This is a genomic window from Pseudomonas sp. S1(2024) (genome assembly GCF_046557535.1).
Map to the genome: position 1 here is coordinate 1 of NZ_JBKGFP010000093.1, position 57,671 is coordinate 57,671.

Genomic DNA, 57,671 nt, shown 5'->3' on the forward strand with positions numbered 1-57,671 from the left:
CAAGTCAACTCAATAATTGGCCCACAATGGAAAACAAAGATACCGAACTTAAAAAAGGCCGCCGAAACAGTGCCGCCGAACCTTAGAAACTCAACACGCATGAATGTAAAATTACATAAATGCTAAAACAAGGAAATTCAAGTGGATAAAATTTTTGCCAGATTCATTGAAAATTTCGGCCCACCAATCGACCGCCGGGAAGTACCCCCATCAACAATCGATCGATATAGAGACAAGCTTCCTCCCAAGCTTCTGGAATACTGGTCCGAACATGGATGGTCGGGCTATGGCGAAGGTATATTCTGGCTGGTCAACCCACAAGAATATGACGCCGTGGTTTCCTACTGGATTGCAGGCACGACACTTGGCTCGCACGACAACTATCACTTGATTGCACGGAGCGCGTTCGGCGACCTGTACCTATGGGGCGAAAAATCCGGCTTTTCATTAAAAATCACGAGCATTAGCTCTCGATACGTCTTTCATAAGACCGACTTTACAAAAGAACAATTCAACACCGAACTTCAAGGCTTTATCCTATCAAGAAAGGTCGACTCAAATGATTTCAACGACCTTTTCAATCCCGCCAAAGAAAAGCTTGGCAGACTTAAACATGACGAGATGTACGGCTTTTTCCCCGCACTCTTGCTGGGTGGCTCTGACTCCCTGCAGCACCTTCAAAAGGTCAGCGCCATTGAGCACTTGGTCTTTCTCGCGCAACTGACAGACCTGCAACCTTACCCCTTCTCCAAGCAACCAGATTGATGCTGCAGCCATTCACTTATCTTTTCTCAATGAACAATGCAGTAGCACTATCACGGACCAAGCGCCGTCAGGCGCTTGGCACCTGTACATGATGGGCACGGTCAAGGCTTTAGTGGCCGCTCTGTGGCTTGTTGCTTTCGGCGGCAAGCACCGAGGCGAATCCATGTCGCGACTATTCAGTCATCACCCTACCCCATTGACGCCGGCCCACCTCTTCGCCGCCATGTTCACCTGAACTTCGCCGAACCTACCGGAAACGAAGTCGCATTTTCCTACAACCGGCTCAGAAACTTCCGAACCGAATCCATGGTGAGATTTTCCCCTGCACACGCTGTCAGGGAGACACCTCATGTACCTGGATTACCTCGTGCCCTCCTGGCACGAGATCGAGTCACGTGTCATCGCCATGGTGGGCTACCAAAGCGGTGGCCAGTTCCGCACCAGCCTCAATGAAGAAGTCGCCTCGCTGGGCCTCAACCTGCGCCGTATAGAAGCTGTCCGCACAGCCTTCTACCACGCCGAATGGCAGGCGGCGCACATGCTGCGCCAGCGCTTCGCCGACCTTGACATCAACAGCATCGTCGACGAACTGCTGATGGTCGTACGGCAGATGGCGATGATCGTCGCCGGCAGCACCATTACCGGTGGCCTGATTGGTGCGGGGGTTGGCGCATTCGCCGGCGGCGCCGGAACCATTCCGTTCGCCGGCGCGGGCGCGGCCATGGGCCTCAAGGTCAGTGGCTGGATCCTCGGCGCGCTGGGGCTGGCCTCCATCGCCGAGTTCTTCATCGAGGGCTTGCCGCGTATCGGCGAGTACTACGTCGACGGCATTCGCTTCGCCTGGGAAGGCACCTGCGGCAATGAAGGCACGGGCCCGTTCTGCCGGGACGACCCCTATGCGATATCCCGGGCCACGCATCAGATTGCCCAAGGCCATGTGGAAGTCGTGTTGCTGTTGTTGGGGGCGATCGTGTCGTACCTCACCCGCGGCCGCGGCGATGCCCGGGTGCTGGCCCAGGAAATGGCGGCCAGCCGCAAAGGTGCGCGGCTGGGGCAATGGATGCTCAAGCATGAAGAAGGGTTGAAGCAACGGCCGGACCTGCAGGTGCCGGAGCGGCGCAAGGGGGTGGTGGGTGAGCCGCAACCGATGCAGCCTGATCGGCCGGCAGGGAAAGACAAGGAGCCCTCGACAGGGAAGCCCGGTAGCATGCCGTTGCATACCGTGGCGTGCTTCAAGGCCGACAAATTGCCACCCGCCAAGCATGGCGAGTTTGAACGGCAGTTGAAGGGGCAGCAGGATGGGTTGAACCGGCTGACGGTTGAGGAGTTTTTAGAAAACGTTGCTAACCCGATCAAGCGAGATCCGCGCGCAGCCAAACTGGCGAGAAGAAGGCTACAGCGTGACCTCGAAATTCGACTACACGAAGAACTACTGGAAACAATGAGCCCTCATGAAGCCAAAGTACTTGCGGCAAGAAAAGCCAAGGAGACGATGAGCACCTTGGCCGCGCTTCACAACCCGGATCTGATCGCAGGAGGCAAGGATGTGATTACCGATTTCGGCGACAGGCAAGTCAACTCCACAATTGGGCCGCAGTGGAAATCAAAAGTCGATAGTCTTAAACGTGCCGTTGAAAACGCTCAGAGCTTTGGCAGAAAACCTATATTTCTGAATGTAAAGCTACACAAGTGCTAATGGAGAAATGCTATGGATGATGTGTATTCGATATTTTTGGAGTCCATAGGAGAGCCGATGTTTCGGCAGGAAGTCCCACCCACAAGCATTGATCGGTACCGAGACATACTGCCTGAGCAATTACTTGAGCTCTGGGCAGAGCATGGTTGGTGCGGATATGGCGAAGGAATCTTCTGGCTGGTTAATCCTCAAGAGTACGAAGGCGTGCTCGCCAACTGGCTTGATAATTCGGAGCTCAAGGAAAGCGATACATACCATGTTATTGCACGTAGTGCCTTTGGTGACTTGTACCTATGGGGCAAGAGAACAGGGCCGTCCCTTTGCATCTTCAGCAATGTTTCTCGATACACACATGATCCGGTAGAGCGACTGCCACAGGCAATGAATCGAGCTTTCCAGGCTTTCCTCTTGTCACTAGACCGAGAATATCTTGACTTCGACGACCTATTTGAAGCAGCAAGAAAAAAATTAGGCAATCTTAACCACGATGAGATCTATGGTTTTACACCGACACTACTCTTCGGAGGAAGGCCTAATCTTGACCACATTGAAAAACTCAAAGCCACAGAGCATCTGACATTTCTATCTCAGGTTGAAAAACTACAACCCTATACGCTCTCGGACATTTAGCAATGGGCTCCCACGCAGCCAAACATCGATCCATGCAGACTTCCGCAAAGTCCAGGAACAATTCGAGCATTGGCCTCAGTGGAAAAGCAGCATAGACGGGCTCAGACGGGCCGCCGAAGAGATGGCTGGTACAGATGGTGGCTCCGGCCTTTTGAATGTGAAACTGCACAAGTTCTGAAACATCTGGAGGTCATCGTATGGACGAAGCATTTTCCGTATTTATTGAGGAAGTCGGTGAACCTATGCATAGACAGGAGGTGCCTGCATCGACCATTGACCGTTATCGAGGAAAGCTACCGGATAAACTTCTACAGTACTGGATTGAGCATGGATGGTGTGGGTACGGTGACGGCATGTTTTGGACCGTAAACCCACAAGAGTATGATGGCGTGGTTGCATCTGTACTTGAGAGTGCAAACCTAGAGAAGTACGACAGATTTCACCTCATAGCCCGCGGAGCCTTTGGTGATCTTTATTTGTTTGGCGAAGAAACGGGATTCTCACTAAAAATTGCAACGCATATTGGCCGTTATGTTGGGAGAACACATGAATTGACAGCAATTGACATGGACAGGCAAGTGCAAAATTTTTTCGCCTGCAGAGATTTGGATTCGAATGATTTTGATGAAATGTTTGAGCCTGCCAAGAAGAACCTCGGCATACTAGGGCCGGATGAGATGTACGGTTTTGTTCCAGCATTGGTGTTTGGCGGCCCAATTCGTTTCGAAAATCTTGAGAAGCTGAAAGCAATTGAACATCTTGTACTGCTTTCTCAGCTTTGCAGCATCGAGCCCTATAGCTTTTCCGACTTCTAAACACTTAAAAAAGGACTTAATCAAATGGACGTCATATTCAGCATCTTCCTCGAAACCTTCGGCGACCCCGTCGACCACCAACCAGTACCGCCCTCTGCCCTCGATCATTACCAAGGCAAACTCCCCAACCGTCTCCTGGGATACTGGCAAGAGCACGGCTGGTGCGGCTACGGCGGTGGCCTGTTCTGGCTGGTAAACCCTCAGGATTACGAAGACGTAGTAGCGTATTGGCTGTCAGGCACGCACTTCGAAGCACGCGACACTTATCACCTCATCGCCCGTAGCGCTTTTGGCGACCTGTACCTGTGGGGCGAGAACACCGGCTCGGTGCTGACCATTGCGGCGTACCATTCCCGTTACCTCGATGGCGCCCACAGCTCAGGCGACGAAGAGCGGGACAACAAGATCCACGGCCTGCTCATGTGGCTGATGACCGAATGCATCTATTTCGACGACCTGTTCGAACCCGCCAGGGAACGGCTCGGCACGTTGGCCGCAGACGAAATGTATGGCTTTGTTCCTGCCTTGATGCTGGGAGGGTCAGACAGCCTCGAGCGGCTTGAAAAGCTTAAAGCAGTAGAGCATCTGGTACTGCTCGCCCAACTGAGCGAGCTTCAACCCTATGAGCTGGCTGAAGAAGATGAATAGGCCCAGACAAACGCGTTCACCGGTGCACCGCATCCGGCCTGTCGACATCCAGCAGCACACCGGTATCCGGCACTTCTACCCTGACACAACTCGCCGGGTTGGCCTTGACCACCGAACGCGCCCCTTCATCGCCTGTCAGGCACGCAAGCGCCGGCCAGAAATCGCGCCCGAACAGCACAGGGTGCCCTTGCTGCCCTTCATGGCAAGGCAACACGATGGTCGACGCACTGGCCCTGGAAGCCAGCCGGGCAAGGGTTGCCTGCTCCAGCCAGGGCATGTCACCCAACAGAATCGCTACTGCCTGCGCCTCACTGTCGGCCAGCGAGGCGGCGCCGGCCGCCAGGCTATGGCCCATGCCCAATGCGAAGTCCGGGCTGGAGATGACCCGGCACCCCGCAGGCAGCCCCAGATCCACGCCCCGCTCCCCCTCGCGCAACACCACCCGCACATCGTCGAACGCTGCACAGGCCCGCTCCACGCTGTGCACCAGCAAGCTGCGACCATCAACCAACAGCGCCCGACGCTTGTCAGCCCCGAAACGCACGCTGCTGCCAGCAGCCAATATCAGTGCAACCACACTCACAGCGCCACCCGCTCGATACCATTGCGCACGCGAAGGATATCGGCCAGCACCGCCAAAGCGATCTCGGCCGGGGTCTTGCTGCCCAGGTTGAGGCCGATCGGGGCGTGGATGCGGCCCAGTTCGACCTCGTCCAGGCCACCGATCCGCCGCAGGCGTTCACGGCGCTTGTCGGAGGTCACCCGGGAGCCCATCACACCGATATAGAACGCCTCGGTGCGCACCGCTTCGAGCATGGCCAGGTCATCGATCTTCGGGTCGTGGGTCAGCGCCACCACCGCGGTGTCGGCATGGCAACCGCCATGGGCGATGAACTCCGATGGCAGCTCACGACGCACCTCGATGCCATCCAGCCGCACGCCGTCGAGCACTTCGTCACGCGGCTCGCAGAGGATGACTTCGAAGCCCATGCCCTTGCCGAACTCGGCACAGAAATGCGCGACGCTGGAGTACCCGGCCAGCAGCAGGCGCTGGGCGGCCCCCACACGCAAGCGTACACAGGCACTTTCACGCTGCACACGCGGCCCCTGGCGGTGGTCATCGGCAAGCAGGCGCATGCCCTCGGGCAGGCTCACTTCACGCAACACACGGCGCCGGCCCTGCAATGCGCTTTCCAGCTCACGCAGGTGCGCCTGCACGTCACATTCGGCCGGCAGGTTCTCCACCAGCACTTCCAGCACGCCGCCACACGGCAGGCGGATGCTCGAACGCGAGTCGCTGCCATCGCCATAACGCACGATAGCCACCGGCTCGGGAAACTCCCCCCGCCCCACGCGTTCGAGGAAGTCGTCTTCGACGCAGCCACCGGACAGCGAACCGAGCCACTGCCCGCTGGCGTTCACCGCCAGCAGCGAGCCCGGCGCACGGGGCGCCGAGCCATAGGTGGCGAGTACCGTGCACAACCACACCCGCTGGCCGCCGCACGACCACTGCAACGCCTGGCGGACCACCTGTAGATCGAGATGCTGCACCCTTTACTCCGCCTTCAGCTCGGCGAGCTGCTGTACGCTCAGGTCACCGGGCAATCCACCCCAGGCCTGGCGCAGGTAGTTGACCATATCCGCCACCTGCTGGTCATCGAGCTTGTCGGCAAAGCCCGGCATCGGCTGCATGCGCTCGAAGCCGGTGAACTGCTGTTCACGAATGCCTTCGAGGACCACCTTGACCAGGTTGCGCGAGTCGGCCTGGCGTAGCACCGTGTTGCCGCGCATGGCCACGGCGATGTGCGGCTTGCCCTCGCCGTCCACCCCATGGCAGCCGGCGCAGACATTCAGGTATTGCTGGCGGCCGCGCTTGGCGCTGTCGCTCATCTGCTCCAGCGCCACCGCCTGAATGGCCTTGGCCGGTGGCGGCTGGTCGCCCAGCAGGTAGATGGCCATGGCCGCCAGGTCGGCATCCTCCAGGTGCTGGGTGCTGTGGTGCACCACTGGGAACATTTCGTTGAACATGCTGCCCTGGGCGCTGATGCCGTGCTTGAGGAAGGTGGTCAGGTCCGGCTGGGTCCAGCCGCGCTCGGCCAGGTCCTGGGCCAGCAGGCTCGGGGCCAGGTAGCCACCCAGCAGGCCGCCGCTCAGGCGCTGGTCTTGCTGCAACGCACCGATCGGGTTGCGCGGGGTATGGCACTCGCCGCAATGGCCCATGACTTCGACCATGTACTGCCCACGCTGCCAGGCCGGGCTTTTGCCCTCGGTCGGCTGCAACTGCACGCTTTTACCGTACAGCATGTTCCAGCCGCTAAGCCCCTGGCGCACGTTGAACGGAAAGCGCAACGCAGTCTGCGGTGCCGGGCGGTTGATTGGCGGCACGGTCATCAGGTAGGCGAGGATCGCGTCTGAATCTTCGCGCTTGATCAGGTGGTACGAGGTGTACGGCATCGCCGGGTAGAGGTTGGCGCCGTCCTTGCGCTTGCCCTCGGCTACCGCGGCGAAGAATTCGTCAGCGCTGTAGTTGCCGATGCCGTACTGCTTGTCCGGGGTGATGTTGCTGCCGTAAATGGTGCCGAACGGCGAATGGATCGGCAGGCCGCCGGCGTACGGCGCGCCGCCTTCAGCGGTGTGGCAGGCCATGCAGTCGGCCGCGCGGGCCAGGTATTCACCGCGCTTGACCTGCGCCTGGTCGGCCGCCTGGGCAAGCGAGGTAACGGCAAGGCCGAGAGCCAGCGCCAGTGCGCTACGAACAAGACCCATGCTCAACCCTCCTTGACCAGGCCGAGGTCGTTGAGCACCGTACGGGTGGCGTCGTAGTAACGCACGTAGCCGGTGCAACGGCAGATGTGGTGGCCCAGGCTCGCCTCGATGCGATCCTCCACCTCGCTCTTCTTCAGCGGCTGGCGCTGGGCGGTTTCCACCAGCACCGTGGCGGCATTGACGAAGCCCGGCGCGCAGTAGCTGCACTGGAAGGCGAACAGGTCGACGAACTTCTGCTGGATCGGGTTCAGCGTGAGGTTGCCGGCCTCGTCCTGTTTGGCATGGCCCTCGATGGTGCGGACCTTCTTGCCCTCGAAGTAATGCGCGCCGGTAATGCAAGTACGCACCTCCTCGCTGGTGCCGTCGGGGTTGTCGACGATCACCACGCAGGCGTGGCAGATGCCCTGGCCGCAGCCCAGGCGCGAGCCGGTGAGGTTCTGGTGTTCGTGCAGGTAGTCGATCATCGCCAGGTCGTCGGGGACCTCGACCGGGCCGACCGGTTGACCATTGAGGGTCAGTTGCAGTGGACGGTTAGCCATTGAGGGCCTCCTTGATACGGGCTGGGGTGATGGGGAGATCGCGAACGCGCTTGCCGATGGCATGCGCGACAGCATTGCCGATGGCCCCCACGACCGGGATCATCACCACCTCGGCAATGCCCTTGGACGGGTCGGTCGGTGACAGCGGCGGTAGGATTTCACTGGTCTGCTGCCAGACCGCCACGTCGCGCGCACGCGGCAGGCGGTAGCGGTTGAAGTTCCAGTCGCCCTCCCCGGGCCCGCCCTCGTACAACGGCATTTCTTCGGTCAAGGCATGGCCGATGCCCATGGCGATACCGCCCTCGAGCTGGCCCTTGACCAATTCCGGCACCAGCACCCGGCCGCACTCGACCCAGCTGTGATGGTTGAGTACCTGCACTTCGTGAGTGCCCTTGTTCACCTTGACTTCGACAATGGTCGCCACCGGGCTGTAGTAGGTGACCATGGCGTTGTTCAGCTGAGTGTCGGGGTAGGCGGCGTTCTGCCGGTCGAGCAGGTGGTAGCCGTGGCTGCTCATCTGCGCCTTCTTGGCGCTCACCGCGCCATCGCCGTATTTGACTGCCACCGCATCGAGCGGGAAGCGTTCGCGCACGCCATCGATGACGAAGTCGGCCTCGGCCCAGCTCCAGCGGTTGAAGCCGTGCACGCTGACGCCGGTGACCAGGCCCATGTCATGGGCCTTTTGGGCCAGCTGGGCGAACGGGATCGGTGACAGGCCGTTGCCGGTCAGCTCACCGTTGACCCATACCGCATTCTCGCGGCGCACCACCAGCGGGTTGGCCTGGCCGCCGTACGGGCCCTGGCGCCAGATGGCCATGGCCGCCGGCCACAGACCGTGGTTGAACAGCACGCGTGCCGCTTCGCGGGTGGCATGGCTGAAGTAGAAGGCCGAGTTGGTTGCCGACGACGGCGAAGCGAGCTTGCCGACCCAACGCGGGTTGCGCAGCGCGGCGTCCTGCTCGGGCTGGCTGATCAGGTACGGGTTGCCGCTGGTGGTCAGCTGCAGCTCCGGCCATTCGGTGACCGCGGTCTTCACCTCGTCGGCCGAGCGGCCAAGGAAATCGCTGACAACCAGAGCCTGGGAGGTGGACATGCCGGTACCCAGCTCGGTGCCGATGTGGCGCAGGCTGATGCGCCCGTCGCGGCTGAACTCGATGCTGGCCATGGGGGCTTCGGAGCCGGTGCCGAAGTCTTTCTGGCAGATGGCAAAGCCCACGCCATACCAGTGGTCCGGGTCCTTGGCATCCATCTGCTGCTTGCGCGTGTCGCGGTTGCGCCACCAGTCGTGCACGGCGGCCTTGTCGAGAATCTCGTACAGGCGCAGAGCGCCGGCCGGGACCGCGCCCTGGGTGTTCTTCATGCCCGACTTCAGCGCGTTGGCGCGGCGCAGGTCGATGGCATCGACGCCCAGGCGCCCGGCGATCTCATCCACCATCATTTCGGTGGCGGCCATGGTCTGCAGCGTGCCGTAGCCACGCATGGACCCGGCCTCGACGCCACGGGAATGATAGGCAGTGACCGACAGATCATTCTGCGGCATGTAGTAGATCGACTGCGCCGCCGTGGCGCCGACCGCCGCCACCGAGGGGCTGTAGTTGATACGCCCGCCGCCGTCGCAAGTCATGTCGGCGCGGAAGATCTTGAAATTGTTGTCCTTCTTGTCCACCGCCAACTGGTAGCGGATATCGAAGGCATGGCGCTTGATACCGCTCTGAAACTGCTCGTAGCGGTCGTTGGCCAGGCGGATCGGCACACCGGCGCCATACAGCGCGGCCACGGCGGCGTAGAAGACGAAGATGTTGTTGTCTTTCGAGCCGTAGCCCACGGTATAGCCCGGGTGCATGTTCAGCGTGTTCAGGGCGAAGCGCGACGGCTTGATCATGTGCACGCATTCCTGCGCCACTTCGAACGGGCACTGGGTCGCCACCACAAAGTGCAGCGTGCCGCTGGCCGGGTCGTACCAGCCGTTGCCGTTGTCCGGCTCCAGGGCGGCCGGCTCGATGGACGGCGTCTTGTAGCGCTCGTCGAACACCAGCCAGTCCTCGGGCGGGTTGTCCAGCTGCTCGGCCATGCGCTTGGCATGGAACAGGCCCTGCTCGGTCAGGTCGCCATGCTGGTTGGGCTGCTTCGACCACACCGGCTTGCGGTTGAGGATGGTAGGGAAAAGCATGGAATTCTTCAGGCTGGAGAATTCATCGTCGCCGAACGGTGTGGCACCGCCCACGCGCACGAAGCGGAAGCTGCCGTAGGGGTCGCGCTGGTACAGCGGCGCCTGGGCGCCATAGCGGATCGCCTGGTCATTGAACTGCAGCTTGCGCTTGGCCTGACGGAAGCGCTCGAAGTCGTGCCAGATCAGAATCGCCACCGGGTGGCCGATGAACATAGGCACCTTGCCGGGCGGCAGCAGCGGGTCGGGCGAGTGGGCCTCGGGCCAGGCGATGCCGTCCTTTTCCAGGTCGGCAGCGGTGACGATGCGGTCCGGCTGCAGGTCGGCGCCAAGCAGGCTGAGGTCATGGCCGGCATAGATACGATCGGCCTTGGTCGCCTTGAGCAGCAGCGCATGGCCCTGTTGTGCGGGCCAGCCGGGCATGTCCTTGGCGCGGATGTCGCGAGCGAACACCTTGTCGCCGCACACCTTGGACAAGGCATCGTTACGGAAACGTGCCTTGCCATCATGGTTCATCCACTTCTGCGGCGAGGTGGTGACGCGTTCCTCCATCAGCGCGGCGAATGCCTGGCTGCCGAGCGGCGCCATGGTCACGCCGACACCAGCGATCAGGCCGCCTTGCAGGAAGGCGCGCCGGGAAATATCACGGTTGGACATGCTTGATCCTCTGGGCAGCAGGGGTACTGCCCTTTTTTTTGATTCTGGTACTAGCCTGAAAAGCTGACCCATGCGTCAACTTTACAGCAATTGTGTTGGCGCAGGCAAAGTCAAGTCGACAATATGTCGCGACATGCCTGGGATCTGGGGCGGAATTTGCTCTGGGGCTGGTAGGCGTTCGTCTTAGGATCTCCCAGGCGCAGACAATCCCACGGCAAACACCTGCAAGCCCTGATGCGCCCCCCCTGACCAAAAACCAGAGTTAACCTTGGGTTAATCGACCCAAGCCAGCATGACCCCTTTCAACGTACTGCCAAGGCGAAGACATGCGCGTCCTCCTGCTCTTCCTGACACTGCTGCTGGCCGGCCCGTTGCAGGCCAACCCGTTCGATGTCAAACCGGACTTCCTGCCGGTCAACCAGGCCTTCGTGCTTACCCACGACCGCCAGGCCGACGGCCAGATGCGCCTGTTCTTCCAGATCCAGCCTGGCTACTACCTGTATCAGAAACGCCTGAAGTTCGACGGGCTTCCCGCCGACCAGCACCCGCAACTGCCGGTTGCTCTCAACCATCACGACGAGTTCTTCGGCGACAGCGCGGTGTACCGCGACCAGCTCGAACTGTTGCTCCCGGCCAATGCCCAGGGCCAACTGCGGTTGGGCTGGCAGGGCTGTGCCGACGCAGGCTTGTGCTACCCGCCGCAAACCACGCTGATCGACCTGGGCGGCAGCAAGGCGCCGGTTGCCGAGCAAGCCAGTGACCAGGCCCTGGCCAGCGGCCTGCAACAAGGCCACCTGGCCTGGAGCCTGCTTGCGTTCTTCGGCCTGGGCCTGTTGCTGGCCTTTACCCCCTGCTCGCTGCCGATGCTGCCGATCCTCGCCGGGCTGGTGCTGGGCAATGGCGCCAGCGCCCGGCGCGGCTGGATACTGGCCGGGGTCTATGTACTGAGCATGGCCCTGGTGTATGCCGCCCTGGGCGTGGTCGCCGCGCTGCTGGGTGCCAGCCTGCAGGCCTGGCTGCAGCAACCCTGGCTGCTGGGCAGCCTGGCGGGGCTGTTCGTGCTGCTGGCCCTGCCGATGTTCGGCGCCTTCGAACTGCAACTGCCCGCCGCCGTGCGTGACCGCCTCGACCGCGCCGGGCAAGGCACCCGCGGCGGCAACCTGTATGGCGCGGCGCTGCTCGGCGCGCTGTCCGGCCTGCTGATGGGCCCGTGCATGACCGCGCCGCTGGCCGGCGCGCTGCTGTACATCGCCCAGAGCGGCGACGTGCTGCAAGGGGCGCTGGTGCTGTTCAGCCTCGGCCTGGGCATGGGCGTGCCGCTGCTGTTGCTGGTAACCCTGGGCAACCGCTACCTGCCCCGCCCGGGCGCCTGGATGAACCGGGTCAAGGGCGTGTTCGGCTTCGTGTTCCTGGGCATGGCGCTATACACCTTGCGCAGCCTGCTGCCCGCAGCATTGCTGCTGGCCCTGAGCGGCGCCTTGCTGATTGCCCTGGCCTGGGCTGCCTGGCCGGCCCTGCAGCGGTTGCCAGCATTGCGCGCCTTGCCACTGCTGGGTGCCCTGTGGGGCGGCCTGCTGCTGGTGGGGGCGGCAGCCGGTGGCGACGACCTCTGGCAGCCGCTGCGCCCGTTCGCCGGTAGCGGCGCTACGCCGGCCACCGACCAGCACACCGAGGACGCCTTCGTCACCGTCAGCCGCCCCGAAGACCTGCAACGCGAACTGGATGCGGCCAAGGCCCGTGGCCAGTGGGTGATGCTCGACTACTATGCCGATTGGTGCGTGTCGTGCAAGGTCATGGAAAAACAGGTGTTCGCCCGCAGCGACGTGCAGGCCGGCCTGGCCGGTGTGCACCTGCTGCGCCTGGACGTGACCGCCGACACCCCAGCCAGCCAGGCCTTGCTGCAGCGCTACCAGGTACCCGGCCCGCCCAGCATCATCTGGGTCGGCCCGGAAGGCGACGAACGCCGCGCGCGGCGCATCACCGGTGAAGTGGATGCGGCCGCCTTCCTGCAACACTGGACCCAGACCAGGAGCCAAGGCTGATGCTGACCGTAACCCTCGGGCCACTGACCATGGCTCTCAACCATCTGCTGATGCTCACCGCCCTGGTGATCGCCAGCATGGTCGGCTGGTGGGTCGCCCGGCGTGGCGGCGAGAGCCCGGAATCGGCACTGTTCAACCTGTTCCTGATCGGCCTGCTGTGCGCACGCGCAGGCTTCGTGCTGGCGTACTGGCCGATGTACCAGGACGACCCGCTGCAGATCATCGATATCCGTGATGGCGGCTTCCTGTTCTGGTCGGGCCTTGCCGGCATCGTGCTCGGCGCCCTGTGGCAGGGCTGGCGCCATCCGGGCCTGCGCCGCCCGCTGGGCTGGGCGCTGTTCAGCGGTGGGCTGTTCTGGGGCCTGGCCAGCCTCGGGGGCCACCTGTACAGCAAGGGCACCGAACTGCCCGATTTAAGCCTGCGCAAGGCCAACGGCCAATCCGTGGCGTTGCACAGCTACCGCGGCAAACCGCTGGTCATCAACATCTGGGCCACCTGGTGCCCACCCTGCCGACGCGAAATGCCGGTGCTGCAACAGGCGCAAAGCGCTTACCCGCACGTGACCTTCCTGTTCGTCAACCAGGGCGAGACCCCGGAAAACGTCAGCACCTTCCTCGCCACCACCGGCCTGAGCCTGACCCACGTGCTGTTCGACGGCACCGGCCTGTTGGCCCAGCGCGTCGGCTCCATGGCCCTGCCCACCACCCTGTTCTACGACGCCGACGGGCGCCTGGTCGGCAGCCATCTGGGCGAGCTGTCCCGGGCCAGCCTGCGCCACGCCCTGGAGCCTTTCGACCGGGCCACCTCGCCCGCCCCTGCCGCACAAGGAAACTGACATGCGACTGACTGCACTGCTGCCCCTGTCCCTGGCTCTGCTAGCTGCCCCTACCCTGCAGGCCGAAGAGCTGCCCAAGGCGATTGCGCAACTGCAAGCCAAGGGCGCCGTGATCAAAGGCAGCTTCGACGCCCCCAACGGCCTGCGCGGGTATGCCGCCGAATACCAGAACAACGGCCTGGCGCTATACCTCACCCCTGACGGCAAGCATGTACTGGTCGGCAGCCTGTTCGACGAACAGGGCAACGACCTCAGTGCCGAGCCACTGAAAAAGCTGGTGTATGCGCCGATGAGCAAGGAAATCTGGGCGAAGATGGAGAAAACCTCCTGGATCGCCGACGGCAAGGACGATGCACCGCGCAAGGTGTACCTGTTCAGCGACCCCAACTGCCCGTACTGCAACATGTTCTGGGAGCAGGCACGGCCGTGGGTGGAGTCGGGCAAGGTGCAGTTGCGCCATATCATGGTCGGCATCATCCGCGAGGACAGCCCGGGCAAGTCGGCGGCGCTGCTGGCGGCCAAAGACCCGGCCAAGGCACTGCACGAGCATGAAAAAGCAGGCAAGGCCAGCAAGTTGAAGGCACTGGAGCAGGTGCCGGAGGCGGTGCAGCAAAAGCTGGCGGCGAACATGGCGCTGATGGAAGAAATGGGCTTGCAGGCGACCCCGGCGATCTTCTATCAGGATGACCAGGGCAACCTGCAGAGCCAGCAAGGCGCGCCGCGGCCGGAGTTGCTTGGGAAGATTCTCGGCAAGCGCTGATGTGAAATCGCCGGACGCAATTGTCCGAACGTGTTCGGGCCTCTTCGCGGGTAATCCCTCGGCCACAGGCTCATCGATGCAGGCATACCGAAGAAATTCGCGATTATTCCTACAACTGTGGGCCATTCAGTGCTTTACGTATTCCAGCGTTAATGCGACTAATTTCATCATCAGAGTCCGACTCCGATGATGTGTCGCTCGAAGGTAATCTCGTTCGCTGAGCCTCCCGGAATTTTCTGCTGGCCTGGATATCACGGATAAGTTGGTCCCTCGCGCCATCAGGACGTGATTGGGGAGGGAGCGTTATATCTGGTCTTTTCACCAAAAGCTCATGGGAGTGGCCAAGGGCCGGGCCGACAGTGCCCTCAAGCGCGGCATCGACTAGTTGTCCAGGATGCCCCAGCGAACGCTCGATCTTTTGGAAGGCTGGCCTGGTCATACGGTAAAGGTGTTTATTGGCTCTTGAAAATGCGCCAGCGCTTCTCAGGTCTAGATATCTGACGATTCTGGAGAATATGTCGGGTTCATTTATGGAAGTAATGGAAGTGGCCGATTGCGATATCTGAGCGGAAGTATGTAGCATGCGTTTCATCTGGCCGCTGGGGTCGACGTTATTGACGGGATCGCAACTGCAATAGCTGTACGCATTTATCCCCCCCTTTCCAAACGGGCTCAACCTGTCAGGCGAGATGAATCGCATCATGGCGGGGTTGAATGATCGATAGCCGTTGCCTAGTGCATAGCCGCCCGAAACCAGAGCGAATGCTTCGCCATTGAAGCCAAGTAATGTGAGTGATGACGGTAGTTTCGGGTCATGTCCGTAAGCAGAGTATGCGTGATGCTCCCCTTTGTCAGTTTCCTGCACCGACAGTACCGAGGCCTTTGCGTCTGTCGCGAACAAACCGTATGCCTCACCGCCAGCGACTCGTTGCTCGGCCAAAGGCAGATCAGGCGTGCGAAAAACGGCGCGATGCCGGTCATCATGCTTCAACGTTATGAGCTTATCCCCTTGGTAGAAGACAAACGACCTGCTCGATGAACTGTTCATGATTGAAGCCCCTGATGTCCGGAGTGAATAGAGTACACTGCTACCCACTGTGAGCCCCTTGCAGAGATTGAGGAACTGGTAGAAATAGGTGGTATACCGCGATGGTTTTTTGTCCATCAACCCATCAATGATATATCCCATACGTACCCCATCAACGCGGGGGGCTGGTCACGGGCATCCTAATAAGGAAGGTCAACACTGCATCCCGGCCAGAGTAGCTTGGGAAGATTCTTGGCAAGCGCTGATTACCCGGTTGCCTGTTCCGGCTTGCCGGCGAAAGGGGCGCAAAGCGCCCCCTGCTTTCAATAGCCCTTCGAGCTCCGCCATCAGGTCACTGAACCGGTCAACCTTGTCGTCTTCCAGCGCACTGCCCTGCAGGCCCCGCGAGGCCCTCTGCGTAGCCAGCAGCGAATGCCCGCCCAGTTCGAAGAAGTTGTCGTGCCCCCAACCCACTCGGCCTTGAGCACTTCGGCCCAAAATCCTGCCATTACTTCCTCCGGCTCGTTGCGCGGTATCTGGTAGGCCTGGCTGTGCTCCCACAGGTACTGCGCCAAACCTCGAGAACAACGCCATATCTGTAGGAGCGGCCTTGTGTCGCGAAAGGGCCGCATAGCGGCCCCAGAGTTGCTGCATAAAAGCTGAAATTGCTGGGGCTGCCGTGCAGCCCTTTCGCGACACAAGGCCGCTCCTACAAGGGGCGATGCAGGCCTCACTTGCTCTGGTCACAACCCCTCCAGCTCGTCCTTGAGCACATCGGCCCAGATGCCAGCCAATGGCCAAGTTTACATTTGGCAACACTAAGTTATACCACCCAAGGCGACAAACACCTTTCCCAACCGATCATCGGAAAACAACGCCCGACAATAAAACATATAACAACCCCACAACAACTTCAGATCCGCCCTACAAAAAACAGAAGTCTTTTTCACTCCCATGATCAGTGAACAGATCGCGATCAGACATACCCCTCAGATAGATCCCACAATACCAACTGCAATTCAAACAACCAGATTACACCCCCGCCAATACATCGCCTCCATCAAACTTGACGTACATGCAGCCTGAATATAAAACCCTTACCCCCTGCATTCGCGAAGACACTAAAGGCGAGAAAAATGAACAAAAAGCCATACCCCATAACGCGAACAAAACAGTTCCTCATGATCACCAAGGTGTTGATCCTGGAACACCTGCGAGAACCCACTGCGTTGCTGTGGACAGCGGCGGCGCCTTGCTTGATGTTCATACTACTGAGGCAAAGCCGTTCCCTTGCAGCGCCACCAGACACTCTCTATATATCCTCTGCTGCGTGGTTTTACGCCTACATCGCTGCAAACGTTGCCTTCTTCGGCCTCGGCTTTTATCTAATCGGGCGACGAGAAAGTGGCTTCGTCCGGTCATTCATTTACCAACGCGAGGCAATTGCACTTTTCCTCACATCGCACGCCGTCAGCTACACATTGGTCAGTGTCGTGTACTCCAGCTTTTTCTACTTCATATCCAAGCCTCTATACGGATCCTACTCGCCATCAGAATTCCTGTACCTTACAGCCGCGTTCTATACGAGTTACCTGATATTCTCCTGCATCGGCTTGGCAATTGCAGCGATGCCCATCAAATTCAGCACAGCCGGGACGCTATTTTCGATACTTTCATTCCTGATGTTACTTTCCGGCTATTTGGGCACCACACAAGACGAACTGACCCACTGGTCAACGTTGATCAACCCCTTGCACCTGAGCACAAGAATAATTACCGGAGAGATACCACTCACTATTAGTTTTCTGACAGCTTTTGCCATTTCAACAGCGGGGCTCTATGCAACAGGAAAGCTATTCAGAATCCACCCCATATGGAGCCGCTATTAAAATGCACCTTCTCACCATCAAAAACCTGGACTTCTCATACAACAGCAGCCCTCTTTTACAAAACATCACGTTACAGTTGAAAAAAGGAGAGGCCGTAGGCGTACTGGGCAGTAACGGAGCAGGAAAGACCACGCTTTTCGACCTGATCTGCAACATCAGAAAACCAAGCAACGGCACAATCATAAATTCATCCAGACAGCAGGCTTATCTGACTCAAGTACTGACACCACCGCCCTTGCTCAGGATGAGCGAAGTCTACCAACTGATTACACATTTAAACTCCAGATCAGCACCGGATCACTGCGAGGTGTTTTCACGCCTCTCTGAATGGTCACCTTCCCTGTCGAAACGGTATGCTGAAATCTACAAGAAAAAGGCATCTACTTGCAGCTATGGCGAAGTCCGGAGCTTTGTCACACTGACGCTACTGCTAATGGGCAGCGACCTGATCATCCTCGACGAGCCTACTGCGGGGGTAGACCCAGAATTCAGACACCACATATGGCTAGGTATAAAAAACGCGTGCAAAAACGGGGCTAGTGTTTTGATTTCATCTCACTATACCGAGGAAATTGCCACAAACTGCCATCGTTTCTACATGCTCGCTCATCAACACCTCGAGCCATTTGAGAATGCTCATGAGTTTCTCGCTCGCTACCATGCGAACTCTTATGATGAAGCATTCATCAATGCGTCGATGTCGCAGGAAAAAATCGGGGCCGCATCATGACGGCGAAGAACCGTGGGAAAGATGGGCTTGCAGGTATGGCACCGGCTGCGCCGGTGTTCGCGGGCATGCCCGCTCCCACAGGTGCAGCGCCAAACCTCGAGAACAACGCCGTATCTGTAGGAGCGGCCTTGTGTCGCGAAAGGGCCGCATAGCGGCCCCAGCAATTTCAACTCTTGTGCACCTGCTCAGGTCACAACCCCTCCAGCTCGGCCATCAGGTCACTGAGCCGGTCGACCTTGTCGTCATCCAGCACACTGCCCTGCAGCCCCTGCACATACACCGCCAGTTCCTCCACCGTGCTGCACTCGAACATCGCCCGCAGCGGCACGTTCAGTTGCAGCTGCTTCTGCACCCGCGAGGCGATCTGCGTGGCCAGCAGCGAATGCCCGCCCAGCTCGAAGAAGTTGTCGTGCACCCCGACCCGCTCGGCCTTGAGCACATCCGCCCAGATACCGGCCAGTACCTCTTCCAGCTCATTGCGCGGCGCCTGGTAGGCCTGGCTGTGCTGGCCACCGATGTCGATGGCCGGCAAGGCCTTGCGGTCGAGCTTGCCGTTGGCGTTGTGCGGCAGGCTGTCGAACCAGCCCCAGTGCAGTGGCACCATGTACTCCGGCAACTCGGCACGCAGGCGCAGCTTGAGCTGTTCCAGCAACGCAGCGTCGGCTGCAACGCCCTGATGCGCCACCAGGTAACCCACCAGGTGCTTGCCATTGACGCCCTCCTGCACGCCAACGGCAGCGTCGCGGATCTCCGGCTGTTCGTGCAGGCGGGCTTCGATTTCGCCCAGTTCGATGCGGTAGCCGCGAATCTTCACCTGATGGTCGATGCGCCCGACATACTCCAGCACCCCGTCCGGGCGCTGCCGCGCCAGGTCGCCGGTGCGGTACAGGCGTTCGCCCGGCGCACCATGAGGATGGGGAATGAACGCCAGCGCTGTGCGCACCGGGTCGCCGACATAGCCACGGCCCACGCCGGTGCCGGCCACGCACAACTCACCTGTCGCACCCAGTGGCACCAGTGCCTGGTCCTCGCCGTACAGGTACAGGCGGTTGTTGTCGGTCGGCGTGCCGATCGGCAAGTAACTGCCACGGGTCGAGGCGGCATCGACGCGGAAGAACGCCACGTCATCGGAGCACTCCGCCGGGCCGTAGGCGTTGACCAGGCCGATCTGCGGGTAGCGCTGCAACCACTGCGCCGCCAGCTCCGGAGGCATGGCTTCGCCGGTCGGCAGCATCCAGCGCAGGCCATCAAGGGCCTGATGGTCGTTGGCCAGCATGCCCTGGATAAGCGACGGCACGCTCTCCAGCACGCTGATGCCGGTGGCCTGCACATGCGCCAGCAGGCCCTGCGGGTCATGGGCGATGGCATTCGGCACGATCTCCACCCTGGCGCCGAACAGCGGCGCGGCAAGGAACTGCCACACCGAAATGTCAAAGCTCTGCGAGGCCGTCTGGGCGATCACGTCGTGCTCGCCGAGCGCCAGGTACGGCACCTTGCTCAGCTGGTTGTTGAGCATGCCGCGCTGCTCGACCATCACCCCCTTCGGCAGGCCGGTGGAGCCTGAGGTGTAGATCACATAGGCGAGGTTATCCGGCCCGCTGTGAATGCCGGGGTTGTGGCTGGCCACCGGGCTGGCCTGGATGTCTTCCCAGACCAGCAGCTGCGGCCGTGCCGCCAACGCAAGCTGGTCCAGCAACTGCCGCCCTTGCCCGGCACAGGCCGCGCTGCACACCAGCACGGGTGTACGGCTGAGCTGGATGATGCTTTGCAGACGCGCCGCCGGCAGGCCCGGGTCCAGTGGCAGGTAGCCGGCGCCGGCCTTGAAGCTGCCGACGATCATGCCCAGCAGCGGTAGCCCACGCTCGGCCAGCAGTGCCACCGGCTGGTCCACGTTCACACCCGCCGCGATCAAGGCATGGCCCAGACGGTTGGCCGCCAGATTCAAGCCGGCGTAGTCGTAGGATGCGTCCAGGCAGCGGGCCACGGTACGTTGCGGATGCGCGGCCACCTGCGCCTCGAACTGCGCGATGTAACTCTGTTCCAACGGATAGGCGCGCGCGGTGCGGTTGCAGTCTTCCAGCAGGAAGCGCTGCTCTTCCGCACCCAGCAACGGCAGTGCGCTCATCTCCCCTTCAAAGCCTTGCACCAGCGCCAGCAGCAGGCGCTTGAACTCGGCCAGCAGGCGCTCGACGGTCGGGTAGTCGAAATAGCGCTGGTCGAACGACAGGTGCAGGCCAAGGTCATCGCCCGGGTAGCACACTGCGGTCAGCGGGAAGTTGGTGTGGGTACGGCCCGAGTCGGAGCTGGCATTCAGGTGCTGGGCGTGGTCGAGCACGGCAGTTTCCACCGGCGCGTTCTCGAACACGAACAGGCTGTCGAACAGCGGCTGGCCCTTGGGCAGTTCGCTGCACTCCTGGATCGCCACCAGCGGCAGGTATTCATATTCGCGCAGCTCCATGTTGCGCTCCAGCAGGCCTTGCAACCACTGGCGCACACTGCAGCGCTCACCCGCCACCGGCAATTGCACGCGCAGGGCGACGCTGTTGATGAACAGGCCGACGGTACGCTGCATCTGCGGCATGCTCACCGGGCGCCCGGCCACGGTCACGCCAAAGGCCACGTCGCGGTCGCCACTGTAGCGCGCCAGTACCAGGGCCCAGGCCGCCTGGGCGAAGGTGTTGACGGTGAGCTGGTGGGCCTGGGCCAGTTCACGCAGGCGCACGCCGTCGCTCACCGCCAGGCGCGTATAGCAGTCGCCGACGATCATGCCGCTACCGGCATGGTCGTGGCGCAGCGGACGGTCGCTGGGGATGGGGGTGGCACGTTCGAAGCCGGCCAGGTTGGCCTGCCACCAGGCTCGCGCGTCGTCCAGGCCCTGGCGTTGCAGCCAGCCGATGTAGTCGCGGTAGCGCGGTGGCACCGGCAAGCGGGCCTGGCGCCCCTCGCCGAGGGCCTGGTAGATCTCGAAGAAATCGTTCATCAACAGCGAACGGCACCAGGCATCGATGAGGATGTGGTGGTTGCTCATCATGAACCAGTAGCGCTCGTCGGCAACACGCACCAGGCGCAGGTGGAACGGTGCCTCGCTGAGCAGGGCGAAACCTGCCTCGCGTTCCTGCTTGTGCAGGGCCTGCAGGCGCTGCTCCTGGGCGTCGTCGTCGAGGCCACGCCAGTCCTGGTAGTCCACCGGTGTGTTGCCCGGCTTGTGAATGATCTGCAGCATCGCCTCGCCGGTGTTCCAGCTGAACGATGCGCGTAGCGCTTCGTGGCGCGCCACCACCGCCTGCCACGCCTGGGCGAAGCGTTCGGGGTCGAGCGCGCTGTTGATGCGGTAGCGGTCCTGCATGTAGTAGAGGCCGGTGCCCGGCTCCAGCAGGGTGTGCAGCAGCATGCCCTCCTGCATCGGCGTCAGCGGGTAGACGTCCTCGATCTGCGCTGCCGGTACCGGCAGCGCGTCGATCTGCGCCTGAGTCAGGTGCGCCAGCGGGAAGTCCGAGGGTGTGAAACTGCCGTTGCCATCAGCCAGGCAATGCTCGACCAGCGCCAGCAGCTCCTGGCGATAGGCTTCGGCCAGGCTGGCGATGGTCCGCTCGTCGTAGCGTTCGGCACTGAAGGTCCAGCGCAGTTGCAGGGCACCGCCATACACCTGGCCATCGACACTCAGCCAGTTGGGCAGCGGTGCATCGAGGTCGTGGGCCAGGCCGGCCGGGGCGTCCAGCGGCTGGAACAGGGCTGTGCTGTCGAACTGCTGGTCGAACTGGCCCAGGTAGTTGAAGGTGATGCGTGCCTGCGGCAGGGCCGCCATCTGCTCGCGCCCTGCCGTATCGGCCAGGTAGCGCAGCACGCCGTAACCCAGCCCTTTGTGCGGCACCTGGCGCAGCTGCTCCTTGATGCGCTTGATCGAGCCTGCCCGCGCCGCATCGTCCTCGCCTGGCAGCGGGCGCAGGCTCAGCGGGTAGGCGTTGGTGAACCAGCCAACGCTGCGGGTCAGGTCCAAGTCTTCGAACAGCCCGTCACGGCCATGGCCTTCAAGCTGTACCAGCACTTCTTCATCGCCGCTCCAGCGGCACAGGGCACGCGCCAGCGCGGTCAGCAGCAGGTCGTTGACCTGGGTGTGATAGGCCGCCGGGGCCTGCTGCAGCAACTGCCGGGTCTGGGCCACATCCAGGCCGATGGCCAGGGTACGGGCGTGGCGGTGCAGGTTGCCGCCCTGCGGGTGATCACATGGCAGTTCGCGGCGCACTCCGCCCAACTGGCCTTGCCACCAGCCCAGCTCGTCGCGCAGCGAATCGCTGCCGGCATAGCTGGCCAGGCGTGCGGCCCAGTCGCCCATGGCGTGGGTCTTGGCCGGCAGCGGCTGGCCACGGTACAGCGCCTGCAGGTCTTCCAGCAGCACGCGCCACGACACGCCATCGACCACCAGGTGATGGATTGCCAGCAACAGGCGCTGGCCGCCCTGCCCGTCATTAACCAGCAAGGCGCGCAACAGAGGGCCCTGTTCCAGGTCGAGGCTGCGTTGCAGGTCGGTGTACAGCGGTTGGCAATCGGCGAAGTCGGCGACCGTGGCTGTCCACAGTAATTGCCCGGTGGCAGGCAAAGCATATTCGGCCTGCCAGCGGCCCTGGGCCTGGCCGAAGCGCAGGCGCAGGCTGTCGTGGTGCTGCACCAGGCCGGCCAAGGCTCGCTCCAGTACCCCCTCATCCAGCGGCTTGCGCGCCTCCAGCAGAACAGCCTGGTTCCAGTGCTGCGGCTGTGGCACTTCACTGTCGAAGAACCAGTGCTGGATCGGCGTGAGGCCGGCCTGGCCCTGGCGCTGGCCCTGTTCGATGCTGCTGGCGGCTTCGCTGCGCTGAACGACGGCGGCCAGGGTCTGGATGGTCTGATGCTGGAACAGGTCGCGCGGGGTGAACTGCAAGCCGGCCTGACGAGCCCGGCTGACCACCTGGATCGACAGGATCGAGTCGCCGCCCAGCTCGAAGAAGTTGTCTTGCACGCCGACCCGGGCAACGTTGAGCACATCGCGCCAGATCTGCGCCAGTTGCGCTTCCACCTCGTTGCCAGGCGCCTGGTACTGCTGGCGTGCCTGTTCCAGGTCCGGCAGCGGCAGCGCACGGCGGTCGAGCTTGCCGTTGCCCATCAGTGGCAGGCTGTCGAGCAGCACCAGGTGCGCCGGCACCATGTAGTCCGGCAGGTGCTGGCGGGCATCGGCTTTCACCGCGTCGCGCAGCAGGCCCTGGGCCTCGCTGTCGGCAGCAGCCTGCCCGCACACCAGGTAACCCACCAGTTGCTTGCCGCCCGGCAGGTCGAGGGCCAGAACTACAGCCTCGTCGACATCGGCATGCGCCTGCAGGCGGCTTTCGATTTCGCCCAGCTCGATACGGAAACCGCGAATCTTCACCTGCTGGTCGGCGCGGCCGACGTACTCGACCAGGCCATCGCTGCCCAGGCGCACCAGGTCACCGGTGCGATACAGGCGCCCGCCTTCGCTGCCGAACGGGTCGGCGACGAAGCGCTCGGCGCTTAGGCCCGGGCGGTCGTGGTAACCCTGGGCCAGGCCGGCACCGCCGACATACAGCTCGCCAATACCGCCTTGCGGCAATAGGGCAAGGTCTTCATCGAGGATGTAGGCCGTGCGGCTACCGATGACGCGACCGATCGGTACGCTGCCCAGCTCCGCCGGCAGTGTCTGTGGTGCCAGGCAGGCCAGCGGCATGACTACGGTTTCGGTCGGCCCGTAGGCGTTGAAGAACTGCTGCGGCGCGAAGGCCTGGCGGATGCGCTGCAGGTGTTCGCCGGTCAGCGCTTCACCACCGGTAATGACCAGGCGCACTGGCAACTGCTCGCCCTGCCCGGCCAGGTACTGCGCCAACTGGCTGCCGTAGCTTGGCGTGAAGCCGAGGATGCTCACCTGCTGCTCGCGCACCAGCTGGCAGATGTCTTCGGCGCCCCACTGCCCCTGGGCACGCAGTACCACGCGGGCGCCACACAGCAGCGGCACCCACAGGCGTTCGCTGGCGGCGTCGAAATTGATCGAATAGAAGTGCAGCTCGCAGTCATCGCCGCGCATACCGAACGCGTCGATCACCGCCTGGCAATGCATGGCGAACTCGCCGTGGCTGACTACCACGCCCTTGGGCTTGCCGGTGGAACCGGAGGTGTAGATCAGGTAGGCCTGGTGCTGCGGCAGGTTGAGGTTGTCCAGCGGCGCATCGCTGTAGGCCGACAGGCTGGCGCTGTCGTCTTCCAGGCTCCAGCGCACCACGCCTTCGGGCAGCTGCCCCAGGGTTTGCAGCAGCGTGCGCTGGCTTAGCAGCAGGCCGATGCGGCTGTCTTCGATCATGTAGCGCAGGCGGTCGAGCGGGTATTCGGGGTCGAGCGGCACGTAGGCGCCACCGGCCTTGAGGATGGCCAGCAGGCCGACGACCATTTCCAGCGAACGCTCCAGTGCCAGGCCCACGCGCACCTGCGGGCCGACGCCACGCTCGCGCAGGGCGCGGGCCAGGCGGTTGGCCTGCTGGTCGAGTTCGGCATAGGTCATGTGCCGGCCGGCAAACGTCAACGCGCCAGCGTGTGGCGTACGCGCAGCCTGGGCGGCGAACAGGCCGTGCACGGTCTGGTCGAGAGCGAGACCCTGCTCGCCCTGCAACTGGCCAGCCAGCAACTGCTGCTCGGCGCTGCTCAGCATCGGCAGCTCGCACAGGCGCTGTTGCGGGTTGTCGAGCAGGCCCACCAGCAATTGCTGCCAATGCTCAGCCATGCGCGCGATGCGTGGTTCGTCGAACAGGTCACGGCTGTAGGTCAGGCAGCAACCCAGGCGGCCGTCGAGGTCGGTCACCTCCAGGTACAGGTCGAACTTGGTGGCGCTGGCGTCGTTGACCAGGTAATCCACCTGCATGCCGGCAAGCTGGCGGCTTTGCTGGAAGGCCCAGCGCTGAACGTTGCACATCACCTGGAACAGCGGGTTGTAGGCGCTGCTGCGCGGTGGCTGCAGGGCTTCCACCAGCTGGTCGAACGGCAGGTCCTGGTGCGACTGGCCTTCGATGGCAACCTGGCGTACCTGCTCCAGCAACTGTGCGGCGCTCATCTGGCCGTCCAGCTCGCAACGCAGCACCTGGGTGTTGAGGAACGCGCCAATCAGCCCTTCGCTTTCCGGGCGGATGCGGTTGGCCACCGGCGCGCCAATGCGCAGGTCACGCTGGCCGCTGTAGCGGTGCAGCAAGGCGGCCAGGGTGGCAGTCATGGTCATGAACAGGGTCAGGCCACGCTGGCTGTTGAAGGCATGCACACGGGCAACCAGCGCCGGGTCGAGCTCGAAGCGGTACAGCTCGCCACGGTGGCTCTGCACTGCCGGGCGCGGGCGGTCGGCAGGCAACGCCAGCACCGGGTGCTCATCGCCCAGGCGGGCCTGCCAGTAGGCCAGCTGGCGGGCGCCCTCGCCGCTTTCCAGCCATTGCCGTTGCCACACGCTGTAGTCCAGATACTGCACCGGCAGCGGCGCCAGCGGCGATTCGCGGTCATCGACGAAGGCCTCGTACAGCTCGCCCAGTTCGCGGGCGAAGATGTCCATGGCCCAGCCCTCGGTGACGATATGGTGCAGGGTCAGCACGAAGAAATGCTCGCGCTCTTCGGCTTTGACCAGGCAGGCACGCAGCAGCGGGCCGCGCTCCAGGTCGAACTGCTGGTGCGCCTGGTCGTCGGCCAGTTGTTGCAGGCGTTGTTGGCGGAGATCGGCGGGCAAGGCGCTGAAGTCTTGCCAGTCGAGGTGCAGGCTGCTGTCTTCGGCCACGCACTGATACGGCACGCCATCGATGCTGGGGAAGGTGGTGCGCAGGGTTTCGTGGCGCACCACCAGCGCCTGCAGCGCACGTTCGAAGGCATCCACATGCAGGGTGCCGCGCAAGCGCGCCATGCCGCCGACGTTGTACGCCGGGCTGCCCGGCTCCATTTGCCAGAGGAACCACATGCGCTGCTGCGAGTACGACAGCGGCACCGCCTGGCGGCGGTCGACGCGGGTGATTGTGCCTTGCAGGTTGCGCTCACCGGCAGCACGAATACGCGTGATCTCGGCACAGAAGGCGCCCAGCTCGCTGGCGTCGAACAGGGCCTTGAGCGGCAGCTCGACATCGCAAGCCTGACGCGTGCGCGAGACAATTTGAGTGGCCAGCAGCGAATGGCCGCCGAGGGCGAAGAAGTCATCCTGCAAGCCGATGCGCGGCAGGTTCAGCACCTCGCGCCAGATGGCGGCGACCTGCTGCTGCAACTCGGTTTGCGGCTCGACGTGTTGCCGCTGCTGCCACACCGGGGCGGGCAATGCCTTGCGGTCGACCTTGCCGCTGGGGCCCAGTGGCATCTGCGCCAGCGGGATGAGTTGTGCCGGCACCATGTAGGCCGGTAGTTGTTCAGCCAGCACCGTCAGCAATGCATCAGGCTGGGCGCTGCCACTGTAGTAGCCGACCAGTTGCGCGCCTATGGCATCCTTGTGAATCAGCACCAGCGCCTGTTCGACCCCCGCTTGCGCCAGCAGGCAGGCCTGGACTTCCTCGGGTTCGACACGGAAGCCACGCACCTTGACCTGCTGGTCTAGGCGGCCAAGGTATTCCAGCGCCTCGGTCTGCACCTGCCAGCGGGCGCGGTCGCCACTGCGGTACAGGCGCTCGCCATTGCCGTCAGCCTGGGGCACGAAGCGCTCGGCGGTGAGGCCCGGGCGGCCCAGGTAGCCACGGGCCAGGCCTGCACCGCCGAGGTACAGCTCGCCCGGCACACCGGGGGCGGTCAGTTCCAGCTCGTCGTCCAGCACACGGCACAGCACATTGCCCAGCGGGCGGCCGATCGGCGAGCGTTCGCCATCGGTGGCCTGGCAGTGCCAGTGGGTGACGTTGATGGCGGTTTCGGTCGGGCCATAGCGGTTGTGCAACTGCACCTGTGGCAGCACCTGCAGCACGCGGTCACGCAGTGCCGCGGACAGCGCTTCGCCACCGGAGAACAGCCGGCGCAGGCTGCCGCAGGCACCCGCCTGCGGCTCCTGGACGAACACCTGCAACAGCGGCGGCACGAAGTGCAGCGTGGTCACGCCATGGGCCTGCACCAACGCGGCGATGCGCTGCGGGTCGCGGTGGTCGCCAGGGCCGGCGAGCACCAGCTTGCAACCGGTCACCAGTGGCCAGAAGCATTCCCACACCGAAACGTCGAAGCTGATCGGCGCCTTCTGCATCAGCACGTCGCTGTCGTCCAGCACATAGCTGGCCTGCATCCATTGCAGGCGCTCGGCCAGTGCCGCGTGGGTATTGCCCACGCCCTTGGGCTGGCCGGTGGAGCCGGAGGTGTAGATCACATAGGCCAGGTTGTCGCCATGCAGATGCAACCCGGGGGCATGGCTTGGCCAGCTGTCCAGGTGCAGCTGGTCGAGGGCGATGGCGCTGACGCCATCAACCTGTGGCAGCTTGCCCAGCAGGCTGCTGTGGCTCAGCAACAGGCCAGCGTTGCAGTCGGCGAGCATGTAGGCCAGGCGCTCGGCCGGGTAATCGACGTCCAGCGGCACATAGGCACCACCGGCCTTGAGAATGGCCAGCAGGCCCACCAGCAGCTGCGGCGAACGCTCGATGGCGATGGCCACGCAAGTGTCTGGGCCCACGCCTTTGTCACGCAGGTAGTGGGCCAGACGGTTGGCTTGCTGGTGCAACTCGGCGTAATCCAGGCTGCCACCGTCCCACACCAGGGCGGTGCGCTGCGGGGTCAGGCGTGCCTGTTCATTGAGCTGCTCGACCAGCAGGCGCTGCGGCGGCGCAGCGGGTGCCTCGCCCCAGCTCAGCAGTTGCGCGCGGCCAGGCTCGTCGAGCAGTTGCACCTCGCCCAGCGCCCGCTGCGGCCCGGCACACACCTGCTCGAGCAGGGCCAACAGGTGCTGGGCCAGGCGCTTGACGGTACTGGCATCGAACAATTCGGCGGCATAGTCGAAGGCCAGGCTTAGGCGGCCCTGGTGGTCTTCTTCACTGTGCAGCTGCAAGTCGAACTTGGCTTCGCGACTGTGCCACGGCAGCTCTTCGGCCAGCAGGCCCGGCAGGCGGCGCAGCGCAGACAGGTCACGTTGCTGGTGGTTGAACATGACCTGGAACAGGCCTTGCTCGCGAGCCTCGGGCAAGGCTTCGAGCAATTGCTCGAACGGCAGGTCCTGGTTGGCCTGGGCATCCAGGGTGGCCTGGCGCACCTGGGCCAACAACTGGTCGAACGGCAGGCGGCCATCGAGTTGCGCACGCAGCACCTGGGTGTTGATGAAGAAGCCGACCATGCCTTGGGTTTCCAGGCGCGGGCGGTTGGCGTTGGGCACGCCGACACGGATATCGGCCTGGCCACTGTAGCGGTGCAACAGCGCCTGCCAGCCGGCCAGCAGTACCATGAACAGGCTGGCCTGCTGTTCGCGGGCCAGGCCCTTGAGCGCTTCGGTGAGCCTGGCCGGTACCTTGAGGTTGAAGCGGGCGGCGCGGTGGCCGCGCTGGCTGGTGCGCGGGTGGTCGGTGCACAGGTCGAGCACCGGCAGATCATCCCCCAGACGCGCCTGCCAGTACTGCAGCTGACGCTCGGCTTCGCCTGCGGCCAGCCACTGTCGCTGCCAGGTGCCGTAGTCGGCATAACCCAGGGTCAGCGGTGCCAGGTTGGCCTCAAGGCCCTGGCAGTGGGCGGCGTACAGTTTGGCGAATTCGTCGAGCAGGATGTTCAGCGACCAGCCGTCGGCGACGATATGGTGCAGGGTCACCCACAGTTGATGGTGTTCATCGTCCAGGCGCGCCAGGGTCACCCGCAGCAACGGCCCCCGGGTCAGGTCGAACGGCTGGCGAGCTTCGGTTTCACGTTGGGCGGCGACCTGTTCGGCGGCCTGGCCTTCGAGGTCCAGGCGGCGAAGGTCGAACGGCTGCTGCGCCAGGACGCGCTGCAGGGCCTGGCCGTTCTCTTCGGCAAACAGGGTACGCAGCGATTCATGGCGCGCCACCAGCGCCTGGAAGGCTGCTTCCAGGGCGTTTTCGTCCAGCTCACCACGCAACTGCAGGCCGGCTGGGATGTTGTAGGCTGCCGATTGCGGGTCCAACTGCCATAGCAACCACAGGCGGTTTTGCGCCAGCGACTGGGGCAGCGCCTGGTTGCGTTCCAGGGTGGCGATGGCGCCGACCCGGCAACCGCCTTCGGCGATGATCGCGGCCACGGCCTTGGCGTAGTCAGCCAGTATCGGCGCCTCGAACAGGGTGCGCAGGCCCAGGTCGATGGCCAGTTCATCGGCCAGGCGTGCGGTGGCATGGGTGGCGGCGATGGAGTTGCCGCCCAGCAGCAGGAAGTGGTCGTCTGCCGCCACCGCCTCGACCTTGAGAATGTCGCGCCACACATCGGCGATGCGCGCCTGCAGTTCATCGCCTGCGCCCACTGAAGCAACGGGCTCGTTCACCTCAGGGAAGCGGGCGTAGCAGTCCAGGCTGCCATCGTCCATGCGCAGGCGGCAGGCCGAACGCTGCAGCTTGCCGCTGGAGGTCTTGGGCAGCGCACCCGGGTTCAGCAGCAGGACCACGGCCGGTGCCTGGCGGCAGGCGTCGGCGATCACCTGGCGCAGGGTCTTGATCAGCGCCTGGGGCTTGATCGCCTTCTGCACGTTGCGGCTGATTTCCACCGCCACGCCAATGCCCTCCTCGCCTTGCTGCTCGACGGCGAACACTGCCACCCGGCCTTTGCGCAGCACCTCCACTTCGCGCTCGAGGGTCTTTTCCAGGTCCTGCGGGTACAGGTTCTGCCCGCGCACGATGAGCATGTCCTTCAGGCGACCGGTGACGAACACTTCGCCTTCGCGCATGAAGCCCAGGTCGCCGGTACGCAGCCAGGTCTGGCCGCCCATCTCGACGAAGGTGCGGGCGCTGGCCTCGGGGTTGCGCCAGTAGCCCAGGGCGATGCTCGGGCCGGCGGCCCAGATCTCGCCCACCTGGTTGTCGCCCAGCACCTGCAGGCGTTGTGGTTCGACAATGCGCACGGCATGCCCGGGCTGCGGGTAGCCACAGCTCATCAGCACACTGCCCTTGCCAGGCTCCGCACGGTTGGCGGCGAAGGCTTCGGCGTCCAGCTCCAGCGCGGCGATGCCCTGGCCACGGCGACTACCGCTGACGAACAGGGTCGCCTCGGCCAGGCCGTAGCTGGCGAAGAAGCTCTGCGGGTCGAAGCCGCAGGCCTGGAACTTGTCGGCAAAGGCCGCCAGGCTGTCCTGGCGGATCGGCTCGGAGCCGGAATAGGCCACCCGCCAGCGGCTTAGGTCGAGCCCGGCCAGGGATGCCTCGCTGACCCGCTCGCTGCACAACCGGTAAGCAAAGTCGGGGCCGCCGCTGATGGTGCCGCCGTATTCGCTGATGGCCTGCAACCAGCGCAGCGGCCGGGCCAGGAAGTAGCCCGGCGACATCAGCACACAGGGCACGCCGCTGAAAATCGGCTGCAGCAGGCCGCCGATCAGGCCCATGTCGTGGTACAGCGGCAGCCAGCTGACGATCACATCGTCTGGGTTGAGGTCGATGCCAAAGCCTTGGCGGATCAGTTGTTCGTTGGCCACCAGGTTGCCATGGCTGACCTGCACGCCCTTGGGCAGTGCTGTGGAGCCGGAGGTGTATTGCAGGAAGGCGATGTCATCACCCTTGAGCGCGGGTTCGCGCCAGTTTGCAGCCAGTGCCGGGTCCAGGCCATCCACCGCCAGCAGCTCGGGGGCGTTGGCCGCTGTCAGGGCCTCCAGGCCCTGCAGGCTGTCGCGCAGGGCCGCGACGGTCAGCAGCAGGCGCGGCTCGGCGTCGTCGATGATCGACAGCAAGCGCTGCTGGTGGTGCTGGCGCGCGGACTCCGGCGGGTAGGCCGGCACCGCAATAACGCCGGCATACAGGCAGCCGAAGAACGCCGCCACATAGTCTGGCCCGCTGGGGAACAACAGCACTGCGCGGTCGCCGAAACCGGCCCGGCTTTGCAAGGCAGCAGCGATGGTGCGTGCGCGCTGGTCGAGGTCCCGGTAGCTGAGCACGGCCTGCTCGCCGGGAGCGTCGGCCAGAAAGCGCAAGGCGACTTTGTCCGGGGTCTGCACGGCGCGCTGCGCCAGGGCCTGGACCAGCGAGAGCGGGAGTTCGAAGGCGTCCGTCATGGGGTGTTCCTGCCAGTGTCTGGTTGGGTCGGGCCGGCTGCTGCGCGAACGTGGGCGTAGCGGCATGTGGCGGCCTGAGGTGTACACAGGGGGACGGATGGGCGGGGGGAGAAATTAGCGGTGGTGAGGCTTTGGGGGCACGTGAGGGTTGCCAAGTGTTTGCCTTGAGAAATGTTGCGCCTGACATGCACCCAGCCATCTCTGCGCTTTAGAACTGAAACCACATGAAACCAATTACATTTCGCATTTGACAATCATTATCATTCTGAATAGCTTGTCGCCCGTCGTAGGAAGCTTCCCAAATTTGGGTGCGTCCTTTCCCCTCTGTGACAAGGTGATTTCCATGGCGGAACAACTATCCACAAGTAAGTGCGATTCACCATTACTGCAGGCCTTCGTCGACAACCGCAGCATTCTGGTCAAGATCGCTGCCCGCATCACCGGCTGCCGATCGCGCGCCGAAGATGTGGTGCAGGACGCCTTTTTCCGGCTCAGCGCCGCCCCGCAGATCACATCGTCGTTCAAGGCGCAGCTGAGCTACCTGTTCCAGATCGTGCGCAACCTGGCCATCGACCACTACCGCAAGCAGGCCATGGAGCTGAAATACTCCGGCAGCGAGGAGGAAGGCCTGAACGTGGTCGTGCAAAACGCCTCCCCCGAAGCCACCCACATCAACCTTGCCGCGCTGGATGACATTGCCGAGGCGCTGAACGAACTGCCCCAGCGCACCCGCTATGCCTTCGAGATGTACCGCCTGCATGGCGTGCCGCAGAAGGACATTGCCAAGGAGCTGGGAGTGTCGCCGACGCTGGTCAACTTCATGATCCGCGATGCGCTGGTGCATTGCCGCAAGACGGCCAGTCGGCAGGCCTGATCAGGCAGAGTCTGCTACTTCGCGGGCACGCCCGCTCCCACAGATACCCACAGTGCTGACAGCCAGTGGAGATCCTGTAGGAGCGGGCTTGCCCGCGAAGAAGCCACCCCGATATCAAGCCAGTTTGCAACGATCGAAAAACCGTTCCCGCCCCAGAATCATCAACGCCGCACGCTTGTGCGGGAAGTCGAACTCCTTGTCGCAATGGAAGCACTGGTCGTGCATGTAGCCGATCATCTTGCCGTTGTCGGCACGCGGCTCGGCCACCACCCGCTGGGTGCGTGGGTCATCCAGGAACAGGTAGTGCACCAGCGCCGATAGCCAGCTGGCCACCTTGTGCGGCCCGCGGTGGCTCTCCTCCCCCACCAGCATGTGGATGCCACGGTCGTAGTCATCGGCCGGGTAGAACGGCGCAATGCGGTCTTCCTTGGCCCAGTACGCCTCGAAGTAGGCAAACGGCTGGTCATCGAAGCAACCGATCAGCGTCAGGGCATGCGGGTCGGCCTCGAGCTTGCCCAGGTATTCGCGATGCTGCGCAAGGGTGCCACCCTCCTGCCAGAACGCCTCCACCCGCGGGTTGTTCTGCCAGCGGTTGAAGCGCTCCAGGTCATGCTCGATCTCCAAGGTACGCAGCGATACCCAACTGCCCAGGCGCGTATCGAAGCGCCGGTACACCTCGCCACGAGGCTTGGGCGCGCGGCGTGGGTGGCGCTTGCCGTTGCTGATCTGCATCTGCTGTGGGTAGGCCACGCTGGCCGACTCGCCCAGCCACGGCTGTGGCAGCTGCCAGAACAGCGCCCGCTCGCACAGGTATTGGCCAGGCTGCTCGCCGGCCAGCAGCAAGCCACTGTTCAATGCCTGGGGCAACGCCTCGGGCAGGTACCAGGCCAGGCGCTGGCAGGCGGTGTCGCGGGCCAGCAGCCAATAACAGGCGGCCCACAAGGCCTGATAGGGGCGCTCGGGGCACAGCCGCTCCAGGTGAACATGCAGGGTAGCGCCCACCTCCAGGCGCAACTGGATCAGCGGGCGGCCTTCGAGGGACAGGCTCAGCCAGCTGTCGCCCTCCTCGGCACTGAGGCTGCGCCAGCGTGGCGCTGACAGGGGCTGCGAAGCGGCATCGAACGGCATGGGCTTGACTCACGGCAATGAAGAAAAGGCTCACTGCTGAGAACGTTGCCGCACCACGGGAATTTAGTCGTGTGGGGCCGACACCGTGATGCGGTAGGGCTCGAAGATGCGCGCCAGCTCGCCACTGTCGCGCAGCGCCCGCAGCAGCGCCGCGAACGACTGCTCGCCGATCGGCGCCCCCGGGCGCAGCAAGGCGTAGTGGTGGTAGACCTGGTCAATGCGCTGCGAGGACACCAACTGCTCCCGGCTGGCCGGGTTGCGCTCCAGGAAATCGCTGAGATAGGAACGCGTGACCAGGGCGATGTCGGCGCGGCCTGCCTGCACCATCAGCAGGTTGCTGTCGTGGGAGTAGGTCAGGGTCGCGTTGTAGGCGGTGCGCAGGTATTCGGGGTCGGAGTTGAAGCCGGCGAACGCATAGTGATAGCCATTGAACAACGCCAGGCGCTTGCCGTTCAAGTCGTCGAAGTAATGCGGGTCACCGCCATTGGCTTGGCGAGCGACGAACACCTCGGCGTCTTCCAGGCCCATGTCCACGGTCTTGTGGGGAATCTGCTGCCAGCCCCATTGCGGGTTCTCGAAAATGGCCATGTCGGTACGGCCTTGCTGGAAGTCGCCGAAACGCCGCTGAATGGACGTGGGTACCAGAACGAAGCGGTAGTGCTGCTGCGCGCGGTTGAGCGCGTCGACCAACTGCGGCAGAAGACCGGTGTCGGCACCCTGCTCCGGGCGCACGGTGTAGGGCGGAAAATGCGCCGCGCCAATCTTCACTTCAACGGTACTTGCCGCCCATGCCGGCACCGCCAGCCAGAACACGGCCAGCAGCATCAGGGAAGACAGGGCCTTCAGGCCGGTCGCTGGAGTCAAGACGGACACTCATCACGGTTCATGCCGGGGTCCGCCTAAGCTAGGCGTTTTCCGGGCCGGACACAACTGCCGGTTAGTGGCCCTTTGCGCCAAAGCTGCGGGCAAACTGCCAGGGGATGCCGGATGCCCGGAGTTTCGCTACGCTCTAGCAGGATCTGCAAGGGAGCCTGGTATGGGCCACTGGTTGGTGATCGACCTGGAAGCCACCACCGACGATGGTGGGTGGCCGGTCACAGAGATGGAAGTCATTGAAATCGGCGCAAGCCTGGTTACCCGCGATGGCCGCGAGGTCGACCACTTCCAGCGCTTCGTGAAGCCTCGGCGGCGGCCGCAGCTGACCCCGTTCTGCCGTGAGCTGACCCACATCAGCCAGGCCAGCGTGGACAGTGCCGCGTCGTTCCGCGAGGTATGGGCAAGCTTCGAGCGCTGGCTCGGGCACCACCGCGGGCAGCTTCAGGCCTGGGTCAGCTGGGGCGACTACGACCGCCAGCAGTTGCACCAGGAGTGGCAGCAGCATGGGCTGGACAGCCTGCTGCGGACCCTGCCGCACATCAACCTCAAGCAACGCTTCGCCAAGGCCCGCCACCTGCAGCGCCCCGCTGGGCTGAACGGTGCACTGCAGCTGGCCGGCATGCACTTTTGCGGGCAGCAGCACCGGGCCCTGGAAGATGCGCGCAATACCGCGCGGCTGCTGCCGTTGAGCCTGCCGGCAGACACTACCTGAAAGCAGATGACGGAGCCGGTGGGCTTGGGCATACTGGCCAGCCCTTTTTCATCCCCCCTTTTCAGGAGTCGCCCATGTTCCAGGTCAACGAGTACTTCAACGGCACCGTCAAGTCGATCGCATTCGCGGGCGAAGAAGGCCCGGCCACTGTCGGTGTGATGGCCCCGGGCGAATACGAGTTCGGCACTGCCAAGCGCGAGATCATGCACGTGGTTTCGGGTGCGCTGACCGTGAAGCTGCCAGGTAGCGACAACTGGGAAACCTTCAAGGCGGGCGACAAGTTCAACGTGCCGGCTGACAGCAAGTTCCAGCTGCAGGTGAAGGTGGATACCGCCTACCTGTGCGAGTACCGCGACTAAGCGTCAGCCTGGTCCGGCCTCTTCGCGGGCATGCCCGCTCCTACAGGTTCACTACAAGCTTGCGGGCCTGTGCGGTACCTGTGGGAGCGGGCAAGCCCGCGAAGAATCCAGCACTATTGCGACAGGAATGCCGCAACCTTCTCAGCCGCCGCCTGCAAGTGCTGCTCATGGCTGAACCCCGAGGCCTTCAGCGGCTTCAGGTCATGGTCCCCCGCCACCAGCCAGCTCACCTCGATCGCCGGCGATAACGCATACCCTGCCACCGCCTCGCGGTTACCCAGTGCATCCCGCTCGCCCTGCACGATCAACGTCGGCGTCTTCAATTCGGCCAGGTGCTCGACCCGTGGCTTTTCCGGTTTGCCCACCGCATAGAACGGATAGCCCAGGCACACCAGTGCATCCGCTTCCAGTTCATCGGCCAGCAAGCTGGCCATGCGCCCGCCCATGGATTTGCCACCCACCGCCAATTTGCCCGCGACCAAAGGTCGCACCTGCCGGTACACCTCGCGCCAGCATTCCAGCAACACCTTCTGCGGGTTCGGCGGCCGCTTGCCGCCGGCAACCCTGCGCTCGGCCATGTACGGGAACTCGAAGCGCACTACCGCTACCCCAAGCGCCGCAAGCCTTTGCGCCATTTCGTCCATGAACCCGCTGTCCATCGGCGCACCTGCGCCATGGGCCAGGATCAGGCAGCCCTTGTAGCCGTCCTTGCCCCGAACATGCGGGGGATCGCAGCGCAAGCCTGGGACATTTCCGACCTTCGCCCATTGATCCCCGTCAATACCGGCACTTTGCCCATTAATCATGCTTGCCTCGCTGTAAAGCCTGCCAAATAACCGTGGATGGGAACCCATACATGAACACAACCAGCAGTACCGCCTATAACTACAAGGTGGTCCGCCAATTCGCCATCATGACGGTGGTGTGGGGAATCGTCGGGATGGGGCTCGGCGTCTTCATCGCCGCCCAGCTCGCCTGGCCCTCCCTCAACTTCGACCTCCCCTGGACCAGCTTCGGCCGCCTGCGCCCCCTGCATACCAATGCGGTGATCTTCGCCTTCGGCGGCTGTGCGCTGTTCGCCACCTCCTATTATTCGGTGCAACGTACCTGCCAGACCACCCTGTTCGCACCGGGCCTGGCCGCGTTCACCTTCTGGGGCTGGCAACTGGTGATCCTGCTGGCGGCCATCAGCCTGCCGCTGGGCTACACCAGCTCCAAGGAATACGCCGAACTGGAATGGCCGATCGACATCCTGATCACCATCGTCTGGGTGAGCTACGCCATCGTGTTCTTCGGCACGCTGATGAAGCGCAACACCAAGCACATCTACGTCGGTAACTGGTTCTTCGGCGGCTTCATCCTCACCGTGGCGATGCTGCACGTCGTCAACAACCTGGAACTGCCGGTCAGCCTGACCAAGTCCTACTCGGTCTATGCCGGTGCCACCGATGCCATGGTGCAGTGGTGGTATGGCCACAACGCCGTGGGCTTCTTCCTGACCGCAGGCTTCCTGGGGATGATGTACTACTACGTGCCCAAGCAGGCCGAACGCCCGGTGTATTCCTATCGCCTGTCGATCGTGCACTTCTGGGCGCTGATCACCCTGTACATCTGGGCCGGCCCGCACCACCTGCACTACACCGCCCTGCCCGACTGGGCGCAGTCGCTGGGCATGGTGATGTCGCTGATCCTGCTGGCACCAAGCTGGGGCGGCATGATCAACGGCATGATGACCCTGTCCGGCGCCTGGCACAAACTGCGCAGCGACCCGATCCTGCGTTTCCTGGTGGTGTCGCTGGCGTTCTACGGCATGTCCACCTTCGAAGGCCCGATGATGGCCATCAAGACGGTCAACGCCCTGTCCCACTACACCGACTGGACCATCGGCCACGTGCACGCCGGCGCCCTCGGCTGGGTGGCGATGATCTCGATCGGCGCGCTGTACCACACCATCCCGAAAGTGTTCGGCAAGGAGCGCATGTACAGCATCGGCCTGATCAACGCGCACTTCTGGCTGGCCACCATCGGCACCGTGCTGTACATCGCCTCGATGTGGGTCAACGGCATCGCCCAGGGCCTGATGTGGCGCGCGGTCAACAGCGACGGCACGCTCACCTACTCGTTCGTGGAAACCCTGGTGGCCAGCCACCCAGGCTTCATCGTGCGCTTCGTCGGCGGTGCGATCTTCCTCAGCGGCATGTTCCTGATGGCCTGGAACACCTGGCGCACCGTGCGTTCGCCGGCGCTCGATGTCGCCCCTGCGAACGCCCAGCTGGCTTGAGGAGACCTGCCTGATGAAACATGAAGTCATCGAGAAAAACGTCGGCCTGCTGGCCCTGCTGATGGTGTTCGCCGTCAGCATCGGCGGCCTGACCCAGATCGTCCCGTTGTTCTTCCAGGACGTCACCAACAAGCCGGTGGAAGGCATGAAGCCCTACACCGCGCTGCAGCTGGAAGGCCGCGATATCTACATCCGCGAAGGCTGCGTGGGCTGCCATTCGCAGATGATCCGCCCGTTCCGCGCCGAAACCGAGCGCTATGGCCACTACTCGGTGGCTGGTGAAAGCGTGTGGGACCATCCGTTCCTGTGGGGCTCCAAGCGCACCGGGCCGGACCTGGCCCGGGTCGGTGGCCGCTACTCGGACGACTGGCACCGTGCGCACCTGTACAACCCGCGCAACGTGGTACCGGAGTCGAAGATGCCGTCGTACCCATGGCTGGTCGCCCAGCAGGTCGACAACAGCCATACCGACACCAAGATGCGCACCCTGCGCACCCTGGGCGTGCCGTACACCGACGATGACATCGCCGGGGCTCGCGATGCGGTCAAGGGCAAGACCGAAATGGATGCCCTGGTCGCCTACCTGCAGGTGCTCGGCACCGCGATCAAGAACAAGAGGTGAATGCGATGGGAATGGACATCGGCATGATCCGCGGCCTGGGCACACTGGTGGTGATGATCGCCTTCATCGGCCTCACCCTGTGGGTATTCAACCGCCGCCGCGACCGTGATTTCGCCGAAGCGCGCCTGCTGCCCTTCGTCGACGACCGCCTGCCCTCTGCCGGACAGGAACCTGCTGCAAAAAGGAGTAACGGGCAATGACCACCTTCTGGAGTACGTACATCTGCGTACTGACCATCGGTAGCCTGATTGGCCTGACCTGGCTGCTGCTCGCCACCCGCAAGGGCCAGAGCAACAACACCACCGACCAGACCATGGGCCACAGCTTCGACGGCATCGAGGAATACGACAACCCGCTGCCCAAGTGGTGGTTCTGGCTGTTCGTCGGCACCCTGGTGTTCTCGGTCGGCTACCTGATCCTCTACCCGGGCCTGGGCAACTGGAAGGGCATCCTGCCGGGCTATGAAAATGGCTGGACTGGCGCCAACGAATGGCAGAAGGAGATGGAGAAGGCTGACGCAAGATTCGGCCCGATCTTTGCCAAGTACGCCGCCATGCCCGTGGAAGAAGTGGCCAAGGACCCGCAGGCACTGAAGATGGGCAGCCGCCTGTTCGCCTCCAACTGCTCGGTTTGCCATGGCTCGGATGCCAAGGGTGCCTATGGTTTCCCCAACCTAACCGACAAGGACTGGCGCTGGGGCGGCGAAGCGGAAACCATCAAGGCGTCGATCATGAACGGCCGTCACGGCGTGATGCCGGCCTGGGCCGAAGTGATCGGCGAGCAGGGCGTGGCGGATGTGGCCGCGTTCGTGCTCACCAACCTCGATGGCCGCAGCCTGCCGGAAGGGGTCAAGGCTGACGCCGCCAAGGGCAAGGAGATCTTTGCCGGCAACTGCGTGGCCTGCCACGGACCTGAAGGCAAAGGCACCCCGGCCATGGGCGCACCAGACCTGACTCACCCGCAGGCGTTCATCTACGGTTCGAGCTTTGCCCAGCTGCAGCAGACCATTCGCTATGGTCGCCAGGGTCAGATGCCGGCGCAGGCGGAGATCCAGGGCAACGACAAGGTGCACCTGCTGGCGGCGTATGTGTATAGCCTGTCGCAGGATCAAGCTTCGCCAGACCTGACTGCCAAGTAACACCCATTCGCGGGCTCGCCCGTTCCCACAGGTTAACCACAGATTTCAAGCATTGTGGTGAACCTGTGGGAGCGGGCAAGCCCGCGAAGGGCTGCAAAGCAGCCCCTCTCCTCGCTCTACCCCTCCTTGCACCCCCTCCGAACACAACTAAGCTTGTTGCCTCAGTGGGCCTCGCTCCGAAAGGAGCGAAGCAGACGCGGCGCGTAGCCTGTCGCCGTCCCGATAAAAAGCTTGACCGATCGATCAGAAAAAGGCGAAAAACGGTACACATTACAAATATTTATTTGTGTACAATCGTCCAGACCCGATCGCTGCGGGACATCAGTGAACGGGCTCGGGCACGGGTCGGCGTACCAAAGTTGCGTTGCGGTAACCCCGGTGGTTATCAATACTGGCGCCGATTTTTCGACCAACAAGAACATCAAAACCGTGGAACCTTAGCAATGAGCACAGCAATCAGTCCGACTGCTTATAACTATAAGGTCGTCCGCCAGTTCGCCATCATGACGGTGGTCTGGGGGATCCTTGGCATGGGCCTCGGCGTCTTCATCGCCTCGCAGCTGGTATGGCCGCAACTGAACCTGGACCTGCCCTGGACCAGCTTCGGCCGCCTGCGCCCGCTGCATACCAACCTGGTGATCTTCGCCTTCGGGGGCTGTGCGCTGTTCGGCACCAGCTACTACGTGGTGCAGCGCACCTGCCAGACCCGGCTGATCTCCGACAGCATGGCCGCCTTCACCTTCTGGGGTTGGCAGGCGGTGATCGTCGGGGCGCTGATCACCCTGCCGATGGGCTACACCACCACCAAGGAGTACGCCGAGCTCGAGTGGCCGCTGGCGATCCTGCTGGCCATCGTCTGGGTCACCTACGGGTTGGTGTTCTTCGGCACCATCGTCAAGCGCAAGACCAAGCACATCTATGTCGGCAACTGGTTCTACGGCGCCTTCATCGTGGTTACCGCGATGCTGCACATCGTCAACCACATCTCGCTGCCGGTAAGCCTGTTCAAGTCGTACTCGGCCTACTCCGGCGCCACCGACGCGATGATCCAGTGGTGGTACGGCCACAACGCCGTGGGCTTCTTCCTCACCACCGGCTTCCTGGGGATGATGTACTACTTCGTACCCAAGCAGGCCGAACGCCCGATCTACTCGTATCGCCTGTCTATCGTGCACTTCTGGGCACTGATCACCCTGTACATCTGGGCTGGCCCGCACCACCTGCACTACACCGCCCTGCCAGACTGGGCACAGTCGCTGGGCATGGTCATGTCGATCATCCTGCTGGCGCCAAGCTGGGGCGGCATGATCAACGGCATGATGACCCTGTCCGGTGCCTGGCACAAACTGCGCACCGACCCGATCCTGCGCTTCCTGGTGGTGTCGCTGGCGTTCTACGGCATGTCCACCTTCGAAGGCCCGATGATGGCCATCAAGACCGTGAACTCGCTGTCGCACTACACCGACTGGACCATCGGCCACGTTCACGCCGGCGCCCTCGGCTGGGTAGCGATGATCTCGATCGGCGCCGTGTACCACATGATCCCGCGCCTGTATGGCCGCGAGCAGATGCACAGCGTCGGCCTGATCAACGCGCACTTCTGGCTGGCCACCATCGGTACCGTGCTGTACATCGCCTCGATGTGGGTAAACGGCATCACCCAGGGCCTGATGTGGCGCGCCATCAACGATGACGGCACCCTCACCTACTCCTTCGTCGAAGCCCTGCAGGCCAGCCACCCTGGCTATATCGTCCGCGCCCTGGGCGGTGCGTTCTTCGCCACCGGCATGCTGCTGATGGCCTACAACGTGTTCCGTACCGTACGTGCCGCCAACCCGGCACAGGCTGAGGAAGCCGCCAAGATCGTCGTCGTGGGAGCGCACTGATGAAGCATGAAGCCGTCGAGAAGAACATAGGCCTGCTGGCCTTCTTCATGGTCATCGCCGTGAGCGTCGGTGGCCTGACCCAGATCGTCCCGCTGTTTTTCCAGGACGTCACCAACAAACCCGTGGAAGGCATGAAGCCGCGCACCGCGCTGGAGCTTGAAGGCCGCGATATCTACATCCGCGAAGGCTGCGTGGGTTGCCACTCGCAGATGATCCGCCCGTTCCGTGCCGAAACCGAGCGCTACGGCCATTACTCGGTGGCCGGCGAGAGCGTGTGGGACCACCCGTTCCTGTGGGGCTCCAAGCGTACCGGGCCGGACCTGGCGCGGGTCGGTGGCCGCTACTCCGATGACTGGCACCGTGCGCACCTGTACAACCCGCGCAACGTGGTACCGGAATCGAAGATGCCGTCGTACCCGTGGCTGGTCGAGCACAAGCTCGACGGCAAGGACACCGCGAAGAAGATGGAAGTGCTGCGCACCCTCGGCGTGCCATACACCGACGCCGACATCGCCGGGGCCCGCGACGCGGTCAAGGGCAAGACCGAAATGGACGCCATCGTCGCGTACCTGCAGGGTCTTGGCACCATCATCAAGAGCAAACGGTGACGCTGATGGATATCGGGATGATTCGCGGCCTGGGCACCGTCGTGGTGATGGTGGCATTCGTGGGCCTGGCGCTGTGGGTGTTCAACCCACGGCGCAAGAAGGACTTCGACGAAGCGACCCAACTGCCCTTCGCGGATGACCCCGAGGCCTGCCGCCACGTCGAGCAAGAGCACGCAAAAGCTTCTGGGAGCAAAAAACAATGACAACCTTCTGGAGTCTGTACGTTACCGTCCTGACCCTGGGCACCATCTTCTCGTTGACCTGGCTGCTGCTGTCGACCCGCAAGGGCCAGCGCGAAGAGGTCACCGACGAAACCGTCGGGCATGCCTTCGATGGCATCGAGGAGTACGACAACCCACTGCCGAAATGGTGGTTCTGGCTGTTCGTCGGCACCATCATCTTCGCCCTCGGCTACCTGGTGCTGTACCCGGGCCTGGGCAACTGGAAAGGCGTCCTGCCAGGCTACTCATACCTGGATAACGACAAGCAGACCGAGTTTTCCAACGGCCAGCCGGGCTGGACCGGCGTGCACGAGTGGGAAAAGGAAATGGCCAAGGCCGACGCCCGCTTCGGGCCGATCTTCGCCAAGTTCGCCGCCATGCCCATCACCGAGGTGGCCAAGGACCCGCAGGCCCTGAAGATGGGCGCGCGGCTGTTCGCCTCCAACTGCTCGGTATGCCACGGCTCCGACGCCAAGGGTGCCTATGGTTTCCCCAATCTTACCGACAACGACTGGCGCTGGGGCGGCGAGCCGGACACCATCAAGGCAACCATCATGGGCGGCCGCCACGGCGTGATGCCGGCCTGGGCCGAAGTGATCGGCGAGCAGGGCGTGGCCGACGTGGCTGCGTTCGTGGTCAGCAAGCTCGATGGCCGCACGCTGCCAGAGGGCGTGAAAGCCGATGCCGAAAACGGTCAGAAGATCTTCGCCGCCAACTGCGTGGCCTGCCACGGCCCCGAGGGCAAGGGCACGCCAGCCATGGGCGCGCCGAACCTGACCCATCCGCAGGCGTTCATCTACGGCTCGAGCTTTGCCCAGTTGCAACAGACCATCCGCTACGGTCGCCAGGGGCAGATGCCGGCCCAGGAGCAGCTGCAAGGGAATGACAAGGTGCACTTGCTGGCGGCTTATGTGTACAGCCTGTCGCAGCAGGCCGAACCGGCCAAGGCCGAGTAAGGCAGGCCCGGCCTCTTCGCGGGCTTGCCCGCTCCCACAGGTTCGCCACCAGTCTTGAGGTTGGTGTTATCCCTGTGGGAGCGGGCAAGCCCGCGAAGAGGCCGGCAAAGACACAGCATTTCTTGCAGGCTGATGACCTGGATCACTTGACACCTGCCATAACACGATTCATACCACGAACCCAACGCGACTAAAGGTCGCAGTGCAGCCCCATACTGCCATCAGCGGCGTATCATGGGCCGCAGAGCGCTAGCAGATTGCGCGAGACTGCGGCCGGCATGCACTGGCTGCGGCACTTCTCCACTGCCGTGGGACTTGATGATGAGCAAGCAAATTCCGGTACATGACGTCACCCCGCCTGCCAACAAAGGGAAGGATTCCGTCGACCTCTACGCCTCCCGGGAAAAGATCTACACCCGCGCTTTCACCGGCCTGTTCCGACGCCTGCGCATGGTCGGCGGGGCTGTGCTGTTCCTGCTGTACTTCGGCACGGTGTGGTTGAACTGGGGCGGCCACCAGGCCGTGTGGTGGAACCTGCCCGAACGCAAGTTCTACATCTTCGGCGCCACCATCTGGCCGCAAGACTTCATATTGCTCTCGGGCATCCTCATCGTTGCCGCCTTCGGCCTGTTCTTCATCACCGTGTTCGCCGGCCGGGTGTGGTGCGGCTACACCTGCCCGCAAAGCGTGTGGACATGGATTTTCATGTGGTGCGAGAAGGTCACCGAGGGCGACCGCAACCAGCGCATGAAGCTCGACAAAGCCCCCATGAGCGGCAACAAGTTCCTGCGCAAGTTCGCCAAGCACAGCCTGTGGCTGCTGATCGGTTTCGTCACCGGCATGACCTTCGTCGGCTATTTCTCGCCGATCCGTGAACTGGCCATCGAATTCTTTACCGGCCAGGCCGACGGCTGGGCCTACTTCTGGGTCGGCTTCTTCACCCTCGCCACCTACGGCAACGCCGGCTGGCTGCGCGAGCAGGTGTGCGTGTACATGTGCCCCTACGCGCGCTTCCAGAGCGTGATGTTCGACAAAGACACGCTGATTGTTTCCTACGACCCGCGTCGTGGCGAAACCCGCGGCCCGCGCAAAAAGGACCTGGACTACAAGGCCGCGGGCCTGGGCGACTGTATCGACTGCACCATGTGCGTGCAGGTCTGCCCCACCGGCATCGATATCCGTGACGGCCTGCAGATCGAGTGCATCGGCTGCGCCGCATGCATCGATGCCTGTGACAACATCATGGACAAGATGAATTACCCAAGGGGGCTGATCAGCTACACCACCGAGCACAACCTGTCCGGGCAGAAGACCCACATGCTGCGCCCGCGCCTGATCGGGTATGCCGTGGTACTGCTGGTGATGATGGTCGGCCTGGCCACCGCCTTCGCCACCCGTTCGCTGGTCGGTTTCGACGTCAGCAAGGACCGCGTGCTGTACCGCGAGAACGCCCAGGGCCGGATCGAGAACGTGTATAGCCTGAAGGTGATGAACAAGGACCAGCGTGACCACGTCTACGTGCTGGACGCCACCGGCCTGCCGGGCCTGAAGCTTGAAGGCCAGCGCGAGATCCGCGTGGACGCTGGTGATATCGTCAGCCTGCCGGTACAGCTGTCGATCGCGCCCGAGAAACTGCCATCGACCACCAACGAAATTACCTTCATCCTCAAGAGCGCCGATGACAGCGACGCCCAGGTTGAAGCCAAGAGCCGCTTCATCGGCCCACAGATCCGCTAAGAGAGATAACCCACAATGCCTGCCACCGCCGCCAGCCCCTGGTACAAGCACCTCTGGCCCTGGATCATCATCGGCATTCTCGCCACCTCGGTGTGCCTGAGCCTGACCATGGTCAGCATCGCCGTGCACAACCCGGACAACCTGGTGAACGACAACTACTACGAGGCTGGCAAGGGCATCAACCGCTCGCTGGACCGAGAACTGCTGGCGCAGACGCTGGGCCTGAAGGCCGGCGTGCACCTGGACGAGCTGACCGGCGAAGTGGACGTGCGCCTGACCGGCAACAGCGACCCGCAGAGCCTGGAGCTGAACCTGATCTCGCCAACCCAGCCGGAGAAAGACCGCAAGGTGCTGTTGAGCCGGGTCGAGGCTGGGCGCTATGTGGGGCAGCTGGAGGACAAGGTTGACGGGCGGCGCTTCGTTGAGCTGCTGGGTAGCGAAGGTGGCCAGGTTTGGCGCTTGTTCGAGGAGGAAAAGGTCGAGCATGGTTTGACCTTGCAGCTGGGTGATGAAGCACTGCAAGGTGCCGAGCACCAATAATCGCACCTCCGCCGCTCCTTGCAGGAGCGGGTTTACCCGCGAATGCGTCAAACCTGAAAACATCATTGCCTGATCTGACGCATTCGCGGGTAAACCCGCTCCCACAGGTGCCGTGCCCAACCCAGCCGATTTGTTTAAGGCAATGATGTGATGACCCAGCCCACCCCCTGCTACCACTGCGCAATGCCCGTCCCCGCCGGCAGCCGCTTCAACGCCGTGGTCCTCGGTGAGTCCCGGCAGTTCTGCTGCCCCGGCTGCCAGGCAGTGGCCGAGTCGATCGTCGCCGGTGGCCTGGAACACTACTACCAGCACCGCAGCGACAACAGCGCCAACCCCGAGGCCCTGCCCAGGCAGCTACAGGACGAACTGGCCCTCTACGACCGCAGCGACGTTCAGCAAACCTTCGTTCGCCATGCTGGCGACCTGGCCGAGACCACCCTGCTGGTCGAAGGCATCAGCTGCGCCGCCTGCGGCTGGCTGATCGAAAAGCACCTGCGCAACCTGCCCGGCGTCGCCGAGGCGCGCCTGAACCTGTCCAACCACCGCCTGCTGCTGAACTGGGATGACAAGCAACAGCCGCTCTCGCGCCTGCTCGCCGAGCTGCGCCAGATCGGCTACGCCGCCCACCCCTATCAGCCCGACCAGGCCGCCGAGCAACTGGCCCGCGAGAACCGCAGCGCCCTGCGCCGCCTGGGCGTGGCCGGGCTGCTGTGGTTCCAGGCGATGATGGCAACCATGGCCACCTGGCCGGAATTCAACATCGACCTGTCGCCCGAACTGCACACCATTCTGCGCTGGGTGGCGCTGTTTCTCACCATCCCCATCGTGTTCTACAGCTGCGCACCGTTCTTCAAGGGCGCGGCACGCGACCTGCGTACCCGCCACTTGACCATGGACGTTTCGGTGTCGCTGGCCATTGGCCTGGCCTTTGGCGCCGGCATCTGGACCGCCATCACCGGCAGCGGCGAGCTGTATTTCGACACCGTGGGCATGTTCGCGCTGTTCCTGCTAACTGGCCGCTACCTGGAGCGCCGCGCCCGCGAACGCACCGCCGCGGCCACTGCGCAGCTGGTCAACCTGCTGCCGGCCTCGTGCCTGCGCCTGGACGCCGTCGGCCGCAGCGAACGTATCCTGCTCAGCGAACTGCAGCGCGGTGACACGGTGCAGGTGCTGCCAGGCGCGGTAATCCCCGCCGACGGGCGCATCGTCGAAGGCCGCTCCAGCGTCGATGAATCGTTGCTGACCGGTGAATACCTGCCGCAACCACGGCGGGTCGGCGAGCGGGTCACCGGCGGTACCCTGAACGTCGAAAGCACCCTGAACGTGGAAGTCGAAGCCCTCGGCCACGACTCGCGGTTGTCGGCCATCGTCCGCCTGCTGGAACGCGCCCAGACCGAAAAACCCCGCCTGGCCGAAATCGCCGACCGGGCCTCGCAGTGGTTCCTGCTGTTCTCGCTGCTGGCCGCCGCGGCCATCGGCCTGTGGTGGTGGCACCTGGACCCGACGCGGGCGTTCTGGATCGTGCTGGCCATGCTGGTAGCGACCTGCCCTTGCGCGCTCTCCCTGGCCACGCCAACGGCGCTTACCGCAGCCACTGGCACGTTGCACAAGCTCGGCCTGCTGGTGACCCGTGGCCATGTGCTGGAAGGCCTGAACCAGATCGACACGGTGATTTTCGACAAGACCGGCACACTGACCGAAGGCCGCCTGACCTTGCGCAGCATTCGACCGCTCGGCAGCCTGCCCGCCGACCGCTGCCTGGCCCTGGCCGCAGCGCTGGAGAACCGCTCCGAACACCCCATCGCCCGTGCATTCGGCCGCACCGCCACGCCTGCTGACGACGTGCAGACCGTGCCGGGCCTGGGCCTGGAAGGGTTGGTCGAAGGCCAGCGCCTGCGCATTGGCCAGGCCACCTTCGTCTGCGCCTTGAGCGGCGCGGAAATCCCTGGCGTGCCAGAGCCGCGCGGCCAGTGGCTGCTGCTGGGCGACCGCCAGGGCCCGCTGGCCTGGTTCGGCCTGGACGACCGCCTGCGCGACGATGCCCCTGCCCTGCTGGCGGCCTGCAAGGCCCGTGGCTGGCGCACGCTGCTGCTGTCGGGCGACAGCTCGCCGATGGTTGCCGAAGTGGCCGCGCAGCTGGGCATCGACCAGGCCATCGGCGGCCTGCGCCCGGACGACAAACTGGACCGGCTGAAGGCGCTGCAGGCGGCCGGGCGCAAGGTGCTGATGCTGGGTGACGGGGTCAACGACGTGCCGGTACTGGCCGCCGCGGACATCAGCATCGCCATGGGCAGCGCCACCGACCTGGCCAAGACCAGCGCCGACGCCGTGCTGCTGTCCAACCGCCTGCAGGCGCTGGTACAGGCCTTCGAGCTGGCCCGCCGCACCCGCCGCAACATCCTCGAGAACCTGCTGTGGGCGACCCTGTATAATGGCCTGATGTTGCCGTTCGCCGCGCTCGGCTGGATCACCCCGGTATGGGCAGCCATCGGCATGTCGGTCAGTTCGCTGATCGTGGTGCTCAATGCCCTGCGCCTGACCCGCCTGCCCCCGGCATCGGGTTTGCCATCGACCGAAGCGCCCCTGCCTGGGAGGAAGTCGCCATGCCCGCCCTCTATGTCATGATCCCCGCGGCCCTGCTGCTGGTCGGCGTGGCCGTGTACATCTTCTTCTGGGCGGTGGACAGCGGCCAGTACGACGACCTGGAAAGCCCTGCCCACAGCATCCTGTTCGACGACCAGGACCCGCGCCATCAGGCGGCGGTGAAACCTGACGACAGCAAGGCCGACACCGACAAGGAAAACCCGCCCCGTGCCTGACCTGCTGCCCCTGCTGGGCTCGGCGTTGATCCTCGGTTTGCTCGGCGGCGGCCACTGCCTGGGCATGTGCGGCGGCCTGATGGGCGCGCTGACCCTTGCCATCCCGCCTGAACAACGTGGTCGGCGCATGCGCCTGCTGCTCGCGTACAACCTTGGCCGCATTCTCAGTTATGCCTGTGCCGGCCTGCTGCTGGGCCTGGCCGGCTGGGCCGTGGCCAGCAGCCCGGCGGCGCTGGCACTGCGGGTGGTGGCGGCGCTGCTGTTGATCGCCATGGGGCTGTACCTGGCAGGCTGGTGGAGCGGGCTGACCCACATCGAGGCGCTGGGCCGGGGACTGTGGCGGCATATTCAGCCAGCGGCGTCGCGCTTGCTGCCGGTGTCCAGCGTGCCTCGGGCGTTGTTGCTGGGGGCGCTATGGGGGTGGCTACCATGCGGCCTGGTATACAGCACCCTGCTGTGGGCGGCCAGTCAGGGCAATGCCGGGTACAGCGCGGCGCTGATGCTGGCGTTCGGCGTGGGGACCTGGCCGGTGCTACTGGCCACGGGGCTGGCGGCTGAACGCGTAAACCGGTTGTTGAAACGGCGCAGTGTGCGGGTGGCTGGCGGGGTGCTGGTGATGCTGTTTGGGGTATGGACCCTGCCCGGGCCGCATCAGCATTGGTTGATGGGGCATTGAGGGGGCTGCTGTGCAGCCCAATCGCCGGCAAGCCAGCTCCCACAGGTACTGCACAAGGCTTGAGGTTTGCACGGCCCCTGTGGGAGCTGGCTTGCCGGCGATTGGGCCGCACGGCGGCCCCCGCTTGCACCGCCGTTTCCCCTTGATACAAATCAACACCGGTTCCTGCAGACAGCCATAGACTCCGGGGCACTGCTGCTCTTTCCGGGGACCACCCTCATGCTCGACGACCTACGTTGGGATACCGACCTGATCCGCCGCTACGACCTGGCCGGGCCACGCTACACCTCCTACCCAACCGCCGTGCAACTGCATAGCGAAGTGGGCTCGTTCGACCTGCTCCACGCCCTGCGCGAGAGCCGTCGGGCCGTGCGCCCGCTGTCGCTGTACGTGCACGTGCCGTTCTGCGCCAACATCTGCTACTACTGCGCCTGCAACAAGGTCATCACCAAGGACCGCGCCCGCGCTGCGCCCTACCTGCAGCGCCTGGAGCAGGAAATCCAGCTGATCGCCTGCCACCTCGATCCCAAGCAGCGTGTCGAGCAGTTGCACTTCGGCGGCGGCACGCCAACCTTCCTCAGCCATGTGGAACTGCGCCAGCTGATGGCCACCCTGCGCCAGCACTTCCACCTGCTGGACGACGACTCCGGTGACTACGGCATCGAGATCGACCCGCGCGAAGCCGACTGGTCGACCATGGGCCTGCTCCGCGAACTGGGCTTCAACCGCGTCAGCCTGGGCGTGCAGGACCTCGACCCAGCCGTGCAGCGCGCGGTCAACCGCCTGCAGAGCCTGGAGCAGACCCGCACCCTGATCGAAGCCGCGCGCACCCTGCAGTTCCGCTCGATCAACCTCGACCTGATCTACGGCCTGCCCAAGCAAACCCCGGAAGGCTTTGCCCGCACTGTCGAAGAAGTGATCCGCCTGCAACCCGACCGCCTGTCGGTGTTCAACTACGCCCACCTGCCCGAGCGCTTCATGCCGCAACGGCGCATCGACAGCAATGACCTGCCCAGCGCGGCCGCCAAGCTGGAGATGCTGCACGCCACCATCGACCAGCTGACCGCAGCCGGCTACCGCTACATCGGCATGGACCACTTCGCCCTGCCCGACGACGAGCTGGCCATCGCCCAGGAAGAAGGCACCCTGCAGCGCAACTTCCAGGGCTACACCACCCATGGGCACTGCGACCTGATCGGCCTGGGCGTGTCGGCCATCAGCCAGATCGGCGACCTGTACTGCCAGAACAGCAGCGACCTCAACACCTACCAGGACAGCCTGTCCAACGCCCAGTTGGCCACCCAGCGCGGCCTGCTGTGCAACCACGACGACCGTATCCGCCGTGCAGTGATCCAGCAACTGATCTGCCATTTCGAGCTCGATTTCGAGCCGATCGAACAGGCATTCACCATTGATTTTCGCGGCTACTTCAACGACCTCTGGCCAGAACTGCTGACCTTGCAGCGCGACGGCCTGATCCGCCTGGATGACAAAGGCATCCGCATCCTGCCGGCCGGCCGCCTGCTGGCGCGCTCGGTATGCATGGTGTTCGACGCTTACCTGGCGATGCACAACCGCCAGCGCTTCTCGCGGGTGATCTGAACCGAGTCGTTCAACCGCATGGACAAAGTTCCTTGCCAGGCACACCATGGGCACAGCGAAGGCCCCGGCGCACACCCGCCGGGGCCGGGCCAGCTCGCACCACAACAGCGCACGCTGGCCTACAACCTATGCCGTGAGTTACCCTTACGTCTTATGTGTGCTTTCCCACAAGGATCGAATGAAAATGTCCGAGCCAGTCAAACTGCGCCCACACAACCAGGCCCATTGCAAGGACTGCAGCCTGGCCCCCCTGTGCCTGCCTCTGTCGCTCAACCTGGAAGACATGGATGCACTGGATGAAATCGTCAAACGTGGGCGGCCGTTGAAAAAAGGCGAGTTCCTGTTCCGCCAGGGCGACAATTTCGGCTCGGTCTACGCGGTACGTTCCGGCGCGCTGAAAACCTTCAGCCTCAGCGACAGCGGCGAAGAGCAGATCACCGGCTTCCACCTGCCCAGCGAGCTGGTCGGCCTGTCGGGCATGGATACCGAAGCCTACCCGGTGTCGGCCCAGGCCCAGGAAACTACCTCGGTGTGCGAAATCCCGTTCGAACGCCTCGACGAGCTGTCGGTGCAGCTACCGCAGCTACGCCGCCAACTGATGCGGGTAATGAGCCGGGAAATCCGCGACGACCAGCAGATGATGCTGCTGCTGTCGAAAAAGACCGCCGACGAGCGCATTGCCACCTTCCTGGTCAACCTGTCGGCACGCTTCCGCGCCCGCGGCTATTCGGCCAACCAGTTCCGCCTGAGCATGTCGCGCAACGAAATCGGCAACTACCTGGGCCTGGCGGTGGAAACCGTGTCACGGGTGTTCACCCGCTTCCAGCAGAATGGCCTGATCCGCGCCGAAGGCAAGGAAGTGCACATTCTCGACCCGATCCAGCTGTGCGCGCTGGCCGGCGGAGCAATGGAGGCCTGAGGCCGGCGTTTAGCGGGTATACTTGGGCATTCGTTTTCCCAGGATACCCGCAACAATGCACAGCGACGCCTTCGACCTCAAAGCCCTGATCCGCCCGGTAGTGGACTTCCCCAAACCGGGCGTGATCTTCCGCGATATCACCCCGCTGTTCCAGTCGCCGCGCGGGCTGCGCTATGTAGCCGACCAGTTCATCGAGCGCTACGTCGAAGCCGAGTTCAGCCACATCGGTGCCATGGATGCCCGGGGCTTCCTGATCGGCTCGATCATCGCACACCAACTGAACAAGCCGCTGATCCTGTTCCGCAAGCAGGGCAAGCTGCCGGCTGATGTGCTGAGCGAGGGATACCAGACCGAGTACGGCGAAGCCTTCCTGGAAGTGCATGCCGACAGCCTGTGCGAAGGGGATTCGGTGTTGATCTTCGATGACCTGATTGCTACGGGCGGTACGCTGCTGGCAGCGGCCAACCTGGTGCGCCGGACCGGTGCGCAGGTGTTCGAGGCGGCGGCGATCATCGATCTGCCGGAGCTGGACGGGTCGCGCCGGCTGCAGGCGGCCGGGGTACCGACTTTCTGCCTGACCGAGTTTTCTCTTAGCGAGTACTGAGTTGGGTTTTGGGGCTGCTTTGCAGCCCATCGCGACACAAGGCCGCTCCTACAGGGACCGCGAATACCCGGATATTGCGCGGTGCCTGTAGGAGCGGCCTTGTGCCGCGATGGGCTGCAAAGCGGCCCCAACAATTCTGGATCAGAGCGAAATCGGCCGACGCCCCGCAAACGCATGGGCCAAGGTCCCACCATCCACCAGCTCCAGCTCGCCGCCCAGCGGCACGCCATGGGCAATCCGCGACGCCACCAGGCCCTTCTCGCTCAGCAACTGGGCAATGTAATGCGCCGTCGCCTCCCCTTCCACCGTCGGGTTGGTCGCCAGGATCACCTCGGTGAAGGTGCCCTGCTCCTCGATCCGCGCCATCAGCTGCGGAATCCCGATCGCCTCGGGCCCCAGCCCGTCCAGCGGTGACAAGTGGCCCTTGAGCACGAAGTAGCGACCACGGTAGCCGGTCTGCTCCACTGCATACACATCGGTCGGCCCTTCGACCACACACAACTGGGTATCGTCACGGCGCGTGTCGGCGCATTGCGGGCACAGCTCCTGCTCGGTCAGGGTACGGCACTGACGGCAATGCCCAACCCCTTCCATGGCCTGGGTCAAGGCCTGGGCCAGGCGCAGGCCACCGCTGCGGTCACGTTCGAGCAATTGCAGGGCCATGCGCTGGGCGGTTTTCTGGCCGACACCCGGGAGAATACGCAGGGCATCGATCAGTTGGCGGATGAGAGGGCTGAAGCTCATGGGAAAGGCCTGACAAATCAATAAGAGGCGGTTTATACCCAGCGGGGGCAGTGGCGTCAAATCAGCCATGCGACCTGCGCGGTCTGTTTTCTGTGGGAGCGGCCTTGTGTCGCGAAAGGGGCGCGAAGCGGCCCCGCGATTTCAGCTTCGCAGCGTGAATTGCCGGGGCTGCTGCGCAGCCCTTTCGCGACACAAGGCCGCTCCCACAAAAAAACAGACCGCGCCTGGGTTGAAATCTCTGTAAAAAAAACCGCCGCTGGTATCAGCGGCGGTTTTCGGTAACGCAAATGCCCTTAGAACGGCATCTTGAAGCCCGGCGGCAGCTGCATGCCGGCGGTCATGCTGCCCATCTTGTCCTGGCTGTTCTGCTCGACCTTGCGCACCGCGTCGTTCAGTGCCGCGGCGATCAGGTCTTCCAGCACTTCCTTGTCGTCTTCATCAGTCGACATCAGGCTCTGGTCGATGCTGACACGCTTGACGTCGTGACGACCGGTCATCACCACGCTCACCAGGCCACCACCGGACTGGCCGGTGACTTCGGCGTTGGCCAGCTCTTCCTGCATCTTCTGCATCTTTTCCTGCATCTGCTGGGCCTGCTTCATCAGGCCGGCCATGCCACCTTTCATCATGGGGGTATACCTCGATTGGGTCATGTGATGCGGCCCGGCACCGGGCCGGCCGCATGGTTATCCGTTACTGGCCCTGATTAACCAGGGCTTCTACAGGCTCAATAGTATCGTGCCGCACCTTGGCGCCGAACAACTTGATCATCTGCTGGATCAACGGATCCTGCTCGATCGAGGTGACTGCGTCCTGCTGGCGCTCGGCGCGTTTGCGCGCCGCCGCCTGGGCCGGGGTTTCCTGCTCGGGCAGGATCAGCTCGATGCGCAGGTTCAGCGTGCGCCCCAGGTGCTGGTTGAGCGCTTCGTTAAGGCGCCGTTGCTGGGTGGCGTTGAACAGCGCACCCTGGCCAGGGTCCAGGTGCAGCAACCAGTCGTCGCCATCGACGGCAATCAACGTACAGTTTGCCGCGATGTTGCCTGTCATCCCGGATACAGGCAACTGTGGGAATAATTCCAGCCATTGCAGGGCCAGGCCGGTGGCCGGCTTGGCTGCGGGCAGCGGTACGGCTGCCGGCTTGGGTGCTTCTTCCTGGACGTGTTCGGCCAGTTCGTCCAGGTAGCTGAAGCCGACCGGGTCGCTTTCGCCGCCGTAATAGTCTTCGTCCAAGGGCGGTTCATCGTCGCGGTCCATACCCACGGCGGCATAGGCGGACGGGTCGAAGGGTGGCTCGTCGTCGTGCGCCGGGGCGGCAGGTGCCGGCGTGGGCGCAGCGGCCGGTGCAGGAGCCGGCGCAGGCTCGGCCATTACCGGTGCGGGCGTAGGCGCAGGCTCTTCCCATGGCAGGTCAACCACCTCTGCCACGGGTTCTGGTACTGGCTCAGGTTCACTGACCGGGGCAGGCTCAGCTGCCACCACAGGCTCGACTACCGGCTGTGGCGCTGGTTCGACCGGTGCGGGCGCCGGCACTTGCTGCTCGGCAACCGGTGCAACCGGCGCCACGACAGCAGCGGCCGGCGGCGCCACGGCAACCGCCGGCGCTGCCACCGGTGTTGCAGGATCAGCTGTGGCCTGGCTGATCCCCATTGGCTTTAGTACCGGCTTCGGCGCGTCGTCGGTGTCGGCGGGGCGGAACGCCAGCATGCGCAGCAGGACCATTTCGAAGCCGCCGCGCGGGTCCGGCGCAAGTGGCAGGTCACGGCGGCCGATCAGGCCCATCTGGTAATAGAACTGCACGTCCTCGGCTGGCAATGCCGAGGCCAGTGCCAGCACCCGCTCACGGTCGCCCTGGCCGTTGTCCACCGCTTCCGGCAGCGCCTGGGCAATGGCCACGCGGTGCAGCACATTGAGCATCTCGGCCAGCACGCCAGCCCAGTCCGGGCCCTGCTCGGCCAGGTTGCGCACGGCCTCGAGCAAGGCCCGGGCATCGCCTTCGAGCAGCGCCTGCAGCACCCCGTAGACTTGGCCATGATCAAGGCTGCCGAGCATGGCCCGCACATCGGCGGCCAGTACCTTGCCTTCGCCAAAGGCGATGGCCTGGTCGGTCAGGCTCATGGCGTCGCGCATCGAACCATCGGCCGCGCGCCCCAGCAGCCACAGGGCATCCGGCTCGAACGGCACGTTCTCGGCGGCCAGAACATGGCTGAGGTGCTCGACCACCCGCTCCGGGCTCATGTTCTTCAGCGAGAACTGCAGACAGCGCGACAGGATGGTGGCCGGCAGTTTCTGCGGGTCAGTGGTGGCGAGGATGAACTTGACGTAGGGCGGTGGCTCTTCCAGCGTCTTGAGCAAGGCGTTGAACGAGTGAGTCGAGAGCATGTGCACTTCGTCGATCAGGTAGACCTTGAAGCGCCCACGGCTCGGCGCGTACTGCACGTTATCGAGCAGTTCGCGGGTGTCCTCGACCTTGGTGCGGCTGGCGGCGTCGATCTCGATCAGGTCGACGAAACGGCCTTCGTCGATCTCCCGGCACACCGAGCAGGTGCCGCAGGGCGTGGAGGTGATGCCGGTTTCGCAGTTCAGGCACTTGGCGATGATACGGGCAATGGTGGTCTTGCCCACACCCCGGGTACCAGTGAACAGATAGGCATGGTGCAGGCGCTGGTTGTCCAAGGCATTGATCAAGGCCTTGAGCACATGGGTCTGGCCGACCATTTCGCGGAACGAGCGCGGACGCCATTTACGTGCAAGAACCTGATAACTCATCGAAAAACCATCGCAGCCTGATCGAGCGGAAGATCGCTAATGCTAGCGGAGCGGGGGCAAAATTGCACCCTGCGCAAGTCGTCTAAGCTTTGAAACTGGCGCGCCATCCAGGGAGGATTGCCTTTGCGAAGACTGCTGGCCCTGTTGCTGCTGTGGAGCACCTACAACCAGGCTGAACAGCCCGTGGTGCGTTTTTCTGTCGCCGAGAGCTGGAGCATGCCGCTGGTGCGCATCGAAGGCGACCAGCCGGTGGAAGGCATGCTGTACGACCTGATGCAGGCCTTGGCCAAGGAAGTGGGCATCCGTCCTGAATACCACGTCATGGCCCGCCTGCGCCTGCAGGAGGCGATGAACAGCGGTGATATCGATGTGCGCTGCTATGTCAGCACCCAGTGGTTCAATGACCGGCCAGGGGATTTTGTCTGGAGCATTCCATTGCTGCACCAGCGAGACCTGCTGGTAGGCCGCGCTGGCGACAGTACTCCGCTGCCCCCGGAACAACTGCCTGCCCAGACCATCGGCACAGTGCTTGGCTACACCTATTCGACCTTGCAACCGCTGCTCGACCAGGGCCGCCTGCACCGCGAGGACAGCCGCAGCCAGTTGCTGGTGCTGCAGAAGCTGCAAGCCGGGCGCTATCGGCATGCGGTAAGCAACCAGCTGTCGTTGCAGTGGTTCAACCAGGGCCTGCCCACCGAACAGCAATTGCAGGCGCTGGCAGTACTGGAAGAACAGGACCTGGGGTGCATGGTACGCAATGACCCGGCGATACCGACCCAAGAGCTGCTGCGGGCGCTGGTGCGAATGAAGCAGTCGGGGGAGATCGAGCGGATTGTGCAGCGGTATGGGGGGATGGGCTATCCAACCCCTATGTCTGTGGCTCGCCCCCGAACCCTGGAGTATCGGCAGCAATCTCTGACTCAAAATCTCAAAGTCGGCGTGGTCGCTGTGGGAGCGGGCGAGCCCGCGAACACCGGCATAGCCGGTGCCAGCCACCGAGCTGCATTCTTCGCGGGCATGCCCGCTCCCACAGGATTGTGCGGTGCAGACACAGTTTCTATTACAGGCTCAAGCCTGGTGGTGTCAGCAGGCTGATTGCGCGCTCGCCAGCAAACCCGCACTCAAGAACATCCCCACGCCAAACACAAAATGCGTGGCCAGGCTCTTCAAGCAGTTGCGCGCAGGCGTCGGCGTCCTCGACGCAAAGAACCCCGCACCCATCGCCGGCTGCATGAAGCACAAAGGCGCCACGACCGTCACCACACCAACAACCAGCGCAGGCAACAATGTAGGTGCCAGCAACCAGCCCTCCCCCACGATCATGACCAGCAGCATCGCGAACAGCACGCCGATGGCGTAATGAATCCCCCACCCCAACGCCAGCTCGTGCCGCACCGGTTCTGCCTTGGCAATCGCCAGGTGCCGCACACGCCCGTGCAGCAAATGCCCCGCCCAACGCCCGACCATGGCGAAGTTCAGCGTGGCGACACCCATCCGCCTCAGCAGCAGCCCCCACAGGTCCATCACCATCGTGGCACCGATACCAATCGGCAAGGCGGCGGAAAACATCGCAGTAAACGTCATTGAACAAGCCCTCGAAGATTGACGGTCATCACCATGCCGCGCAGCATAGAAGTTGAAGTCAACTTCAAGTCAAGGGCCCGAAATGGACATTGCCGACGTCGCCAAACGCACAGGCGTACCCGCCTCGACGCTGCGCTACTACGAGAAGAAAGGCCTGCTCAAGTCACTCGCCGGGCCTGGCCAGAGGCGGCAGTTCGCAGCCGATGTTGCAGACCGGCTGGCGCTGATCGCCCTGGGCCAGGCTGCGGGGTTTTCGCTGGATGAAGTGGGGACGATGCTGGTGGACCTGCAAGTCGACCGGCAGATGCTGATCGCCAAGGCCGACGAACTGGATGCACGGATCAGGCGCTTGCAGGCGATGAGCAAGGGCTTGCGGCATGCGGCGCAGTGCCCTGAGGAAGATCACCTGGAATGCCCGAAATTCCAGCGGCTGATGAAGCTGTCGGCGGCGGGGCATGGGAAAAAACAGGGCAGTTCAATGTTTGTCTTGAAGCGCCCAGGATAAAACCACCATCTGGATGCATCATCATCCGAATAGAGTAATGGCAATACGATATCAAAACGCCACTGCTCAGTGTAGAGTTACGCGCCTCCGCGCCCAGCCGTGCGCCGAGAACAGTACTCACACTCAGGAAATGTTGCATGTCCACAATTCGAAATCTGACCGCTGCCGCACTGATAGCGCTGACCACTGGTTGTGCTACCGGCCTCAATTCGGCCCAAGAGTCGGAACTTGCCAGTTATCGCGCCAGAAACCTCGCGGTTGAAGAAAAAAGCCCAGGGCTTGCTGCCGGCCTTGGCCTGCTTCCAGGTGGCGGCTCGTTCTATGGTCGTGCATATGGCTTTGGCGTGGTGAACCTGCTGTTCTGGCCGCTTTCCATTCTGTGGGACCCGGTGAGTGGGCATGA

General features: G+C 63.3%; 45 protein-coding genes and 2 pseudogenes (1 of these 47 running past the window's edge). 32 read left to right on the forward strand and 15 right to left on the reverse strand.

Annotated features, from left to right (window positions below; genetic code table 11):
• Positions 1 to 141: 141 nt before the first annotated feature.
• The 5 genes from ACLCGK_RS25745 to ACLCGK_RS25765 all read left to right on the forward strand — a co-directional run bounded on the left by ACLCGK_RS25745 (position 142) and on the right by ACLCGK_RS25765 (position 4,554).
• Entirely contained in the window at positions 142 to 765 is a 624-nt protein-coding gene (locus ACLCGK_RS25745) for a GAD-like domain-containing protein (RefSeq protein WP_367245277.1), read from the forward strand.
• 349 nt (positions 766 to 1,114) lie between these two features.
• A complete protein-coding gene (locus tag ACLCGK_RS25750; RefSeq protein WP_410953247.1) occupies positions 1,115 to 2,461 on the forward strand; it encodes a DUF6861 domain-containing protein in 1,347 nt (448 codons plus the stop codon).
• Between the two features lie 12 nt (positions 2,462 to 2,473).
• Positions 2,474 to 3,091: a GAD-like domain-containing protein gene (locus ACLCGK_RS25755; RefSeq protein WP_410953248.1), complete on the forward strand. Its 618-nt coding sequence runs from the start codon at positions 2,474 to 2,476 to the stop codon at positions 3,089 to 3,091.
• A 197-nt stretch (positions 3,092 to 3,288) separates the two neighbouring features.
• A complete protein-coding gene (locus tag ACLCGK_RS25760; protein ID WP_023661099.1) occupies positions 3,289 to 3,906 on the forward strand; it encodes a GAD-like domain-containing protein in 618 nt (205 codons plus the stop codon).
• Positions 3,907 to 3,930: 24 nt separating this feature from the next.
• A complete protein-coding gene (locus ACLCGK_RS25765; protein ID WP_367245350.1) occupies positions 3,931 to 4,554 on the forward strand; it encodes a GAD-like domain-containing protein in 624 nt (207 codons plus the stop codon).
• A 16-nt stretch (positions 4,555 to 4,570) separates the two neighbouring features.
• Here the strand turns inward: ACLCGK_RS25765 and ACLCGK_RS25770 are convergent, their stop codons facing one another.
• From ACLCGK_RS25770 to ACLCGK_RS25790, 5 genes are read right to left on the reverse strand one after another with little or no spacing between them, the layout of a single operon-like run.
• Positions 4,571 to 5,137 (reverse strand): NTP transferase domain-containing protein, encoded by a 567-nt coding sequence (locus ACLCGK_RS25770; protein WP_367245351.1) that lies wholly within the window; start codon positions 5,135 to 5,137, stop codon positions 4,571 to 4,573.
• Complete coding sequence (locus ACLCGK_RS25775; protein WP_367245352.1) at positions 5,134 to 6,105, reverse strand: XdhC family protein; 972 nt, start codon at positions 6,103 to 6,105, stop codon at positions 5,134 to 5,136. Before ACLCGK_RS25775 ends, ACLCGK_RS25770 begins: the two co-directional genes overlap by 4 nt.
• Positions 6,106 to 6,108: 3 nt before the next feature.
• A complete protein-coding gene (locus ACLCGK_RS25780; protein ID WP_410953249.1) occupies positions 6,109 to 7,320 on the reverse strand; it encodes a cytochrome c in 1,212 nt (403 codons plus the stop codon).
• A 2-nt stretch (positions 7,321 to 7,322) separates the two neighbouring features.
• Positions 7,323 to 7,859: a (2Fe-2S)-binding protein gene (locus ACLCGK_RS25785; RefSeq protein ID WP_013973477.1), complete on the reverse strand. Its 537-nt coding sequence runs from the start codon at positions 7,857 to 7,859 to the stop codon at positions 7,323 to 7,325.
• Entirely contained in the window at positions 7,852 to 10,683 is a 2,832-nt protein-coding gene (locus tag ACLCGK_RS25790; RefSeq protein ID WP_410953250.1) for a xanthine dehydrogenase family protein molybdopterin-binding subunit, read from the reverse strand. Before ACLCGK_RS25790 ends, ACLCGK_RS25785 begins: the two co-directional genes overlap by 8 nt.
• A gap of 326 nt (positions 10,684 to 11,009) precedes the next feature.
• On the opposite strand from ACLCGK_RS25790, the gene dsbD reads away from it, so the two are divergent.
• Genes dsbD through dsbG form a run of 3 tightly spaced genes read left to right on the forward strand, consistent with a single transcriptional unit; the run spans position 11,010 to position 14,321 of the window.
• Entirely contained in the window at positions 11,010 to 12,725 is a 1,716-nt protein-coding gene (gene dsbD, locus ACLCGK_RS25795; protein WP_410953251.1) for a protein-disulfide reductase DsbD, read from the forward strand.
• Entirely contained in the window at positions 12,725 to 13,561 is an 837-nt protein-coding gene (locus tag ACLCGK_RS25800) for a prolipoprotein diacylglyceryl transferase family protein (RefSeq protein ID WP_410953252.1), read from the forward strand. Before dsbD ends, ACLCGK_RS25800 begins: the two co-directional genes overlap by 1 nt.
• Position 13,562: 1 nt before the next feature.
• Positions 13,563 to 14,321, forward strand: coding sequence for a thiol:disulfide interchange protein DsbG (dsbG, locus tag ACLCGK_RS25805; protein ID WP_046615068.1), 759 nt, complete (start codon positions 13,563 to 13,565; stop codon positions 14,319 to 14,321).
• A 109-nt stretch (positions 14,322 to 14,430) separates the two neighbouring features.
• On the opposite strand, the gene ACLCGK_RS25810 is transcribed toward dsbG, so the two are convergent.
• A complete protein-coding gene (locus ACLCGK_RS25810; RefSeq protein WP_410953253.1) occupies positions 14,431 to 15,369 on the reverse strand; it encodes an RHS repeat-associated core domain-containing protein in 939 nt (312 codons plus the stop codon).
• A gap of 192 nt (positions 15,370 to 15,561) precedes the next feature.
• A pseudogene (locus ACLCGK_RS25815) lies at positions 15,562 to 15,899 on the reverse strand (phosphopantetheine-binding protein); the annotation flags it as partial.
• A 585-nt stretch (positions 15,900 to 16,484) separates the two neighbouring features.
• Between ACLCGK_RS25815 and ACLCGK_RS25820 the strand changes: the two are divergent.
• Together ACLCGK_RS25820 and ACLCGK_RS25825 are read left to right on the forward strand one after the other, a co-directional pair.
• Positions 16,485 to 17,237 (forward strand): hypothetical protein, encoded by a 753-nt coding sequence (locus tag ACLCGK_RS25820; RefSeq protein WP_410953254.1) that lies wholly within the window; start codon positions 16,485 to 16,487, stop codon positions 17,235 to 17,237.
• Between the two features lies 1 nt (position 17,238).
• Entirely contained in the window at positions 17,239 to 17,967 is a 729-nt protein-coding gene (locus ACLCGK_RS25825) for an ATP-binding cassette domain-containing protein (protein ID WP_410953255.1), read from the forward strand.
• A gap of 190 nt (positions 17,968 to 18,157) precedes the next feature.
• On the opposite strand, the gene ACLCGK_RS25830 is transcribed toward ACLCGK_RS25825, so the two are convergent.
• Positions 18,158 to 31,111 carry a non-ribosomal peptide synthetase gene (locus ACLCGK_RS25830; protein ID WP_410953256.1) on the reverse strand — a complete coding sequence of 4,318 codons (12,954 nt, stop codon included), beginning with the start codon at positions 31,109 to 31,111 and terminating at the stop codon, positions 18,158 to 18,160.
• A 343-nt stretch (positions 31,112 to 31,454) separates the two neighbouring features.
• Between ACLCGK_RS25830 and ACLCGK_RS25835 the strand changes: the two genes are divergently transcribed.
• On the forward strand, positions 31,455 to 31,985 hold the full coding sequence (locus ACLCGK_RS25835) for an RNA polymerase factor sigma-70 (protein WP_015271130.1): 531 nt from the start codon (positions 31,455 to 31,457) through the stop codon (positions 31,983 to 31,985).
• A gap of 114 nt (positions 31,986 to 32,099) precedes the next feature.
• Here ACLCGK_RS25835 and ACLCGK_RS25840 read toward each other — a convergent pair whose 3' ends face one another.
• Positions 32,100 to 33,113 carry a GNAT family N-acetyltransferase gene (locus ACLCGK_RS25840; protein WP_410953257.1) on the reverse strand — a complete coding sequence of 338 codons (1,014 nt, stop codon included), beginning with the start codon at positions 33,111 to 33,113 and terminating at the stop codon, positions 32,100 to 32,102.
• Positions 33,114 to 33,176: 63 nt separating this feature from the next.
• Positions 33,177 to 33,977 carry a substrate-binding periplasmic protein gene (locus ACLCGK_RS25845; RefSeq protein WP_410953276.1) on the reverse strand — a complete coding sequence of 267 codons (801 nt, stop codon included), beginning with the start codon at positions 33,975 to 33,977 and terminating at the stop codon, positions 33,177 to 33,179.
• A 172-nt stretch (positions 33,978 to 34,149) separates the two neighbouring features.
• On the opposite strand from ACLCGK_RS25845, the gene ACLCGK_RS25850 reads away from it, so the two are divergent.
• Both ACLCGK_RS25850 and ACLCGK_RS25855 read left to right on the forward strand, forming a co-directional pair.
• Positions 34,150 to 34,701 (forward strand): exonuclease domain-containing protein, encoded by a 552-nt coding sequence (locus ACLCGK_RS25850; protein ID WP_139657845.1) that lies wholly within the window; start codon positions 34,150 to 34,152, stop codon positions 34,699 to 34,701.
• Positions 34,702 to 34,775: 74 nt separating this feature from the next.
• Positions 34,776 to 35,060 carry a pyrimidine/purine nucleoside phosphorylase gene (locus ACLCGK_RS25855; protein WP_003259920.1) on the forward strand — a complete coding sequence of 95 codons (285 nt, stop codon included), beginning with the start codon at positions 34,776 to 34,778 and terminating at the stop codon, positions 35,058 to 35,060.
• A gap of 113 nt (positions 35,061 to 35,173) precedes the next feature.
• Here ACLCGK_RS25855 and ACLCGK_RS25860 read toward each other — a convergent pair whose 3' ends face one another.
• The gene (locus ACLCGK_RS25860; RefSeq protein ID WP_031324423.1) at positions 35,174 to 35,866 is read right to left on the reverse strand and encodes an alpha/beta family hydrolase; all 693 of its coding nucleotides are present in this window, start codon (positions 35,864 to 35,866) and stop codon (positions 35,174 to 35,176) included.
• 50 nt (positions 35,867 to 35,916) lie between these two features.
• On the opposite strand from ACLCGK_RS25860, the gene ccoN (ACLCGK_RS25865) reads away from it, so the two are divergent.
• The 16 genes from ccoN (ACLCGK_RS25865) to ACLCGK_RS25940 all read left to right on the forward strand — a co-directional run bounded on the left by ccoN (ACLCGK_RS25865) (position 35,917) and on the right by ACLCGK_RS25940 (position 51,669).
• Positions 35,917 to 37,341 carry a cytochrome-c oxidase, cbb3-type subunit I gene (ccoN, locus tag ACLCGK_RS25865; RefSeq protein ID WP_013973491.1) on the forward strand — a complete coding sequence of 475 codons (1,425 nt, stop codon included), beginning with the start codon at positions 35,917 to 35,919 and terminating at the stop codon, positions 37,339 to 37,341.
• A 13-nt stretch (positions 37,342 to 37,354) separates the two neighbouring features.
• A complete protein-coding gene (gene ccoO / locus ACLCGK_RS25870; RefSeq protein WP_013973492.1) occupies positions 37,355 to 37,963 on the forward strand; it encodes a cytochrome-c oxidase, cbb3-type subunit II in 609 nt (202 codons plus the stop codon).
• A gap of 5 nt (positions 37,964 to 37,968) precedes the next feature.
• A complete protein-coding gene (locus ACLCGK_RS25875) occupies positions 37,969 to 38,163 on the forward strand; it encodes a cbb3-type cytochrome oxidase subunit 3 (RefSeq protein WP_023661030.1) in 195 nt (64 codons plus the stop codon).
• A complete protein-coding gene (gene ccoP, locus ACLCGK_RS25880; RefSeq protein ID WP_013973494.1) occupies positions 38,160 to 39,101 on the forward strand; it encodes a cytochrome-c oxidase, cbb3-type subunit III in 942 nt (313 codons plus the stop codon). Before ACLCGK_RS25875 ends, ccoP (ACLCGK_RS25880) begins: the two co-directional genes overlap by 4 nt.
• A 443-nt stretch (positions 39,102 to 39,544) precedes the next feature.
• Positions 39,545 to 40,987 carry a cytochrome-c oxidase, cbb3-type subunit I gene (gene ccoN / locus ACLCGK_RS25885; protein ID WP_015271137.1) on the forward strand — a complete coding sequence of 481 codons (1,443 nt, stop codon included), beginning with the start codon at positions 39,545 to 39,547 and terminating at the stop codon, positions 40,985 to 40,987.
• Positions 40,987 to 41,595, forward strand: coding sequence for a cytochrome-c oxidase, cbb3-type subunit II (gene ccoO, locus ACLCGK_RS25890; RefSeq protein ID WP_013973496.1), 609 nt, complete (start codon positions 40,987 to 40,989; stop codon positions 41,593 to 41,595). The genes ccoN (ACLCGK_RS25885) and ccoO (ACLCGK_RS25890) overlap by 1 nt, the downstream gene beginning before the upstream one ends.
• A gap of 5 nt (positions 41,596 to 41,600) precedes the next feature.
• Positions 41,601 to 41,798: a CcoQ/FixQ family Cbb3-type cytochrome c oxidase assembly chaperone gene (locus ACLCGK_RS25895; protein WP_015271138.1), complete on the forward strand. Its 198-nt coding sequence runs from the start codon at positions 41,601 to 41,603 to the stop codon at positions 41,796 to 41,798.
• Positions 41,795 to 42,772, forward strand: coding sequence for a cytochrome-c oxidase, cbb3-type subunit III (gene ccoP / locus ACLCGK_RS25900; RefSeq protein ID WP_367070667.1), 978 nt, complete (start codon positions 41,795 to 41,797; stop codon positions 42,770 to 42,772). Before ACLCGK_RS25895 ends, ccoP (ACLCGK_RS25900) begins: the two co-directional genes overlap by 4 nt.
• 321 nt (positions 42,773 to 43,093) lie before the next feature.
• Entirely contained in the window at positions 43,094 to 44,509 is a 1,416-nt protein-coding gene (gene ccoG / locus ACLCGK_RS25905; RefSeq protein WP_367245357.1) for a cytochrome c oxidase accessory protein CcoG, read from the forward strand.
• 15 nt (positions 44,510 to 44,524) lie between these two features.
• Complete coding sequence (locus ACLCGK_RS25910; protein ID WP_410953258.1) at positions 44,525 to 45,049, forward strand: FixH family protein; 525 nt, start codon at positions 44,525 to 44,527, stop codon at positions 45,047 to 45,049.
• 150 nt (positions 45,050 to 45,199) lie between these two features.
• Complete coding sequence (locus ACLCGK_RS25915) at positions 45,200 to 47,674, forward strand: heavy metal translocating P-type ATPase (RefSeq protein WP_410953259.1); 2,475 nt, start codon at positions 45,200 to 45,202, stop codon at positions 47,672 to 47,674.
• Entirely contained in the window at positions 47,653 to 47,868 is a 216-nt protein-coding gene (gene ccoS, locus ACLCGK_RS25920; RefSeq protein ID WP_013973501.1) for a cbb3-type cytochrome oxidase assembly protein CcoS, read from the forward strand. The genes ACLCGK_RS25915 and ccoS overlap by 22 nt, the downstream gene beginning before the upstream one ends.
• The gene (locus ACLCGK_RS25925; RefSeq protein WP_410953260.1) at positions 47,861 to 48,544 is read left to right on the forward strand and encodes a sulfite exporter TauE/SafE family protein; all 684 of its coding nucleotides are present in this window, start codon (positions 47,861 to 47,863) and stop codon (positions 48,542 to 48,544) included. The genes ccoS and ACLCGK_RS25925 overlap by 8 nt, the downstream gene beginning before the upstream one ends.
• A 219-nt stretch (positions 48,545 to 48,763) precedes the next feature.
• Positions 48,764 to 50,146, forward strand: coding sequence for an oxygen-independent coproporphyrinogen III oxidase (gene hemN, locus ACLCGK_RS25930; protein WP_015271144.1), 1,383 nt, complete (start codon positions 48,764 to 48,766; stop codon positions 50,144 to 50,146).
• A 184-nt stretch (positions 50,147 to 50,330) separates the two neighbouring features.
• Positions 50,331 to 51,065, forward strand: a complete 735-nt coding sequence (fnrA, locus tag ACLCGK_RS25935) for a Crp/Fnr family transcriptional regulator FnrA (RefSeq protein WP_015271145.1) — start codon at positions 50,331 to 50,333, stop codon at positions 51,063 to 51,065.
• Between the two features lie 55 nt (positions 51,066 to 51,120).
• Positions 51,121 to 51,669, forward strand: a complete 549-nt coding sequence (locus ACLCGK_RS25940) for an adenine phosphoribosyltransferase (RefSeq protein WP_009683910.1) — start codon at positions 51,121 to 51,123, stop codon at positions 51,667 to 51,669.
• Positions 51,670 to 51,810: 141 nt separating this feature from the next.
• On the opposite strand, the gene recR is transcribed toward ACLCGK_RS25940, so the two are convergent.
• From recR to dnaX, 3 genes are all read right to left on the reverse strand, one after another.
• A complete protein-coding gene (gene recR / locus ACLCGK_RS25945; RefSeq protein ID WP_003259670.1) occupies positions 51,811 to 52,413 on the reverse strand; it encodes a recombination mediator RecR in 603 nt (200 codons plus the stop codon).
• A 293-nt stretch (positions 52,414 to 52,706) separates the two neighbouring features.
• A complete protein-coding gene (locus ACLCGK_RS25950; RefSeq protein ID WP_003259671.1) occupies positions 52,707 to 53,042 on the reverse strand; it encodes a YbaB/EbfC family nucleoid-associated protein in 336 nt (111 codons plus the stop codon).
• A 64-nt stretch (positions 53,043 to 53,106) separates the two neighbouring features.
• The gene (gene dnaX, locus ACLCGK_RS25955) at positions 53,107 to 55,179 is read right to left on the reverse strand and encodes a DNA polymerase III subunit gamma/tau (protein ID WP_410953261.1); all 2,073 of its coding nucleotides are present in this window, start codon (positions 55,177 to 55,179) and stop codon (positions 53,107 to 53,109) included.
• Positions 55,180 to 55,302: 123 nt separating this feature from the next.
• Here dnaX and ACLCGK_RS25960 point away from each other — a divergent pair.
• Positions 55,303 to 56,067 (forward strand): annotated as a pseudogene (locus ACLCGK_RS25960) (substrate-binding periplasmic protein); the annotation flags it as partial.
• Positions 56,068 to 56,262: 195 nt separating this feature from the next.
• Here the strand turns inward: ACLCGK_RS25960 and ACLCGK_RS25965 are convergent.
• The gene (locus ACLCGK_RS25965; RefSeq protein WP_410953262.1) at positions 56,263 to 56,763 is read right to left on the reverse strand and encodes a DUF2938 domain-containing protein; all 501 of its coding nucleotides are present in this window, start codon (positions 56,761 to 56,763) and stop codon (positions 56,263 to 56,265) included.
• Between the two features lie 82 nt (positions 56,764 to 56,845).
• Here ACLCGK_RS25965 and ACLCGK_RS25970 point away from each other — a divergent pair, with 82 nt between their 5' ends.
• On the forward strand, positions 56,846 to 57,268 hold the full coding sequence (locus ACLCGK_RS25970) for a helix-turn-helix domain-containing protein (protein ID WP_410953263.1): 423 nt from the start codon (positions 56,846 to 56,848) through the stop codon (positions 57,266 to 57,268).
• A gap of 137 nt (positions 57,269 to 57,405) precedes the next feature.
• Positions 57,406 to 57,671: the 5' portion of a hypothetical protein gene (locus tag ACLCGK_RS25975; protein WP_015271150.1), read on the forward strand. 160 nt of this gene lie beyond the right edge of the window; the window shows 266 of its 426 coding nt (coding positions 1-266); the start codon lies at positions 57,406 to 57,408; its stop codon lies beyond the right edge, outside the window.

Excerpts from the sequence above, each read along its gene's own strand:
- ccoG (WP_367245357.1), top strand. The coding sequence starts at position 43,094 with ATGAGCAAGCAAATTCCGGTACATGACGTCACCCCGCCTGCCAACAAA.
- ACLCGK_RS25790 (WP_410953250.1), bottom strand. The coding sequence starts at position 10,683 with ATGTCCAACCGTGATATTTCCCGGCGCGCCTTCCTGCAAGGCGGCCTG.
- ACLCGK_RS25940 (WP_009683910.1), top strand. The coding sequence starts at position 51,121 with ATGCACAGCGACGCCTTCGACCTCAAAGCCCTGATCCGCCCGGTAGTG.
- ACLCGK_RS25855 (WP_003259920.1), top strand. The coding sequence starts at position 34,776 with ATGTTCCAGGTCAACGAGTACTTCAACGGCACCGTCAAGTCGATCGCA.
- recR (WP_003259670.1), bottom strand. The coding sequence starts at position 52,413 with ATGAGCTTCAGCCCTCTCATCCGCCAACTGATCGATGCCCTGCGTATT.
- ACLCGK_RS25840 (WP_410953257.1), bottom strand. The coding sequence starts at position 33,113 with ATGCCGTTCGATGCCGCTTCGCAGCCCCTGTCAGCGCCACGCTGGCGC.
- dnaX (WP_410953261.1), bottom strand. The coding sequence starts at position 55,179 with ATGAGTTATCAGGTTCTTGCACGTAAATGGCGTCCGCGCTCGTTCCGC.
- ccoN (WP_015271137.1), top strand. The coding sequence starts at position 39,545 with ATGAGCACAGCAATCAGTCCGACTGCTTATAACTATAAGGTCGTCCGC.
- ccoO (WP_013973492.1), top strand. The coding sequence starts at position 37,355 with ATGAAACATGAAGTCATCGAGAAAAACGTCGGCCTGCTGGCCCTGCTG.
- ACLCGK_RS25970 (WP_410953263.1), top strand. The coding sequence starts at position 56,846 with ATGGACATTGCCGACGTCGCCAAACGCACAGGCGTACCCGCCTCGACG.
- ACLCGK_RS25860 (WP_031324423.1), bottom strand. The coding sequence starts at position 35,866 with ATGATTAATGGGCAAAGTGCCGGTATTGACGGGGATCAATGGGCGAAG.
- ACLCGK_RS25765 (WP_367245350.1), top strand. The coding sequence starts at position 3,931 with ATGGACGTCATATTCAGCATCTTCCTCGAAACCTTCGGCGACCCCGTC.
- fnrA (WP_015271145.1), top strand. The coding sequence starts at position 50,331 with ATGTCCGAGCCAGTCAAACTGCGCCCACACAACCAGGCCCATTGCAAG.
- ACLCGK_RS25780 (WP_410953249.1), bottom strand. The coding sequence starts at position 7,320 with ATGGGTCTTGTTCGTAGCGCACTGGCGCTGGCTCTCGGCCTTGCCGTT.
- ACLCGK_RS25785 (WP_013973477.1), bottom strand. The coding sequence starts at position 7,859 with ATGGCTAACCGTCCACTGCAACTGACCCTCAATGGTCAACCGGTCGGC.
- ACLCGK_RS25835 (WP_015271130.1), top strand. The coding sequence starts at position 31,455 with ATGGCGGAACAACTATCCACAAGTAAGTGCGATTCACCATTACTGCAG.
- ACLCGK_RS25830 (WP_410953256.1), bottom strand. The coding sequence starts at position 31,111 with ATGACGGACGCCTTCGAACTCCCGCTCTCGCTGGTCCAGGCCCTGGCG.
- ccoN (WP_013973491.1), top strand. The coding sequence starts at position 35,917 with ATGAACACAACCAGCAGTACCGCCTATAACTACAAGGTGGTCCGCCAA.
- ACLCGK_RS25875 (WP_023661030.1), top strand. The coding sequence starts at position 37,969 with ATGGGAATGGACATCGGCATGATCCGCGGCCTGGGCACACTGGTGGTG.
- ACLCGK_RS25965 (WP_410953262.1), bottom strand. The coding sequence starts at position 56,763 with ATGACGTTTACTGCGATGTTTTCCGCCGCCTTGCCGATTGGTATCGGT.
- ccoP (WP_367070667.1), top strand. The coding sequence starts at position 41,795 with ATGACAACCTTCTGGAGTCTGTACGTTACCGTCCTGACCCTGGGCACC.
- dsbD (WP_410953251.1), top strand. The coding sequence starts at position 11,010 with ATGCGCGTCCTCCTGCTCTTCCTGACACTGCTGCTGGCCGGCCCGTTG.
- ACLCGK_RS25810 (WP_410953253.1), bottom strand. The coding sequence starts at position 15,369 with ATGAACAGTTCATCGAGCAGGTCGTTTGTCTTCTACCAAGGGGATAAG.
- dsbG (WP_046615068.1), top strand. The coding sequence starts at position 13,563 with ATGCGACTGACTGCACTGCTGCCCCTGTCCCTGGCTCTGCTAGCTGCC.
- ccoO (WP_013973496.1), top strand. The coding sequence starts at position 40,987 with ATGAAGCATGAAGCCGTCGAGAAGAACATAGGCCTGCTGGCCTTCTTC.
- ACLCGK_RS25950 (WP_003259671.1), bottom strand. The coding sequence starts at position 53,042 with ATGATGAAAGGTGGCATGGCCGGCCTGATGAAGCAGGCCCAGCAGATG.
- ACLCGK_RS25850 (WP_139657845.1), top strand. The coding sequence starts at position 34,150 with ATGGGCCACTGGTTGGTGATCGACCTGGAAGCCACCACCGACGATGGT.
- ACLCGK_RS25750 (WP_410953247.1), top strand. The coding sequence starts at position 1,115 with ATGTACCTGGATTACCTCGTGCCCTCCTGGCACGAGATCGAGTCACGT.
- ACLCGK_RS25820 (WP_410953254.1), top strand. The coding sequence starts at position 16,485 with ATGAACAAAAAGCCATACCCCATAACGCGAACAAAACAGTTCCTCATG.
- ccoS (WP_013973501.1), top strand. The coding sequence starts at position 47,653 with ATGCCCGCCCTCTATGTCATGATCCCCGCGGCCCTGCTGCTGGTCGGC.
- ccoP (WP_013973494.1), top strand. The coding sequence starts at position 38,160 with ATGACCACCTTCTGGAGTACGTACATCTGCGTACTGACCATCGGTAGC.
- ACLCGK_RS25825 (WP_410953255.1), top strand. The coding sequence starts at position 17,239 with ATGCACCTTCTCACCATCAAAAACCTGGACTTCTCATACAACAGCAGC.
- hemN (WP_015271144.1), top strand. The coding sequence starts at position 48,764 with ATGCTCGACGACCTACGTTGGGATACCGACCTGATCCGCCGCTACGAC.
- ACLCGK_RS25760 (WP_023661099.1), top strand. The coding sequence starts at position 3,289 with ATGGACGAAGCATTTTCCGTATTTATTGAGGAAGTCGGTGAACCTATG.
- ACLCGK_RS25915 (WP_410953259.1), top strand. The coding sequence starts at position 45,200 with ATGACCCAGCCCACCCCCTGCTACCACTGCGCAATGCCCGTCCCCGCC.
- ACLCGK_RS25755 (WP_410953248.1), top strand. The coding sequence starts at position 2,474 with ATGGATGATGTGTATTCGATATTTTTGGAGTCCATAGGAGAGCCGATG.
- ACLCGK_RS25895 (WP_015271138.1), top strand. The coding sequence starts at position 41,601 with ATGGATATCGGGATGATTCGCGGCCTGGGCACCGTCGTGGTGATGGTG.
- ACLCGK_RS25910 (WP_410953258.1), top strand. The coding sequence starts at position 44,525 with ATGCCTGCCACCGCCGCCAGCCCCTGGTACAAGCACCTCTGGCCCTGG.
- ACLCGK_RS25800 (WP_410953252.1), top strand. The coding sequence starts at position 12,725 with ATGCTGACCGTAACCCTCGGGCCACTGACCATGGCTCTCAACCATCTG.